General features: G+C 59.7%; 62 protein-coding genes and 1 pseudogene (2 of these 63 running past the window's edge). 43 read left to right on the top strand and 20 right to left on the bottom strand.

What is annotated here, in order from left to right; all coding sequences use genetic code 11:
- Positions 1–537: the 5' portion of a DUF4157 domain-containing protein gene (locus PMI07_RS34580; RefSeq protein WP_007763033.1), read on the bottom strand. The gene continues 498 nt to the left of window position 1, outside the view; 537 of the gene's 1,035 nt are visible here — the first part of the coding sequence; its start codon is at positions 535–537; the stop codon falls past the left edge of the window.
- Between the two features lie 83 nt (positions 538–620).
- On the opposite strand from PMI07_RS34580, the gene PMI07_RS29195 reads away from it, so the two are divergent.
- The 9 genes from PMI07_RS29195 to PMI07_RS29150 all read left to right on the top strand — a co-directional run bounded on the left by PMI07_RS29195 (position 621) and on the right by PMI07_RS29150 (position 10,069).
- Positions 621–944: a hypothetical protein gene (locus PMI07_RS29195; protein ID WP_007763035.1), complete on the top strand. Its 324-nt coding sequence runs from the start codon at positions 621–623 to the stop codon at positions 942–944.
- A 184-nt stretch (positions 945–1,128) separates the two neighbouring features.
- Complete coding sequence (locus PMI07_RS29185; RefSeq protein WP_007763043.1) at positions 1,129–1,731, top strand: hypothetical protein; 603 nt, start codon at positions 1,129–1,131, stop codon at positions 1,729–1,731.
- A complete protein-coding gene (locus PMI07_RS29180; RefSeq protein WP_007763046.1) occupies positions 1,728–2,321 on the top strand; it encodes a hypothetical protein in 594 nt (197 codons plus the stop codon). Before PMI07_RS29185 ends, PMI07_RS29180 begins: the two co-directional genes overlap by 4 nt.
- The gene (locus tag PMI07_RS29175) at positions 2,318–3,925 is read left to right on the top strand and encodes a hypothetical protein (RefSeq protein ID WP_007763047.1); all 1,608 of its coding nucleotides are present in this window, start codon (positions 2,318–2,320) and stop codon (positions 3,923–3,925) included. Before PMI07_RS29180 ends, PMI07_RS29175 begins: the two co-directional genes overlap by 4 nt.
- A complete protein-coding gene (locus PMI07_RS29170; RefSeq protein ID WP_007763049.1) occupies positions 3,922–4,413 on the top strand; it encodes a hypothetical protein in 492 nt (163 codons plus the stop codon). The genes PMI07_RS29175 and PMI07_RS29170 overlap by 4 nt, the downstream gene beginning before the upstream one ends.
- A complete protein-coding gene (locus PMI07_RS29165) occupies positions 4,403–5,737 on the top strand; it encodes a tail fiber domain-containing protein (RefSeq protein ID WP_007763056.1) in 1,335 nt (444 codons plus the stop codon). The genes PMI07_RS29170 and PMI07_RS29165 overlap by 11 nt, the downstream gene beginning before the upstream one ends.
- A complete protein-coding gene (locus PMI07_RS29160; protein WP_007763058.1) occupies positions 5,734–6,042 on the top strand; it encodes a hypothetical protein in 309 nt (102 codons plus the stop codon). The genes PMI07_RS29165 and PMI07_RS29160 overlap by 4 nt, the downstream gene beginning before the upstream one ends.
- Positions 6,042–8,018 (top strand): hypothetical protein, encoded by a 1,977-nt coding sequence (locus tag PMI07_RS35470; protein ID WP_007763062.1) that lies wholly within the window; start codon positions 6,042–6,044, stop codon positions 8,016–8,018. The genes PMI07_RS29160 and PMI07_RS35470 overlap by 1 nt, the downstream gene beginning before the upstream one ends.
- Positions 8,018–10,069: a hypothetical protein gene (locus tag PMI07_RS29150; protein ID WP_007763065.1), complete on the top strand. Its 2,052-nt coding sequence runs from the start codon at positions 8,018–8,020 to the stop codon at positions 10,067–10,069. Before PMI07_RS35470 ends, PMI07_RS29150 begins: the two co-directional genes overlap by 1 nt.
- Here PMI07_RS29150 and PMI07_RS29145 read toward each other — a convergent pair.
- Positions 10,039–10,284 carry a hypothetical protein gene (locus PMI07_RS29145; RefSeq protein ID WP_155956676.1) on the bottom strand — a complete coding sequence of 82 codons (246 nt, stop codon included), beginning with the start codon at positions 10,282–10,284 and terminating at the stop codon, positions 10,039–10,041. The two genes, PMI07_RS29150 and PMI07_RS29145, sit on opposite strands and share 31 nt — an antisense overlap.
- Before the next feature lie 23 nt (positions 10,285–10,307).
- Here PMI07_RS29145 and PMI07_RS35170 point away from each other — a divergent pair, with 23 nt between their 5' ends.
- Complete coding sequence (locus PMI07_RS35170) at positions 10,308–10,649, top strand: hypothetical protein (RefSeq protein ID WP_007763070.1); 342 nt, start codon at positions 10,308–10,310, stop codon at positions 10,647–10,649.
- An 84-nt stretch (positions 10,650–10,733) separates the two neighbouring features.
- On the opposite strand, the gene PMI07_RS29135 is transcribed toward PMI07_RS35170, so the two are convergent.
- A complete protein-coding gene (locus PMI07_RS29135; protein WP_007763073.1) occupies positions 10,734–11,303 on the bottom strand; it encodes a hypothetical protein in 570 nt (189 codons plus the stop codon).
- 86 nt (positions 11,304–11,389) lie between these two features.
- Between PMI07_RS29135 and PMI07_RS33845 the strand changes: the two genes are divergently transcribed.
- The 5 genes from PMI07_RS33845 (at position 11,390) to PMI07_RS29110 (ending at position 14,370) form a co-directional block, all read left to right on the top strand.
- The gene (locus tag PMI07_RS33845) at positions 11,390–12,544 is read left to right on the top strand and encodes a hypothetical protein (protein ID WP_007763074.1); all 1,155 of its coding nucleotides are present in this window, start codon (positions 11,390–11,392) and stop codon (positions 12,542–12,544) included.
- Positions 12,541–12,939 (top strand): hypothetical protein, encoded by a 399-nt coding sequence (locus PMI07_RS35865; protein ID WP_007763076.1) that lies wholly within the window; start codon positions 12,541–12,543, stop codon positions 12,937–12,939. The genes PMI07_RS33845 and PMI07_RS35865 overlap by 4 nt, the downstream gene beginning before the upstream one ends.
- Before the next feature lie 260 nt (positions 12,940–13,199).
- Positions 13,200–13,919, top strand: a complete 720-nt coding sequence (locus tag PMI07_RS29120; RefSeq protein WP_007763081.1) for an N-acetylmuramoyl-L-alanine amidase — start codon at positions 13,200–13,202, stop codon at positions 13,917–13,919.
- 17 nt (positions 13,920–13,936) lie between these two features.
- Complete coding sequence (locus PMI07_RS29115; RefSeq protein WP_007763085.1) at positions 13,937–14,167, top strand: hypothetical protein; 231 nt, start codon at positions 13,937–13,939, stop codon at positions 14,165–14,167.
- Positions 14,164–14,370 carry a hypothetical protein gene (locus PMI07_RS29110; RefSeq protein WP_007763087.1) on the top strand — a complete coding sequence of 69 codons (207 nt, stop codon included), beginning with the start codon at positions 14,164–14,166 and terminating at the stop codon, positions 14,368–14,370. The genes PMI07_RS29115 and PMI07_RS29110 overlap by 4 nt, the downstream gene beginning before the upstream one ends.
- Positions 14,371–14,526: 156 nt before the next feature.
- On the opposite strand, the gene PMI07_RS29105 is transcribed toward PMI07_RS29110, so the two are convergent.
- Complete coding sequence (locus tag PMI07_RS29105; protein ID WP_037088594.1) at positions 14,527–14,778, bottom strand: hypothetical protein; 252 nt, start codon at positions 14,776–14,778, stop codon at positions 14,527–14,529.
- 73 nt (positions 14,779–14,851) lie between these two features.
- Positions 14,852–15,502 carry a hypothetical protein gene (locus tag PMI07_RS29100; protein WP_155956675.1) on the bottom strand — a complete coding sequence of 217 codons (651 nt, stop codon included), beginning with the start codon at positions 15,500–15,502 and terminating at the stop codon, positions 14,852–14,854.
- A 137-nt stretch (positions 15,503–15,639) separates the two neighbouring features.
- Here PMI07_RS29100 and PMI07_RS29095 point away from each other — a divergent pair, with 137 nt between their 5' ends.
- The 3 genes from PMI07_RS29095 (at position 15,640) to PMI07_RS29085 (ending at position 17,987) form a co-directional block, all read left to right on the top strand.
- Positions 15,640–16,251 (top strand): hypothetical protein, encoded by a 612-nt coding sequence (locus tag PMI07_RS29095; protein WP_007763095.1) that lies wholly within the window; start codon positions 15,640–15,642, stop codon positions 16,249–16,251.
- A 436-nt stretch (positions 16,252–16,687) separates the two neighbouring features.
- Positions 16,688–17,425 (top strand): TIGR04255 family protein, encoded by a 738-nt coding sequence (locus PMI07_RS29090; protein ID WP_007763099.1) that lies wholly within the window; start codon positions 16,688–16,690, stop codon positions 17,423–17,425.
- Positions 17,418–17,987 (top strand): hypothetical protein, encoded by a 570-nt coding sequence (locus tag PMI07_RS29085; protein ID WP_007763102.1) that lies wholly within the window; start codon positions 17,418–17,420, stop codon positions 17,985–17,987. The genes PMI07_RS29090 and PMI07_RS29085 overlap by 8 nt, the downstream gene beginning before the upstream one ends.
- A gap of 451 nt (positions 17,988–18,438) precedes the next feature.
- On the opposite strand, the gene PMI07_RS29075 is transcribed toward PMI07_RS29085, so the two are convergent.
- Both PMI07_RS29075 and PMI07_RS35165 read right to left on the bottom strand, forming a co-directional pair.
- The gene (locus tag PMI07_RS29075; RefSeq protein ID WP_007763105.1) at positions 18,439–18,636 is read right to left on the bottom strand and encodes a hypothetical protein; all 198 of its coding nucleotides are present in this window, start codon (positions 18,634–18,636) and stop codon (positions 18,439–18,441) included.
- A 132-nt stretch (positions 18,637–18,768) separates the two neighbouring features.
- Positions 18,769–19,071 carry a hypothetical protein gene (locus PMI07_RS35165; protein WP_155956673.1) on the bottom strand — a complete coding sequence of 101 codons (303 nt, stop codon included), beginning with the start codon at positions 19,069–19,071 and terminating at the stop codon, positions 18,769–18,771.
- Positions 19,072–19,105: 34 nt separating this feature from the next.
- Here PMI07_RS35165 and PMI07_RS29070 point away from each other — a divergent pair, with 34 nt between their 5' ends.
- A complete protein-coding gene (locus PMI07_RS29070) occupies positions 19,106–19,525 on the top strand; it encodes a hypothetical protein (protein WP_007763110.1) in 420 nt (139 codons plus the stop codon).
- A 1,114-nt stretch (positions 19,526–20,639) separates the two neighbouring features.
- Positions 20,640–21,230, top strand: a complete 591-nt coding sequence (locus tag PMI07_RS29060; RefSeq protein WP_037088586.1) for a hypothetical protein — start codon at positions 20,640–20,642, stop codon at positions 21,228–21,230.
- A gap of 16 nt (positions 21,231–21,246) precedes the next feature.
- Here PMI07_RS29060 and PMI07_RS29055 read toward each other — a convergent pair whose 3' ends face one another.
- Both PMI07_RS29055 and PMI07_RS35860 read right to left on the bottom strand, forming a co-directional pair.
- Positions 21,247–22,524: a tyrosine-type recombinase/integrase gene (locus PMI07_RS29055; protein WP_007763119.1), complete on the bottom strand. Its 1,278-nt coding sequence runs from the start codon at positions 22,522–22,524 to the stop codon at positions 21,247–21,249.
- A 290-nt stretch (positions 22,525–22,814) separates the two neighbouring features.
- Positions 22,815–22,937 (bottom strand): annotated as a pseudogene (locus PMI07_RS35860) (carbon-nitrogen hydrolase family protein); the annotation flags it as partial.
- A gap of 190 nt (positions 22,938–23,127) precedes the next feature.
- Between PMI07_RS35860 and PMI07_RS29045 the strand changes: the two are divergent.
- Positions 23,128–23,439 (top strand): antibiotic biosynthesis monooxygenase family protein, encoded by a 312-nt coding sequence (locus PMI07_RS29045; RefSeq protein ID WP_007763121.1) that lies wholly within the window; start codon positions 23,128–23,130, stop codon positions 23,437–23,439.
- 247 nt (positions 23,440–23,686) lie between these two features.
- Positions 23,687–24,343 carry a hypothetical protein gene (locus PMI07_RS29040; protein WP_007763124.1) on the top strand — a complete coding sequence of 219 codons (657 nt, stop codon included), beginning with the start codon at positions 23,687–23,689 and terminating at the stop codon, positions 24,341–24,343.
- A 54-nt stretch (positions 24,344–24,397) separates the two neighbouring features.
- On the opposite strand, the gene PMI07_RS29035 is transcribed toward PMI07_RS29040, so the two are convergent.
- The 4 genes from PMI07_RS29035 to PMI07_RS29020 form a co-directional block, all read right to left on the bottom strand.
- Positions 24,398–25,171, bottom strand: coding sequence for an amino acid ABC transporter ATP-binding protein (locus PMI07_RS29035; protein ID WP_007763130.1), 774 nt, complete (start codon positions 25,169–25,171; stop codon positions 24,398–24,400).
- A 31-nt stretch (positions 25,172–25,202) separates the two neighbouring features.
- Positions 25,203–26,324: an amino acid ABC transporter permease gene (locus PMI07_RS29030; protein ID WP_245277255.1), complete on the bottom strand. Its 1,122-nt coding sequence runs from the start codon at positions 26,322–26,324 to the stop codon at positions 25,203–25,205.
- 40 nt (positions 26,325–26,364) lie between these two features.
- The gene (locus PMI07_RS29025) at positions 26,365–27,558 is read right to left on the bottom strand and encodes an amino acid ABC transporter permease (protein WP_037088583.1); all 1,194 of its coding nucleotides are present in this window, start codon (positions 27,556–27,558) and stop codon (positions 26,365–26,367) included.
- Positions 27,559–27,673: 115 nt separating this feature from the next.
- Positions 27,674–28,699, bottom strand: coding sequence for an amino acid ABC transporter substrate-binding protein (locus PMI07_RS29020; RefSeq protein ID WP_007763138.1), 1,026 nt, complete (start codon positions 28,697–28,699; stop codon positions 27,674–27,676).
- Positions 28,700–29,471: 772 nt separating this feature from the next.
- Between PMI07_RS29020 and PMI07_RS29015 the strand changes: the two genes are divergently transcribed.
- The gene (locus PMI07_RS29015) at positions 29,472–30,662 is read left to right on the top strand and encodes a cystathionine beta-lyase (protein ID WP_037088581.1); all 1,191 of its coding nucleotides are present in this window, start codon (positions 29,472–29,474) and stop codon (positions 30,660–30,662) included.
- On the opposite strand, the gene PMI07_RS29010 is transcribed toward PMI07_RS29015, so the two are convergent.
- Positions 30,663–31,826: an FAD-dependent monooxygenase gene (locus PMI07_RS29010; protein WP_024164262.1), complete on the bottom strand. Its 1,164-nt coding sequence runs from the start codon at positions 31,824–31,826 to the stop codon at positions 30,663–30,665.
- Between the two features lie 12 nt (positions 31,827–31,838).
- Positions 31,839–32,084 (bottom strand): zinc-finger domain-containing protein, encoded by a 246-nt coding sequence (locus tag PMI07_RS29005; protein ID WP_007758304.1) that lies wholly within the window; start codon positions 32,082–32,084, stop codon positions 31,839–31,841.
- Positions 32,085–32,256: 172 nt separating this feature from the next.
- Between PMI07_RS29005 and PMI07_RS29000 the strand changes: the two genes are divergently transcribed.
- The 3 genes from PMI07_RS29000 (at position 32,257) to PMI07_RS28990 (ending at position 34,345) form a co-directional block, all read left to right on the top strand.
- Positions 32,257–33,045: an alpha/beta hydrolase gene (locus PMI07_RS29000; protein WP_007758306.1), complete on the top strand. Its 789-nt coding sequence runs from the start codon at positions 32,257–32,259 to the stop codon at positions 33,043–33,045.
- 115 nt (positions 33,046–33,160) lie between these two features.
- Complete coding sequence (gene cysE / locus PMI07_RS28995; protein WP_007758310.1) at positions 33,161–33,982, top strand: serine O-acetyltransferase; 822 nt, start codon at positions 33,161–33,163, stop codon at positions 33,980–33,982.
- A 159-nt stretch (positions 33,983–34,141) separates the two neighbouring features.
- A complete protein-coding gene (locus PMI07_RS28990) occupies positions 34,142–34,345 on the top strand; it encodes a DUF3126 family protein (RefSeq protein WP_037088580.1) in 204 nt (67 codons plus the stop codon).
- Between the two features lie 19 nt (positions 34,346–34,364).
- Here the strand turns inward: PMI07_RS28990 and PMI07_RS35160 are convergent, their stop codons facing one another.
- Positions 34,365–34,577: a hypothetical protein gene (locus PMI07_RS35160; RefSeq protein ID WP_155956672.1), complete on the bottom strand. Its 213-nt coding sequence runs from the start codon at positions 34,575–34,577 to the stop codon at positions 34,365–34,367.
- Positions 34,578–34,621: 44 nt separating this feature from the next.
- On the opposite strand from PMI07_RS35160, the gene PMI07_RS28985 reads away from it, so the two are divergent.
- The 5 genes from PMI07_RS28985 to PMI07_RS28965 all read left to right on the top strand — a co-directional run bounded on the left by PMI07_RS28985 (position 34,622) and on the right by PMI07_RS28965 (position 39,298).
- Positions 34,622–34,972, top strand: a complete 351-nt coding sequence (locus PMI07_RS28985; RefSeq protein ID WP_007758322.1) for a phasin family protein — start codon at positions 34,622–34,624, stop codon at positions 34,970–34,972.
- Between the two features lie 250 nt (positions 34,973–35,222).
- A complete protein-coding gene (gene clpS / locus PMI07_RS28980; protein ID WP_105401240.1) occupies positions 35,223–35,582 on the top strand; it encodes an ATP-dependent Clp protease adapter ClpS in 360 nt (119 codons plus the stop codon).
- Positions 35,583–35,592: 10 nt separating this feature from the next.
- Positions 35,593–38,124, top strand: a complete 2,532-nt coding sequence (gene clpA, locus PMI07_RS28975; protein ID WP_007758329.1) for an ATP-dependent Clp protease ATP-binding subunit ClpA — start codon at positions 35,593–35,595, stop codon at positions 38,122–38,124.
- A gap of 89 nt (positions 38,125–38,213) precedes the next feature.
- Positions 38,214–38,963 carry an AzlC family ABC transporter permease gene (locus PMI07_RS28970; RefSeq protein WP_007758331.1) on the top strand — a complete coding sequence of 250 codons (750 nt, stop codon included), beginning with the start codon at positions 38,214–38,216 and terminating at the stop codon, positions 38,961–38,963.
- Positions 38,960–39,298 (top strand): AzlD domain-containing protein, encoded by a 339-nt coding sequence (locus PMI07_RS28965; protein WP_007758335.1) that lies wholly within the window; start codon positions 38,960–38,962, stop codon positions 39,296–39,298. Before PMI07_RS28970 ends, PMI07_RS28965 begins: the two co-directional genes overlap by 4 nt.
- A 5-nt stretch (positions 39,299–39,303) precedes the next feature.
- On the opposite strand, the gene PMI07_RS28960 is transcribed toward PMI07_RS28965, so the two are convergent.
- Genes PMI07_RS28960 through PMI07_RS28945 form a run of 4 tightly spaced genes read right to left on the bottom strand, consistent with a single transcriptional unit; the run spans position 39,304 to position 42,186 of the window.
- The gene (locus tag PMI07_RS28960) at positions 39,304–39,735 is read right to left on the bottom strand and encodes an HIT family protein (RefSeq protein ID WP_007758336.1); all 432 of its coding nucleotides are present in this window, start codon (positions 39,733–39,735) and stop codon (positions 39,304–39,306) included.
- 41 nt (positions 39,736–39,776) lie between these two features.
- Entirely contained in the window at positions 39,777–40,973 is a 1,197-nt protein-coding gene (locus PMI07_RS28955; protein ID WP_007758337.1) for a GNAT family N-acetyltransferase, read from the bottom strand.
- A gap of 8 nt (positions 40,974–40,981) precedes the next feature.
- Positions 40,982–41,719, bottom strand: a complete 738-nt coding sequence (locus tag PMI07_RS28950; protein ID WP_007758338.1) for a glycerophosphodiester phosphodiesterase — start codon at positions 41,717–41,719, stop codon at positions 40,982–40,984.
- On the bottom strand, positions 41,716–42,186 hold the full coding sequence (locus tag PMI07_RS28945) for a RidA family protein (protein WP_007758339.1): 471 nt from the start codon (positions 42,184–42,186) through the stop codon (positions 41,716–41,718). Before PMI07_RS28945 ends, PMI07_RS28950 begins: the two co-directional genes overlap by 4 nt.
- A gap of 110 nt (positions 42,187–42,296) precedes the next feature.
- On the opposite strand from PMI07_RS28945, the gene PMI07_RS28940 reads away from it, so the two are divergent.
- From PMI07_RS28940 to lpxA, 12 genes are all read left to right on the top strand, one after another.
- Positions 42,297–43,148: a cell envelope integrity EipB family protein gene (locus PMI07_RS28940; protein WP_007758340.1), complete on the top strand. Its 852-nt coding sequence runs from the start codon at positions 42,297–42,299 to the stop codon at positions 43,146–43,148.
- A gap of 211 nt (positions 43,149–43,359) precedes the next feature.
- Positions 43,360–44,133 (top strand): 30S ribosomal protein S2, encoded by a 774-nt coding sequence (gene rpsB, locus PMI07_RS28935; protein WP_007758342.1) that lies wholly within the window; start codon positions 43,360–43,362, stop codon positions 44,131–44,133.
- Between the two features lie 235 nt (positions 44,134–44,368).
- Positions 44,369–45,295, top strand: a complete 927-nt coding sequence (gene tsf, locus PMI07_RS28930) for a translation elongation factor Ts (protein WP_007758347.1) — start codon at positions 44,369–44,371, stop codon at positions 45,293–45,295.
- 112 nt (positions 45,296–45,407) lie between these two features.
- Positions 45,408–46,130 (top strand): UMP kinase, encoded by a 723-nt coding sequence (gene pyrH, locus PMI07_RS28925; protein ID WP_007758349.1) that lies wholly within the window; start codon positions 45,408–45,410, stop codon positions 46,128–46,130.
- A 45-nt stretch (positions 46,131–46,175) separates the two neighbouring features.
- Entirely contained in the window at positions 46,176–46,733 is a 558-nt protein-coding gene (gene frr / locus PMI07_RS28920) for a ribosome recycling factor (protein WP_007758351.1), read from the top strand.
- A gap of 53 nt (positions 46,734–46,786) precedes the next feature.
- Positions 46,787–47,530 (top strand): isoprenyl transferase, encoded by a 744-nt coding sequence (locus PMI07_RS28915; RefSeq protein ID WP_007758353.1) that lies wholly within the window; start codon positions 46,787–46,789, stop codon positions 47,528–47,530.
- Positions 47,530–48,363: a phosphatidate cytidylyltransferase gene (locus tag PMI07_RS28910; protein WP_007758354.1), complete on the top strand. Its 834-nt coding sequence runs from the start codon at positions 47,530–47,532 to the stop codon at positions 48,361–48,363. The genes PMI07_RS28915 and PMI07_RS28910 overlap by 1 nt, the downstream gene beginning before the upstream one ends.
- A 39-nt stretch (positions 48,364–48,402) precedes the next feature.
- The gene (gene rseP / locus PMI07_RS28905; RefSeq protein WP_007758357.1) at positions 48,403–49,524 is read left to right on the top strand and encodes an RIP metalloprotease RseP; all 1,122 of its coding nucleotides are present in this window, start codon (positions 48,403–48,405) and stop codon (positions 49,522–49,524) included.
- Positions 49,525–49,721: 197 nt separating this feature from the next.
- Complete coding sequence (bamA, locus tag PMI07_RS28900; protein ID WP_007758358.1) at positions 49,722–52,085, top strand: outer membrane protein assembly factor BamA; 2,364 nt, start codon at positions 49,722–49,724, stop codon at positions 52,083–52,085.
- 51 nt (positions 52,086–52,136) lie between these two features.
- Complete coding sequence (gene lpxD / locus PMI07_RS28895) at positions 52,137–53,204, top strand: UDP-3-O-(3-hydroxymyristoyl)glucosamine N-acyltransferase (RefSeq protein ID WP_007758359.1); 1,068 nt, start codon at positions 52,137–52,139, stop codon at positions 53,202–53,204.
- Positions 53,197–53,664 (top strand): 3-hydroxyacyl-ACP dehydratase FabZ, encoded by a 468-nt coding sequence (gene fabZ, locus PMI07_RS28890; RefSeq protein ID WP_007758360.1) that lies wholly within the window; start codon positions 53,197–53,199, stop codon positions 53,662–53,664. The genes lpxD and fabZ overlap by 8 nt, the downstream gene beginning before the upstream one ends.
- Positions 53,661–54,114: the 5' portion of an acyl-ACP--UDP-N-acetylglucosamine O-acyltransferase gene (gene lpxA / locus PMI07_RS28885; protein ID WP_007758361.1), read on the top strand. Its footprint extends 362 nt past the window's final position; the window shows 454 of its 816 coding nt (coding positions 1–454); it begins with the start codon at positions 53,661–53,663; its stop codon lies off the right edge, out of view. Before fabZ ends, lpxA begins: the two co-directional genes overlap by 4 nt.

Genomic DNA, 54,114 nt, shown 5'->3' with positions numbered 1-54,114 from the left:
CCAGTTTTGATACTGAATGATATGCGTGAGTTCGTGAGCCCACAGGACGGGATTGTACAGCGCGTCGTTTTGCTCCTTGAAGACGATAACATAGTCAAGAGTGATAGCCGCCGCTTCGCCGTAGCGGATCGCGTTTACTTGCAGGCTCAAGTCCCCACCGCCACGCACCCGATAACGCGCAATGTTCAAGATGTGATCGGGAATAAACCCTACGAGGTTTTGGCGAATATTCGGAGGAAGAGGTTGTACCCCTTGTCGGAGAGCGTCATCGCGTGACCGCGCTATCGCCTCTTGAAGAGCAGGAGCGGAAGCCTGCACTAGTGTTTCATTGACTGTTTTTGAGGCACCTTCTTCAAGCTGCTTGTACCCTGGAACGGTCTCTTTGATGCCCCTATGGACATCATCGAGAGCGGTCCCGACACCTGGAGCAACGCTGTTGACGATGTCGCCTATGAGGCCGCCTCCCAGTACCGCGGTGGCGCTAAAAATAGCGATGACTGCGGAAACTATAAAGCTTCGGAAAAAAGATCTGCCCATCGCCCCCTCCTTCTTTATCCAGAGCGAATGATCGCACAACTTTAACAAGAGTCCATAGACCTACATCTGAATTGGAGCCGCATATGAAAGTGAGAGATGGGAACTGGACGCTATTGAGCTGGGATCCGATGACGGGTCGTACCGTGTGGTCACACTTCAACGGTGACGAGACGGTTTTCCGCATCGAAATGCCGGTCGATAATATCGTCAAAGAGAATGAGTTCACCCGCAATGCGACCTCCGGCAACAAGTTTGGCGATTGGGTGAAAATCGCATCGATCCCCGCAAATCTAGCCCATTCCGAGAACCTTGTCCGGGCGCAGAGCGAGGGTGACGACGCCTATTTGAGCCGGTGGCTGAACAGCAGCGACAATCGCGCCTGGCGCTCCTTCGAAGGCCGGGTATGAGCCCCGATTGGTCTCGGCTCCGACAGAAACTCCATGATTTGGAGGCCGGCCGCCCCTCGTTTGAGGACGACCCGCACGGTTATCAGCGGACAAGCAACGAAATCCGCCGAGTGACTGAAGAGATGGCGCGGCTCTCCGATCGAAGCCGCATGTATCAAGACGCAACGGGATGGAAGGTCGCCTGATGGCCGCTATCACAGACTATGCCTCCCTGCTGATCGACGCAGGCGAGTATTCGGGCCGCGATGACGTCGCTCATCTCTTCCCGCGCTTTGTTGCCCTGGCTGAGGCCAAGATGAACCGTGTCTTGCGTATCGCAGATATGGAGACTGTTGGCACCGTCGTCCTGACCAATGGTGACGGGACACTGCCGGCGGATTTCCTCGAAGCGCGTGAAGTTCTGACGCCCGACGGTTACTCGATCGGCGCATGGTCCTTGTCTGCGTTGACCGACCGCTACCGGAACCGCGGCGGCTATCCGCAGGGCTATGCCGTCGTCGGGACCACAATCATGGCGCGGCCGACCGCGAACGGCAATCTCACCATGACCTATTACGCCAACATCCCGCCCCTGACGCGGACCAACCCGACGAACTGGCTGCTTGAGAAAGCCCCCGACGCCTACCTCTATGCGCTCGTCGAGGAAATCGGGATCTGGGCCAAGAACGTCGAGCTTGTCTCTGGTGCCCGTCCACTGAAGGAAAACGCGATGGCCGGATTGACGCTCGCCGACAATCGCGCGCGGTGGGGTAATGGCCAGGTCACCTTGAGCGGGGTAACGCCATGACTGTCTTGACCGCAATCAACGAGGTCAGCGACGTTGTTTCGCTCGATCGCTTCGTCAGCGTCTACGGTTCGAACAATCCGGCCGCGCAGACGATGCTTGAACTCGCCAAGCTTGCCGGCCAGGAGATTGCTGAGCGGTTCGCATGGAAGGCGCTTCAGCGCTCCGATGTCGCGTCGGTGTCGCCCTATACGTTCCCAGCGGACTATGACCGCCTGATCGAAGGTGGCGCAGTCTTCACGGCAGCCGGTGATTTCGCCCGCCCGGTAAAGAGCCCGTCGCAATGGGCCGTGGTGCTGCAGGTGCCGTCTGTCCAGCCATATTATTACCTCTCGACGGCCGGCATCTCGTTTTCACCAGCCGGTGATGCCGTCGGCGCCACTATCACCTATGTTTCCAAGAACTGGATATTGGGCAGCACCGGAACCGAGAAAGCCGACTGGACTGCTGACGATGATGTCGCTGTCTTCCCGGAACGGCTTCTGGTCCTGAACCTCATCTGGCGGTGGAAGCGGCAAAAGGGCCTGAACTACGACGACCCGCTTGCCGAATTCGAGGCGGCGCTTGCGGCTGCGACCGAGGAGGATCGATGAAGCTCCGCCCGTCGCGACTGATGCAGTCAAACAGAGGTCCGGTGAAAGCCGTTCCGCCGCAAGCGTCCGCACCTCTGACGCTGCCGGCGCCGGCAAAGGGCCTCTACACCACGACGACGCTTTCTGACGACCTGCCAGGGGCCGCAGCCGTTCTGAGGAACTGGCTGCCGACATTGACCGGCGCCCGCATTCGAGGCGGTTCGATCAAGAAGGCAGTCATTGCCAGCGGTTTGGATTTCGTCAGCGCCTTCACCTACAAGTATAGCGGCGCCGAGAAACTGTTCATGGCGACGGTGAACGCGATCTACGACATGACGTCGCCGGCCGCCCCGCCGACCAATACCGCAGCAGTGGTGAGCGGCCTCACCGGTGGCGACTGGGCGACATTCCAGCACTCGAATGCTGGTGGCTCCTATCTGATCGCCACCAATGGCGCAGACTCCCGCAGGATTTTCGACGGTACGAGCTGGACCACGCCAGCAATCACCTTTCCTGACTCGACGACGATGGCGCAGCTCTCGCAAGGCTGGCTGTTCAAGAACCGTGAGTTCTTTGTCAAAGCCGGGACTATGGACGCCTACTATTTGCCGGCAGCCGCCATCTCCGGCGCGGCAAAGGTATTCCCGCTCGGCGGCACGATGAAGAACGGCGGATCGCTGCTGATGGGCTTCAACTGGTCGATCGAGAGCGGGACAGGACCGAACGAATATTGTGTCTTCGTCTCGACTGAGGGCGAGGTTGCCGTCTTCCAAGGCAGCGATCCCGACAGTGCAACGGATTTCACCGTCCAGGGCGTCTACCAGATCGGCAAGCCGCTTGGGAAGAATGCCTTCATCAAGGCCGGCGGCGACGTACTGATCGCCACAGTATCGGGCCTCATCCCGATGTCGCAGGCCGTTCAGAGAAACGGGGATGCCTTGTCGTCGTTCTCCCGGTCGCGGCCGATCGAGGATGACTGGAGCATTGCGGCGACAGCGGCCCCGACAGGCTGGTCAATGACCTATTGGCCGGAGCAGAAGCTGGTCGTGGTTTCCTTCCCGAATACCATTGTCGTGCCTGACACCACCTTCATGTTGAACGTGGTGACCTGGGCCTGGTCGATCGTCACCAACTGGAAAGCGACATGTTACGGCAGTATCCAGGGCAGCATCTTCTTCGGCTCGCTCGCCGGTTCGGTATGGCAGGGCGACATCAACGGCACCGACGACGGCCTGCCATTCATCGCCTCCTATCTGTCGCAGTTCCGCGCCGTCAGCGCGTTCGGCCAGCGCAAGGAAGCGACCTTGGGCCAGATGTATATCAAGGCCCGCGAGAAACCGGAGCTGCTCCTCTTTGCCCGCGCCAACGGCGATACCTCAATCCCGGCCTTCAATGTCGTCTCGGTCGGTGATGCCGGATCTTCGGAATGGGACGTCGGTCTCTGGGACGTCGCCATGTGGGACAATCCAAGCACGCTCCAGCGCTACGAATACCGGCAGAACGTGCGCGCCAGCGGCGACACCCTCGCGATCGGCGCCGTCGTTGTGTCCGGCGGCCCGGTGGCGCTGAGAGTGGCGCTCGATCTCGGAAACTTGCAGATCATCGCAGGTGAGCAGAGCGTATGACGTTCAACTGCGGGCTTCTCCCGAAGGGCGAAGCAACCGACCAGTTGGCGGAGCTCGTGGCGGAGCGAATTTGGCCGGGCGGGGGACATACTTTCGGGATCTGTCGCGCGATTGCCGTGGTCGACGGCGACCAACTCGCGGCGGGGCTCATCTATCACAACTATGACCCCGACGCCGGTGTCGTGGAAATCTCTGCCGCTGCCTGGATCAAAGGCTGGCTGACGAGGCCGGTTCTCAGCGTCATGTACGGATACCCCTTCAATTCTGTCGGCTGCCAAGCGGTGGTGCAGCGCGTGTCGGACGAGGACACGGCACAGCATCGCATGCTCACGGCCTACGGCTTTGATAGATACCGCATCCCGCGTCTTCGTGGCCCGGCGGCAGCTGAAAACCTCTTCGTCCTGACGCGCGAGGCGTGGGCAGGAAACAATCTTCGACGACTGGCGCGGGAACGCGCCGCACAAAGGAAGGCAGCAGATGGGCGGTAAGAACGCACCCAAGTCTCCGGACCCCAAGGAAACCGCAGCTGCGCAGACTGCGACCAATGTCGCGACGGCGACTGCGAACTCCTACCTGGGCAACATCAATCAGGTCACGCCGGATGGAACGCTGAACTATACCTATGGCGAGTCCCGTGACATCTTTGACCCGACCACGGGGCAGACCTACAAGGTGCCGACGACGACGGTGACGCAGACCCTGTCGCCGCAGCAGCAGGCGATCAAAGATCAGACCGACAAGGCGAACCTAAATCTTGGGACCCTGGCTGCAAACCAGTCCGGCCGGCTGGATACCCTGCTCGGTACGCCGTTCTCGCTCGACGATGCCCCTGCTGCCGGTGACCCATCCTCGCTCAAGACGCCGACATATCAGCAATACGGCGCGGGCCCTCAGCTTCAGACGAGCGCCGGTCCTGCCGGTGACATCACCAAGTCTTACGACATCGATTTCGACACGAGCAAATACGAAGATGCGCTGATGCAGCGGATCAATCCGCAGCTGGCGCAGAGCCGGGAAGCGCTCGAAACGAAGCTGATCAATCAGGGCCTTCAGCCCGGCTCGGAGGCCTACAACCGTGCGATCGACGCGGCGACCCGCCAGGAGAATGACGCTCGCTACGGCGCGATCCTGAACGCGGGGCAGGAACAATCTCGGCTTGCTGGCCTCGCTGCAAACAAGGCGTCGTTCGAGAACGCGGCTCAGCAGCAGGGCTATGCGCAGAACATGGGCGACGTCGAACTGGCGAATTCTGCCGATCAGCAGATGTACCAGAACAACACCAGTGCGACGGGGGCCAACAACGCGCTTCTGGATCAGACGTTCAACGCCGAGCAGGCTCGGATCAACGCCCAGAACGCCGCCCGGGCACAGTATCTGAACGAAGCCTATGCGGAGCGGAGCCAGCCGATCAATGAAATCTCGGCCCTCTTGGCGGGGTCTCCTGTCGATAACCCGAACTTTGTGCCGACGCAGGGCCAGAGTCTGCCGAACGTCGATTATGCCGGGCTGGTGAGCCAGAAGTATCAGAACGACCTTGCCGCCTACCAGCAAAAACAGGCGGGCCTCGGGTCAGTGCTCGGGGGCATCGGCAGTCTGTTCAGCCTTTCTGACGAGGACGCCAAAAAGGACGTCAAGAAGGTCGGCGGCCTGTACGAGTATCGGTACAAGGGCGAGCCGAAGAGCGCTCCAAAGCGGATCGGCGTCATGGCGCAGGAAGTCGAGAAGGTTCGTCCGGATGCGGTCCGGAAGGGCAATGACGGATATCGCCGCGTTAATTATGGCGCGCTCTTCCAGGCAGGTGCGGCACGATGAACGAATTTCCCCAGCAGCCAGGCGCCGGCGGGTTCCAGCGCTACGGCTATATGCAGCAGGACCCGACTGATCCCACGGTTCGACGTCAGCATATGGCGGCGCAGCTCGCGCAACAGATCATGGGTCAGCCGGCGCAGAACGTGCCGCAGGGCGCCAGCCAGCTTGCTGCCGGTATCGGTATGGGGCTCGCCAATTGGCAGAAGAAGGATGCGTCGTTCCCGACCGCTCCGGGCGGCGCCGATCCGTCCCTCATGACCGGGCTTGCCAATTTCCTAAGCGGCCGCAAAAACGGAGGCCTTTTCTGATGGTCGGATATCTGTTCGGGGGCAATACGGGTCTCACCTATCAGGACCTGCAGTCCCGCCGTGAGGCCGCTGACGCGCTCGCGAAGCGTATCCTCGGCCAGCAGCCGAAGAACGTGCCGGAAGGCATCGGTGCGTTGCTGATGGGCGCTGCGTCGGGTATTGGCCGGTGGCGTGCCGACAAAGGGCTCCGGGAGGGCAGGGAGGCGGCGAGCACACAGTTTGACAGCGTCCTCGGGCGCATACTTGGCGGCAGCAATCCTTCCTCCTCGAATTCTTCAGCCGCATCTTCCATGCCCACCACGACGGATGCCGGCAATGAGATGGCGGCGACCAGCCCATCGGTGGCGGGAGGCCCCGAAGCCTACCGCAATGCCATTGCCTCGATCGAAAGCGCTGGCAGCGGCGACTATGCGGCCGTCGGCCCAACGCATCCGAAGCTTGGCCGCGCGCTTGGCCGCTACCAGATCATGGAGGCCAATATCGGCCCATGGTCGCAAGAGGCCCTTGGCCGCGCGGTCACCCCAGAAGAATTCATGGCTGATCCCAAGCTGCAGGACGCCATCTTCGACAAGAAGTTCGGCGGCTATGTCCAGCAGTATGGTCCGGAAGGAGCTGCACAGGCATGGATCGGCGGTCCTGGCGGCGTGGGCAAACTCGGACGAAAGGATTCACTCGGGACATCGGTGGGCGCATATGGATCAAAGTTCCTGAATGCTCTTGGTCCTCAGGCCGCCGCCGCTACTCCGGCATCCGCAGCAATCGATGCTCAGGTGCCTGCATCTGGCTATGTCGATCCCATGGTTAGCGCGCCCAACTTCCAGCAGCCGGCCAACCAGATGACGCCGCAGCTGCAGAACCCGGCGCAGGCCGCCAACCTGCCTATCCAGAACCCTGTGCAGCCAGGCAGCAAGCCGTTGCCGCAGCAGCAGGCCGCCGCCCTTCCGCCGCTGCCAAGTCGCGACGTGGCCGCAGCGCCTCCGGTCGCGTCCGTGCCTCCGCAGCAGATGGCACAGGCCGCCCCGCCGCAGATGCCCCGCGCGCAACCCTATCGTCCTGACCCGGAAATGCTGAAGATCCTCAGCAATCCTTTCCTCGACGAAGGCCAGAAGGGAGCTCTCCGTCTGGTCATGCAGCAGCAGATGCAACAGCATCAGGCGCAGCAGGAACAGCAGATCTGGCAGGCTCGTCAGGAGTACGAGCGTTGGCAGAAGACGAGCGACCCGGATTATCAGCTCGGTCTTGATTACAAACGGGCTCAACTGAAGGCTCTGGATGACAAAACGACCCAAACACCAGAATCAGTTCGGGCTCTGAACATCCGGGCACAGCAGGCGGGCCTCAAACCAGGCACACCGGAATACAACAACTTCATGCTAACGGGCGGTAAGGACGGCACCAACATCACGGTGAACACTGGAGAGGGCGACAAGTTCTTCGAAAACCTCGACAAGAAGAACGCGGAAACCTTCGCCGCAATGTCCGATGCCGGCATGCAGGCCCGTGGACGACTTGGGCAGATCGATCGTTTGGAAAGCATCTTCGCCAACGTTCCCCAAGGGGCAGAGGGTGCATTCAAGAAGCTCGCGGGCGATTGGGGCGTGCCGATTGGCGAGGGGACAAGCGACATTCAGGCTGCATCGGCTCTCCTTGAGAAGATGGTTCCGGAACAGCGCCTGCCAGGTTCTGGCACGATGTCCGACGGGGATATAAAGATGTTCCGTGCCTCACTTCCGCGGATCATCAACCAGCCAGGCGGCAACCAGCTTATCTTCCAAACCATGCGCGGCATTGCCCAATATGAGCAGCAGATGGGCGAAATCGCCGACGCTGTCGCGGATCGGGCTATCACGCCGGCCGAAGGGCGCCAGCGCATCCGGCAGCTGAAGAATCCGCTGGCCGAATACAAGATCCCGGAAGGCTCGACGCCGAACGGTGGGTTTAAAACGAGAACCGGCGTCCAGTGGAGCGTTGAATAATGGCGACCCTTACCGTCAACGGCGTCAAGGTCACGGTCGATGACAGCTTCAAGACCCTCTCCGCGGAGGATCAGGAGGCGACCGTCAACGAGATTGCCCAGCAGATGGCCGCCGGTGGCCGTGGGAGCCGGCCTAAGCGATCTGGCGGCATCGCGGGCGGCGTCCGGTCCGTTGCGCGTGGCGCGCTCGGTATCGGCTCCTATCTCGACGAGCTGAACGCGGCGACAAATGCGACACTGGCGCCGCTTGTTGACCCGATGCTGCCTGACCAGGGGTATGAAAAACTCCCTGGCGCGACCTGGGGCGAGCGATATGACCAGGCGCTCGGCATCCAGCGCCGAAAAGACGATGAGTTCGACAACGACCATCCGTATGTCTCGACCGGCCTCAAGATTGCCGGCGGGGTGGGATCGGGCGGGGCGCTTCTCAAGGCCGCGCCGGTGATTGGCAACTATGCGCTGGGTAATACGGGGGCTTCTACGGGCGCGCGGTTGATATCTGCAGGTGGCTCTGGTGCGGCGACCGGTCTAGTGCAGGGATTCGGTGCGGGTGAGGGCGGCGCTACTGAACGAGCCAAGCAGGCAGGAATAGAAGGCCTGACTGGGGCTGTCGTCGGGCCCGCACTCATGCCCGTCGCAGCAGGCGCCAATAAGGCCGTGTCCGCGCTCACCCGCAAAATCCTTGGCGAAAGCAATGACGCCCTTTCATCGATGACAGATCAGGCCCGCAAATATGTCGTCAATGAGCTGTCCGATCCAAGCAAGGTCGCGCGGTATCGGTCCTCACTCGACGACCTGGGGCCGGAAGCGATGCTGGCCGACGTCTCGCCGGAATGGCTTGGCGTTGCTCGTGGCGCAGCCGCCCGGCCCGGAACGGGCGGGCTGATCGTGGATCCGCTCAACGAACGCGCCGGCCTCGCGAACACGCGGCTGCGTTCCGACGTCGAAACCAGCCTAGGGCCTGATCCTGTGCCATCGCGGATTGATGCAAGCCTCCGGGACAGCCAGGGACAGGTTGCACGGCAATACGGTCCGGTCATGGCCGGAAGAGAGCCCTACGACTTTACCCCAATCACCGACGACCTTGATCATTCCGTTTCGACATTGCGCGGCGATGCGCAGCGCCGGCTTCAGCAAGTCCGCACGATGATGAACGATTTCGGCGAGAACAATGTCTCGGCCGATCCTTCCGTGGCCTTCCAAACCAGGCAGGCTATCGATGGCATGTTGACGACTGAGACAGACGATAAGGTCATCGGCGCACTGACGGAAGCCCGCCAGATGATCGACGACGGCTTGCGAGCCTCTGTGCCACGGATCAAGGAGGTCGATGCCCAATACCACGAGCTGGCTCGCCAGCGGGAAGCTCTGGGGCAAGGTCGACCGATTCTCAACAATGAAGCAAGCGCGATGCGCCCGGTCGAACTCGATCAGGCGCTTAACGCCGGAGCGTTGCCGGAAGGAATGATGGTCGGGCCTTCCGGTGTACCGACTCGCATGAGGCAGGGCGCTTTGGGGGAAGTGTATCGGGCGATCGGGACCCAGGCGAACGACACAAACGCGCTGCGCAAAGTTGTTCGGGGGGAGGGCGACTGGAACCGGGAAAAGCTCGGGATGCTGTTCGGCCAGGAGCCGGCCGATAACGTGCTGAACGCGATCGACCGCGAGACAGTGTTCGGTGACACCACCAATCGCGTTACCCGCGGCTCTGACACGGCGATGGGCACCCGGTTCAACCAGTTCCTCGACGAAGTTGCGAAGGGGCAGGAAGTCCCGTCTGACGCTACTATCGCCGGCACGACGGCCCGCCTCGCTCGATCGATCATCAAGCGCATGGTGCAGGGCAATGCGGAGACTAACGCCGGGAAGCTGGCCGAGGACATCGGCAAGCTGAGCGTTGCCACCGGGACGTCACGTGACCAGATCGTCGAGGCGATCCTCCAGCGCGGGCAAAAGAACGTAATCGATCAGCAGCGTCAGGCGACGGTAAGCGGATTGATCAGGGGCGGCGGGCTGGCTGGCTACTCGTCTCTGCCTGGTGTCCGGAACTGACGGATTGCGTCTCGGCGGCCTAGGAAAAAGCCGCCCCAAACGCCGATCGCAGCGCCGGCAAGCAGCAGAACAAATTCGATAGGAAGCTGACGCACCGACCAATTGACGCCCATCGTGAGCGGCACGGCGACAATCAAAACGACCACAGCGGTTAAGACGCCGATGATTTTCAGCGCTTTTCGTGACGGTTCCTGTGGGTCGTGGTCGATCTGCATGAGCGCAACCATAGGAGAAGACAATGAGTGAGGCAATCACCGAGCACATATCCGATTGCGCACTCCATGAGGGCAATCTTTGCGACTGTGGCGGGCTAGATCTGGCACTTTATGAACTGCATGATTTTGTCCCCACGCGCATACCCGCTACGGGGCGCTTTGGATTTTTCGTCAATCACATGGGCAGAGAATGTTTCGTCGAGCCGGAACACCTTCCACCCCTGACGCTCGCCGCTATTGCTGCCGCCTCGGATCTGCCAGACACGCATAACACCGTTGCCGTCCTTCGTTGTACCGACTGCATGGACCTCGACTACGCGAGAGAAGCCGTCGTATCTAAGCTCAAGGCATCTCCCACCCGCTAGGGCGTTACAAGCCGTATTTGATATCATCCGTATCCCTTCGTTGTAGGTGATTATCTCACAACCCAACAGAGAGTCGAGTCAGGCCTAATCTGCCTCGAAAACAATATTGTCGATGAGTCTGGCCGTGCCGTCGACAATCTCAATGAGGCCTGCCGTCGCCAATTTGTCGAGCGATGCGGTCAGATCGAACGGCGGCTTGGACTGCATGTTTAACCACTCATGTTTTGTGATCATCTCTAAGATTTGCGCCTCACTGGCATGGGCGCCGCATTCCCATATGGACCGCAACACGATTGCCTGTTCGGCCTTAAGAGGGACAACCATTTTGCAATGGGTGTCCCAAATGATCGCGAGCACCGCAAAGGGAGTTAACCACGGAAGCTGAACGGCTGACACAGACGCAAAAACAGCATTCGGTAAAGTCGTCCCCATTACGTCTCGCCAGTTTATAACCAAGTTGCGAGGCTTTATGTAAAAACCAGCTGGCTCTTCTCCAAAGAGGACAATTTGCTGAGGAAATTTTGAACTAAAATAATCATCAGCTGGGCTTTGCCCTTCGCGAACCAAAAGTTTCGTAAGTGCCACGGCATCCTCGCGAGTGGATGAAATGCCGAACCGGCTCAGTACTTCAACAGTGATGTTAGCGTCATACATAGTCCCGCGCTCCTAAGTGTTTTGTGCATGATCGCACCTTTTGGGGAGTCGAGTCTTGCGGGCTTTTTCACTTCAAGGAGAACTCAATGCCCAGAACCGCAGGCGTGTACGCTGAGCCAGCAGGCACCAAAGGCACGCCGAACACGACTATCCAGTCGGCGCCGTACAATGCCTTCATCGACGACCTCGTCGCGGACGCGAATGCCGCGCGCCCGGTTACCGCTGGCGGCACGGGTTCGACGACGGCAAGCGGCGCCAGAACCAACCTCGGACTTGTGATCGGGACAAACGTTCAGGCCTATGATGCTGACCTGACGGCACTCGCCTCAATCACCATTGCAGCCAACCAAATTCCCTACGGCACGGGTGCGGCCACATGGGGCGTGACGACTCTAAGTGCATATGGGCGGACGCTGATCGATGATGCCGATGCCGCCGCGGCGAGGACGACGCTCGGCCTAGTGATCGGGACCAACGTCCAGGCTTTCGATGCCGATCTGACGGCGTTCGCTGCGGTCACTATCGCGGCCAACCAGATTGCTTATGGCACAGGCGCGGCTACGTGGGGCGTGACCTCGCTGACCGCTTTTGCACGCACCATCCTTGACGATGCCGATGCCGCGACGGTACGGACAACGATCGGTGCTCAAGCATCCGCCGCCACATTGACCGCTATAGCTGGTCTCGCCGTAACCAACGGCAACATCATCGTCGGTGACGGAACGACGTGGGTCGCAGAAAGCGGTGCCACGGCAAGGACCTCACTCGGCCTCGGCACCATGGCCACTCAGAACGCCACGGCCGTCGCAATCACTGGCGGTTCGGTGGCCGGCATCACCGACCTTGCTGTCGCAGATGGCGGGACCGGGGCTTCGACGGCGGCCGCAGCGCGCGCCAACCTTGGTCTGGACAGGTTCGTCAGCGCGCAACAGACAATCACCCTTGGCTCTTCATCGACGATTGCTCATGGCTTGGGAGCGATGCCTTCGAACGTCGTGGTCGAGCTGGTCTGTACCACTGCGGATCAGGGATATTCTGTGAACGACGTCGTTCAGTACGGAACGCACAGCCTCAACGTGTCTGGCGTGGGCGGGTTGGGCGGTACCGGCATCGAAAAGAACGCCACGAACGTGATCCTTCGATATCCGCAGACGCAGATGACGGTGATCAACAAATCCACCAACGTTGCGCAGCCTTTAACCCCAGGAAGCTGGAGAGCAGTTGTGAGGGCTTACGAATGACCCAGCGATACTTTGTGGATGAGGCCGGACGGTACCTCGGCAGCTATGATGGCCCGGAGGAAGAAACGCCTGACGCATTTTCCGGAGCAGTGCAGGTTCCGGCCGGTCCGGAGCAAGCTGGTCAAGTCTGGGATTTTGGGGCGCTTGAATTTCTACCGTACTTTCCCATTCCTGAAAGTGTCACAGCGCGCCAGTTCAAACTCCAACTTGTCGCCACCGACCTGATTGATGCGGTTAACGCGTGGATCGCCACTCAGGACAGGGCAACCCAGGTCGCCTACGAATACAGCGGCACGTTCGTTCGTAATGAGCCGATGATGCAGGCAGGATTTGAGGCCATGGGCTTCCAGGCAGCGCAGATCGACGCCTTCTTCATCGCGGCTTCTCAGCTCTGATCCTATTGAGCATAGGCCGGCTGATCTGTGGGCTTACAGATCGATCGCCCGGGTCACTATCCAGGCAGGAACTGCGGCAATGACCACACCGACCAGCAGGGCCGAGATCATCTTGATTGCATTAGCACGTCGAGCCCGGCGCGCATCCCACTCGTAAACCATTACTCGATCCCTCACACCTCACTGGCGCGAAGTGAAACACCGTCCCGCCCGGGAGTCGAGTGCATCCTTGCAACACCTTTAAATTAGGATTTCCGAAAATGGACATGACCGTGCAGGCTCTGCAGCGGCGCCTGATCGCGCTTGGCTATCCGCTCCCTCACTTCGGCGCTGATGGGGACTTCGGTTCCGAGAGCGTCACCGCCGTCAACAAGGCGCTCGACGAGCTGGCCACGCTTCGAGGTGTCAAGCCTCCGGAGGCCGTGGCGAACGTTCCGGCTACGACTGCTTCCGATGGCCTCACCATCCCGGCCGACTGGATGCCGGATGCGAAAATCTCCCGGATCATCTTCCATTGGACGGCCGGGCAGAACAAAGCGAACGACCTCGATCGCGAGCACTACCACATCCTGATTGAGGGAGACGGAAAGCTCGTCCGCGGCAAGCCGTCGATCGCGCTGAACACAGAGCCGAAGGCCAAGGCCGGATATGCGGCCCATACCCTCAACTGCAACACCGGCTCGATCGGAGTCTCGCTCTGTGGCATGGCGGGTGCCATCGAAAACCCGTTCAGCGCCGGCAAGCAGTCGATCACGCGGGCGCAGTGGAACGCGCTGGTCTACGTGCTGGTCCAGCTCTGCAAGCGCTACGGCATCCAGGTCGATCGCAAGACCGTGCTCAGCCACGCCGAAGTGCAAATCACCCTCAAGATCACGCAGAGGGGCAAGTGGGATATCGCTCGCCTGCCTTTCGATACCTCAATCCAAGGCGCGATCCCGATCGGCGATCAGATGCGCGCTCTGGTGCAATCCAAGCTCTAACCTCGAAAGGAACTGACATGTTTGGAAATTACAGCAAGCTCGCTGCGGCCGTCATCGGTAACGCGGTCGCCATCCTGCTCGTCTGGCTCGGCACCAAGGGTATCGCGGAATGCGTTCCGGGCCCGACCGCTGACCTGGATCAGATCTGCACCGTCTTCGGCTTCACGACCGCGCAGATTACTGGGGCCGTGCTGGCGGTGGTCAATACGGGCTTCGTCTACTTCTTCCCGCCGAACAAGCCCGCATGACCTGGCTGGCGGCACTCAAACTCATCCTGCAGCTCGCCGCCTATTTCGCGCGGCGAGCTGAACGGATCGATATCGAAAAGGCGGTGCTCAATGAGCTGGAAAACCTTCACCACAAGCGCGTGGATGCTGCCGTTGCTGCTAGCGATGACGTGCGTGCTGGTCGCGTGCCAGTCGATCCAAACGACCCTTACCGGCGGGACTGACGCGGCGAAGACGGAACAGTCGATAGCTCTTGACATCTGTCGGGCATGGAAGCCGACGACTTATTCCAGCCGTGACACACTTGAAACGCAGCTCGGAAATCGAGCCACTAACGCGGCCCGGGACAGCTATTGTCGCCGTCGTCCCCTGTCGTCCGGTCATTTTTGATCTGGCCAGAATCGGTTCTTCTTGTATTGCTCGGCTGAATCCTTCGCGTGGTGAAGGATGTATTCGCATCTCTTGGAGATTTCGTCATGCGCTTTGAGGATGCTGGCATCCAGTGCCTCAAAAGGTGGATGTCGTATATCGACCCTCAGCAGCTGAGGTCGCTCTCCGTCAATCTCAAATTGAATGCGGCGAATTGCTGCACCGTCTTCGGCTAAGAACTCTACGCTGGCTAGAGTGAACATATCTGCTCTCCAGTTGAGATTGAGTCTCTAACGCAATCGTAGTGCTGACGGCCCTCACGACAACATCTTTTTATTATGTTGTGTCCTTCGAGCCGTTGGGAACGTGACCATCCCTCAGGGTAATCACATTCGTTCCAGCATTTTCCATCTTCTCAAAAGCCCAGTAGCGCACCTGGGCTTCATATTGTGAAGAGGTTGCTGCAGATGGCTTAAGAAGGGCCTCTACCTCTTCACGGCTAAGTTTTCGCCGAGACATCAGAAATGGGCCTGCCACGAATTGGTGGCTTGTGTTCATAAAGAAGTACATCCCGGACACCACTTTCACGGGAACGGCATGCGCTGGGTGAAGGATAAAAGTGGAGTGGGAACCCAAGCCTTTGCTTTCACCAGTCGCGTATATTTCTCGTCCATGATGCTCTTTGAGCCGATAGGATTCTGTTGTTCCCGCAGGCGTAGTCCAGTGAAGCGTATATGCCCAGAAATGCTTCCAATATCTTCTGATTGAAACCGTAGGCTCTACTAGCGTCCCGGTCGTTTCCACATGCCATCTATATGCATAGTAATCACCCTCATAATATCTGAGGTTCCCAAACCAACGTTGGTAAACGAGGTTCACCACTGCCCTATAGACACCTGCGCCGCCAACAAGGGCTAACGACGCGGTCACGGCAACCGAGAATTTCCAAAAGGCGTCGAAGACGAACGCCCAGCTAAATAGGTTCACAATCATCCCCAGCGCTACTCAGTTCTTGAATTTAAGCTGAAGAGAAAAAATTAAGCAAGAAGTGAACCGGATTTGGACCAAGAAACACCGACTGAAGAACTGAAAGGGCAGCAGAACTAATGGCAGGGAATGATGACATGCCCAACGGCGCGGAACACCGAGTTTACTCAGATGCCATGACTGCCCAGCTCGGTGAGCGGGTAACAAACCTCGGCCGCCGGCAGTCGGACCTTGAGGGAGAAATGCGATCGGGCTTCAAGCAGATCGAATCTTCGATGGCGGCGATGTCGTCGGAGATGCGCTCTTCCGTCGCCGCCCTGTCCACTAACATTGCCGAGCGGAATAAGCCTCAGTGGCAGGCTATCGCGGTGGCGTTGTCGTTCTGCACGATTGTCGGCGGCCTGGTCTACTGGCCGATCCAGAGCGCTACGACCGATCTCAAGGGCTCGATCACGGTCATCACCGAAAAGATGGTGACGCAAAAGGAGATGGAATGGCGCACAAACCGCGGTTCCGAGGATCGGGCGCGATCAGAAGCGTCGCTCAAGGAGGTCCGTGACGCTCAGGTGCCGCGCGAGGAACTAGACCGCGTATGGGCAAACTACGATCAGCGCTTCCAGGACCAGCAGCGCCAGATCGACGAGGTGAAGACTGCGCAGGGCAGCGTCTACGGTCAGCGGGATATCATCCTCGATCTTCGGGAGCGTCTCGACCGCGTCGAGAGACTGCGAAACGCGCCCGGAAGTTAGTCTCCTTCTCCATGAAACAGGATACGCGACGGTGGTAATGATCGCGCCGCTGCTATTGCCGGTGGCCGTCGGGTCGTTCTTCGCCGGGAGGAAAGCGGCGCCCCCGGAGCAGGCGACTTATTGGCGATCGATCCAAGGGGCACTCGCCGATCGCCCTGTCTGCCCTCCTTGTCGACAGGTATGGGGGTCGGACAACCGGATCTACCATTCGTAGTTGAGTGTGTATCGAGCAAAGATGGCGCCGTTTCGCTGCTACGAGACCGAGACCGAAGGCGAGCAAAAGGGCTTCAGGCCCGCAAAGCCACGAGGACGCAAATCTTAAATCTCCACCTATATATGTGCCGCGCATAGACCGGATCGATGTCCGGCATATTCGTCTTGACTATTTCAGATGGCTACATTTGATGGCGTCTAGAAATGCAACCGAGTGGGCATCATGAATTTGTATTCGAAACCGCCAATAATTGAATGCCTAATCGAAATGGTGCCTTCAGAACCGTTTTCTTCCCGCGATATGGGACGCCTTGCCAAGAAGCTTGAGCCAAAATACGGCAAACTTGAAGAACTAAGTGACTATGACGTGCGAATAAGGGTGCAAGGCAATAGCGCTCTTCCTGAGTTGGCTTCTCGGCGTGATTGGTTCAGATTGTTTAGCAAGGATGGGGCTGACGTTTCGGTTGTAAATCGCAAATCCTACATTACTAGTAGACTAGCTCCGTATCACGGGTGGGATGATTTGACAGAAAAGTTTGAGCGCAACCTCGACCTTCTAGAAAAAACAATTGGGCTGCGGAAGTGGGAACGGGTGGGCGTCCGCTACATCAACAGAATTGATATCCCGGACCCGAACAAACAATTAATCGACATTAAGCAGTACTTGAATATTTACCCATCACTTCCAGACGGCTTTCGCTCCGACTGGACCTCCACAGCGGTAAGGGTTGAAAGGACAGATGCGAGCTCAGGCTTCAGACAACTCATCGGTTGTATGCTCGTTGATCCTGTACTATTGAAGCATCAGTCATATTTGTTGGATATAGATATTATTGCAATGAAAGACATGCCGGTTAAGCGCACCGAACTGATGGGCGTTCTGGAATTGATTCAGGCGCTTAAAAACAAGACATTCGAGGCGCTCGTGACAGATAACGCTAGGGCCCTCTTTAATGCTTGATCATACCGCCCTTTCTTACGACTTGGCATACGGCGGGTCGGCCGCTATCACCAATTGGAGCGAGCTTTCTACGGGTCGTAAAACGGCTTCAAAGCGGCGCCAGGATATCTCCCAGTCGGTTGCGGTAACAAGCCCTGTTGAGGTTCAACTGGCTAACTCCGCGATGACCCTTAAAATCGCTACATCGAAATATGCGATGTATCTGGGATTTATCGAGCGGGATAGACTTTTTTCAGAACTCGATTTTTTGTTGGATGCCGATGGATGGTTTGAGGAAGACAGCCAGCCGAATTTGGATTCGTTTGTTAATTTTCTCAAATGGCTTGTGGAGACCCGGAGTTTAAATTGGGTTTCCTTAGGGTTAGACGCTGCTGGCAACGCTCTGGTTGCGTACAAAAAAGACGACAACGTGGTGACCGCCGCGTTTTTGCCGGACGGTAAGGTACAGTGGACGTGTCGGATAACGTCTGAGGAGGGGGTTGAAACCTCTTCCGGGAGCAGTCCTCTTTTCGCTTTTGTTGGGACATCCAAGCACTTGCTGGAAAAGGTACTAAATGGCTGAGCGCCCAATACGAGAAGCCGATCATGTTGTAAGGCACTGCCCTCGCAATCGCACAATTCGAGAGAACGGTATCGTGGTGGGTGTTCAACCGCGAACGTTCGCGCTCAGATCGGAGGTGGGAGAGGACTATCTCTCTGCATCCTATTGGGAGTACTTCGATGGGACCGAAGCACAAAAAGCAGTCGCTTCAGCAAAAGCCCTCCCCAGAGCTTTCTCCAAGGACGATTACCTTGTTAAACTCAACGTGGGAGAATTAAAGTCGCTTGGGGCCAAGCATTCGATGTCCATAAGGGTATTGCATGTATCAAATCATCCAATTAATCCCGCATATGCTAAAATCAAAGGGACGCCTCCAAATGGAGAGCACGCTATGATCGCGGACCTTGCGCAGCCATCGATTTGCAAACTGATCAAGCCCTAGCAAAATGCGCGATGAAGGCAGTCGTCGAGCTCAATGTAGCCTCTCCTCGTCCGGCTCCATTCCCTCGGAGTTCATTAGGTCGACCATCACGTCGGCACTGTCGAGGGGCAGATCGCAATAACGCTTCCCGTCGATGACCACAGTGCGGCCAGTCGTGGTGTCGAATATCTCCCACGTATGTTCGCCGTCCTTGCGGATGTCGTAGCGGTGGCCAGGTGCCCATGTCATGCGGCAAGCGTGCCACAACGTGAGGGAGAGTCAAGAATGTCCCCCTACCTGAGTTTCCTTTATGCCTGGAGGTTAGAGGCGGGGACAAGAATTGTTGTTATTCGCCGTTTGAGATTTTCAAAGTCAGGAATATCAGTCAGTTAGCGTTATGCTCTTCGCAGCCGTCATCCCCGACAACCATCCCCATTGTATTTTGATGGGGTTGAAATCCCTCACCGGAGATTGGTCGCATGACGAAGACGGACTGGATGATGTTAGCTGCTGTGGCAATCCCTGTCGTGCCGGCAATTTTGAAGGAAGTCCGGCTTTGGTGGGAGTCCAAGCAAAAGGAACGGCGGGATAGTCCGCATAGGCGAGCCCAGCAGCGTTGACGTGAACCCTTTGTGGATCTGACGGCAGTTGTATAGCCAGCACTTCCACTTCTGGCTGAATCATGCTTATCCTCCGTGCGGGTAATATGGGGGTATTTATGAGGGCTTATTTTGTGGTGCCGGCGCTTGCGCTGGCGATTTCGTCGTGCGCCAAGCGTCCTGACGCAATTGTTCCGGCTGACATTCCGATGGCCGCGTATACCAACCTTACGTGCGAGCAACTGGGCCAGGAGATGATCAAGGAGCAGACGGCACTTTCGGCAGTGTCTAAGGCGCAGAACGATGCTGCTACCGGAGATGCCTTCGGCGTATTCCTGATCGGTGTGCCAATGTCATCGACGTTCGGCGGCGACAAGGAAGGCCAGGTTTCCGTTGCAAAGGGCAAGGTGCAGGCGATTCAGTCCGCGATGATGAGCAAGGGATGCAATACCGCGCCTGCACCGACAAAACCCGCCGGAACCAAGCCCGCTCCAAAACCGGCAACGCCGCCCGCAGTTGCAAAGCCGAAGGCAAGCTGAGCGGCACCCTGGTATCGGCTATTCCGATAGCGGAGTTCGCAGTGCCTGACGTGGAAAGAGACAATCGGATCGTAGCAATGCGTGCTAAGGGGCTTCCTCTTCGCGAGATTGCGAAGGCTGAGGGCCTCAGCAAAGCTCGCGTGACATCCATCCTGCGTCGTCACATGTGGTGCATCACCGATCGGTCGGTTCCCGATGGCATGAGCGTTAGGACAGCTTCCTATATCGAACAGGCCACGGGCATCTGGCCGTCTGATGAAGACGCTGCTGAGATCAGTCTTCGCCGACGTGATGTAATGAGGATGCCAGGAACGCGTCGGTCTGACTGGTGGGATCTTGATAACTGGCTGCGGCGCATGGGCGAGATTGAAGAGCCCGACACAAGCCTTATGTGATCCCTGCGCGGGGCGGCGATAGAAGAGTATCCAGCAGCGCGTCGCGGGGGCCGGTATAGATCCCTTCCTCCATGAGAGGAAGCTAATTAAATGCGGCGCGATACCGAAGCGGCGGAAGGGCGTCACAAGAGCTTTGTTCACCCTGAGTACAGGTTCATTGGGAACAATGGCATCTTCAAATCGTGAGATTGGAGGGTGCATATTGTTGGATGCCCGCTGCAAAGAGGTTTTCACCGCATACGTCGGCCGCGAATACGGCCAGTCGCCGTTGGATATTCAGGAAGTGCTTTCCCTGGCGTTTGAGCAAGGTACTCAGGCGGCAAAGCACCGAGGAGATGCGAGCTCCTGTCCCTACAGCGCAGTTTCTGACCCAGAGCCTTTCTTGGCGTGGGTTGAAGGTTTTCAGTGCTGCTCCGTTCGCTGATGCAAAGTGAGAAGAGTTTCCCTGAGCTAAGCCGCTTAGGCGGGCTTCTTTTTTGAACTGTCGCTCAACGGTAGAAGTCCGCAGTTGAGCCCGACACAGGCCTCGTGTGATCACTGCGTCGGGCCTGCGGGCTGCTCCAACTGGAGATCACCGAAGCCGCGCCGCGCCTGACATTCGGTGCCGCAAGAAGAGCTTGACCATGCACACGCAAAGCGCCTGTGGATATCTGGGATTGCCACACGGTCGCCACATCCTTGTCAGGTTTCCTCGCTCCTTTCCGGTGAGGAGGTGCGCCATGTCATTAGCCTACTACGCCAGAAATGTTGCATCAGGGGAGCGCTCCCGTAGGAGGATGATGCGCGCAGGCGTTACCATGAAGGGTCAGAAGCTTTGGGACGATACTGAGCGTCAAGTTTTAATGGATTGCCGCGGCGATTATGTCGCGATGCGCAAGCGACTCCGACACCGAACTAAGCATGCGATTTTCGGTGAATGCGCGAAGCTCGGGATCCGGAAGTCTATCCACGTGTGGTCCGCAGCAGAGGTGTCCAAGCTTCGGAAAATGTATCCAAAGGCTTCCATTGAGGAAATCAGTTCTGCGTTCCCGCACTCAGCGTGGGTAAACATTCGGCAGGTTGCCCGTTACCACGGTTTTCGTCGAGCTAGCACCCTTTCATACAAGCTGACTGGTATTCCGGCCCTGGACGACGTTCGCCGCCGCTGCCGCGAAATCGGTTGGTCCATGGCAGACCTCGACAAGGCAGCAAGGACTGGCAGATATTTTCGGCGAGCCGGGTGGATCGGAAAGAGGATTAACCATCGCGCGCTTGGCCGAGCCATCGAAGCTCTCGACGGAGTGATCCAAGCGCAATGGAATGAAGAGTGATAAGGTCTCCGGTCGCTCACTGAACAGCAAGCTTACTCACGGCATCAGCCCATGCTGTCAACGCTGCGCGCTTCTCGTCGGCATAGTCATACCGGTTATATACGGCGGCAACGCCCTTGATCGATCCCGACCTGTGATTGAGCACGGCCTCGACAACATGAACCGGGACACTCAGGCGGGCCATTCCGCTCGCTGCGGTGCGTCTCAAGTCGTGGAAGGTCCAAGGCTCGATCGTCACCGCCTTCGGATCGTCGCCGCGCTTTGTGGCCTCCTCCCTCGCTATCTCCAGCATGGCGGCATCCAAGAGCGTCTTGGCCTTGGAGAAGCCTGACACGGGCGTCGTACCGCTTGTGGTGAACAGGTAGACCGGCTTTGCCTTGTCGTCCGTTGATGGCTTGATGCGGGGCAGGGCTTCGATGATGGAAAGCAGCAAGGTGGGCAGGGGGACGAAATGTTCCTTGCGGTTCTTCGAGCGCTCAGGCGGGATCACCCATAACTGGTTATTGCCGCCTAGCTCCATCTCGGTCCACTCCGCACCGGCTACCTCGCTCCGGCGCTGCCCCGTTAGGAGCAGCATCTTTGTCATAGGGCCAAACGGATATCCTTGCTTATCCGCGGCCAACAGCAGCAGCCTAATTTCCTCGTCGTTCAAGATCCGGTCCCTTGTGGTCTCCTGACCTGGGGGCCTTATTTTTTTGTCCATGGGCGACATTTCGATAATGTCGCGCTCCACTGCCCATCCGAAGAACTTCCGAAGCAGGGCGAGCAGCCGGTTTGCCAGCACGGGCGCCCGATCGGCAGTCTTGTCTATGAACTGGATAATCTCCAGGCGGGTAATAGTCTGCATGTTCCGGCCGCGCCATTTCGGCTTAACCTCTTTTTCGAAAAGGCGCTTGCGCTCCCGGATTGTGTTCGGGCTGTTGTTTTTTTCGACATGACGCTGAACGAACTCGTCAATGGCGTCTTCCACGAGGTCAAGCTTGCGCTCCTTCCTTGCGGCCTTTTCGGCCGCCGGGTCTCGCACCTCCGAGACGGCCCTTAGCGCCTTCCCCCCTTCTTCCCTAGCCTGCGCCAGCGAATAGGCCGGATATGATCCGATCGTGTGCTTCTTCGGCCTGCCGTCGAAGCGGTATCGGATCGCCCAACTCATCACGGCCGGGAGCTCCTTGCCGTGCCGCTCGCGCTTCGGCTGAATGATCAGGTAGAGCCCGGGCAAACCGCCGTCAGGGATCTCCCGTCTCGTCGCGGTTGGCTTCATCGCGTCGATCGCTTTTACCGTCAGTGCTCTTGCCATTGGGATTCTCGGGGTAACGCTGGGGTAACAGAATTGGCCGACAGGCCGTGCAATATCGCGACATTGCACGACCGGTCACCACCAGCGCAAGCCCTTATGAATCAGAGGCTTCAGCAAAGTTGTTGAAAAGCTATGACGGGTTGTGAAGGGTCCGATTCACTGCCTTCTAAGCAGCAGGTCGCAGGTTCGAGTCCTGCAGGGGTCGCCACGCTTGTTATTGTCCGACCCGCTGTGCTCGTCTCATCAGACAGTATCTCTTTCCGCATTTCTGAACTCTCCTGCCGCTTCACGGGGAGGTCGAAAACCAATAATCCCGGCCCGTTCAGAGGCAGTTGCACCATCATCTGGCCATCCGGATTGAGAACGGCGGTCGGTCCCCAGGAAACGCGGCCATCGCGCTCACCGGTAACGTCGGGGAGCATTTGTTTTCGCGGCGCTCATCCTCTGCCGCTCCGACTCAAACGGCGTGCCGCTGCGGAAGGCAATCCTAACGTGGATGTCGCGCAGTTCGAGGAAAATTCGATTTCCCGTTGAGTGCCTCTCGAAAGCTGTCATCCTCCCAAGCCATTACCGTCACCGACGTGGCCTACCTTGGAGGAGAAGATGAAGTGCATCATCGGATTTTTCATAACCAAGCCTGGCAAGCGTGAGGAATATCTCGAGGCGGCGCGGGATCATCTGGAGAAAAGCCGGCTCGATCCCGATTGCCTGTATATCGAACTGGTGCCGATGCCCGATCATCCCGACAAGATCTTGCTCGCGGAAGCCTTCACCAGCGAGGAAGCGCATCGCCGACACGAGGATACCGACCACATGCGAGCACTTTGGGCAGTGGGGCCGATACTTCTCTCCAACGTCGTCATCGATAACGTCATATCCGCGTCGGTGCAGCACATAGACGAGCGTTTTGAATAACATCTGAAAGCAGTTGCCGCTGCCCGAAACCCCATTCTCGCCCCATTTGGGATTCGGAATGGCCGCATTGTTTCGTATCATGGGATGTGTCAGTTCCGTTTGCGTTCAACCGAGCGGAAGGCAGACCGGCGAGTGAGGGTTTAAGCCCTCGGCAAACGCCTTCAACATATTGAAACGGTTTTCATTCGGGCAGTCGAATTGCCCGGACCCCTTGCATTGTCTTTGAGCCTTCGAGTGGGGATTTGATATGAACAGGATATTGTCCGCGGGTGCGGTTCTGGCGCTTGGGTGCTTTCTGACGGCAGGTCCGGGGCTTGCGGAGGACAGGCCGCTGATCTGGAAGCCGACCCGCAATTCCGATACCAGTTACTCCGTCAAGCTCGGCCTGAAGCTGCCGACCCGCCTTGAGACCGAGGCCGGCGTCTCCATGGGTGTCGACACGACGACGAGCGGCACGCCCGTCGATACGCCTATCAAGTTCTGGAGCAATTTCACGGCCGAAAAGATCCAGACGCCTGCCTATCAGCTGAACCGCGACATCGGTGTCGATGTCGATGGCAATACGGGCAGCGCCGAAATCACCATGAACTACTACGAAAAGGAGATCGCGACGCCGACGATCGACATCGAGAGGCGTAGCAGCTACGGCGTGCGTTATGACGGGACGTCTGGAGAATGGTGTGGTGTCGATGCGAGCCAGTCGGTTCGCGTGTTGCATGGCCCGAGCAGGACGGCGCTGGTCGGGCGGGCAAGCGGCAGCGACGGTTTCCGCACGCTCGGCGCAGGCGTCGCCGTCGAAAAGCAGCTCGGCCGGTCCATGACCGTCAGCGGCGCGCTCGACCGGACGTCGGATGGCCCCGCGCCGGTCGCGAGCGTCAACGCCCGTTATTCCTTCCGCTGGTGAAACGAAAAAGGGGTGCCGAAAGCGCCCCGTGACGTCGTGCCCGAAAAGCCTGGATCAGTGCAGGATCTGGCTGAGGAAGAGCCTGGTGCGCTCGTGCTGCGGGTTGTCGAAGAATTCCGCGGGTGAATTCTGCTCGACGATCTGGCCCTGGTCCATGAAAATCACCCGGTGGGCGACCTGGCGGGCGAAACCCATTTCGTGGGTGACGCAGAGCATGGTCATGCCTTCTTCCGCAAGGCTCACCATCGTATCCAGCACTTCCTTGACCATTTCCGGGTCGAGCGCCGAGGTCGGCTCGTCGAACAGCATGATCTTCGGCTTCATGCACAGCGAGCGGGCGATCGCCACGCGCTGCTGCTGGCCGCCGGAAAGCTGGCCCGGATACTTGTTGGCCTGTTCCGGGATCTTGACGCGGGCGAGATAGTGCATGGCGATCTCTTCCGCCTGCTTCTTCGGCATCTTGCGGACCCAGATCGGCGCGAGCGTGCAGTTCTCCAGGATGGTCAGGTGCGGGAAGAGGTTGAAGTGCTGGAACACCATGCCGACTTCGCGGCGCACTTCGTCGATCTTCTTCAGGTCGTTGGTGAGCTCGATGCCGTCGACGATGATGTTGCCGGCCTGATGTTCCTCGAGACGGTTGATGCAGCGGATCATCGTCGATTTGCCGGAACCGGACGGACCGGCGATGACGATGCGTTCGCCCTTCATCACCTTCAGGTTGATGTCGCGCAGCACATGGAAGTCGCCGTACCATTTGTTCATGCCGATGATTTCGACGGCAACGTCGGTGGCGGAGACGGTCATTTTCTTGGGTTGGGCGTCAGCCATATTTATCCCCTTTGTTATCGTTTGTAGCCGGTTACCGCTTGAGGCCGGTGTCGAGGTGCCGCTCCATGAAAGCGGAGTAGCGCGACATGCCGAAGCAGAATAGCCAGAAGATGAAGCCTGCGAAGACGAGGCCGGTGATCGGTGTGACGGGGCTGATCCAGGTCGTGTCGGTGAAGTTCAGCTGCACGATCCCGAGAAGGTCGAACATGCCGATGATCGACACCAGCGACGTGTCCTTGAACAGGCCGATGAAGGTGTTGACGATGCCTGGGATGACCAGTTTCAGCGCCTGCGGCATGATGATCAGCCGGATCTTCTGCCAGTAGCTGAGGCCGAGCGAATCGGCACCTTCGAACTGTCCTTTCGGGATGGCCTGCAAGCCGCCGCGAACGACCTCGGCCATGTAGGCGGAGGCAAAGATTGCTACGCCGACCAGTGCGCGCAGGAAGTTGTCGATCGTCCAGCCGGTCGGCAGGAAGAGCGGCAGCATGACGTTCGCCATGAACAGCACGGTGATCAGCGGCACGCCGCGGATGACCTCGATGAAGGTGACGCAGAGAATGCGGATTACCGGCATCGTCGACCGCCGTCCAAGCGCCAGCAGGATACCGACGGGGAGGGAGACGGCAATGCCGACGAAGGACAGGATCAGCGTCACCATCAGGCCGCCCCAGAGCGGGGTCTCGACCTTCTGAAGCCCGAACACGTTGCCATGCAGCAGGAAGAACGCGACGATCGGCAGGCCGACGAAGAGCAGCAGCGCATTCAGGCCCTTGCGCGGCATTTTGGGCATCAGGATCGGTACGAGCAGCGCGATGAACAGGATCGCCACCAGGATCGGCCGCCAGCGCTCGTCTATCGGATAACGTCCGAACATGAATTGCTGGAAACGGTCGCCGACAAAGGCCCAGCAGGCGCCGCTCCAGCCATTCGGCTGGATGCCACCCTGTACGGCGGTGGTGCAGAACGATCGGTCGGTCCCAAACCAGGCGGCCTGGATGAACAGCCAGTTGATCATGCCTGGCAGCGTCCAGACCAGGAGGGCGACGGCGAGGATGGTCAGCAGGGCATCTTTCGGCGTGGCCAGAAGATTGGTCCGCACCCAGCCCGAAGCACTCCTGGTGCTGAGGGGAGCGGGTGCGGGGCCGATCATCTCCTGGCGGATATAGGCAACGTTTTTCGTGTCCATGATCTTACCTCTCCACCAGGGCCATTTTGGCGTTGAACCAGTTCATGAACAGCGATGTCGTGATGCTGATGCTGAGATAGACGGCGAGCCAGATCGATACCACTTCGATCGCCTGTCCGGTCTGGTTCATCGTGGTGCCGCCGGTGGCGACCAGTTCCGGAAAGCCGACGGCGATGCCGAGCGACGAGTTTTTCGTGAGGTTGAGATACTGGCTGGTCAGTGGCGGGATGATGACGCGCATCGCCTGCGGCACCACGACGAGTCGGGTTGTGGTGCTGGGCTGTAATCCGAGTGCAGCCGCTGCCTCGCTTTGCCCCTTGGCCACGGCCCGAATGCCGGCGCGGATCGTCTCGGCGATGAACGAGGCGGTATAGAACGACAGGGCCAGATAGAGGGCCACGAATTCCGGTGCGATCACCGATCCGCCCGACAGGTTGAAGCGGCCCGCGATCGGAAAGTCGAACGTCAGCGGAGCGCCGGCGGCAAGGAAGGCGAGGATCGGCAAGCCGACGATCAGGCCGACCACCGTCCAGATCGTGTGGAACTGCTTGCCGGTGCGCATCTGCCGCTGTTTTGCCCAGCGTGCCACGACGAAAGCCGCGACGACGGCAATCAGCAGCGCAACGGGGATAACCCATGCGGCGTCACCCCAGACGGGCCTCGGGAAGGCGAGCCCGCGGTTGTTGAGCACCATGCCGAGCGGCAATTTCACAGAGTCCCGAACCTGCGGCAGGGACGAAAGGACGCCCTTGTACCAGAAAAAGATGATCAGCAGCACCGGGATGTTGCGGAACACTTCCACATAGACGGTGCAAAGCTTTGCGATCAGCCAGTTCTTCGAAAGACGGCCGATGCCGATGATGAAGCCGATGGTCGTGGCGGTGATGATGCCGAAAAACGCCACCAGGATCGTGTTGAGGAAACCGACGAGGATGGCGCGCCCGTAGGTCGAATCGCTCGTATAGTCGATGAGCGAAGCGCCGATGTCGAAACCGGCGCGGCCTTTGAGGAACTGGTATCCGGAAGCGGTACCGGAACGCGCAAGGTTTGCGACCGTATTGTCAAAGATCGACCAGCCGACGCCGACAACGATGACGAGCGTGAGCAACTGAAAAAAAATGCCCCGGATCTTGGGGTCGTAAACGTAAGCTCTGAGTGTTCGCCCTTCGGAAGGCGCAATTGCAGCGTGATCTGTCATGCTGGCCTTTTCCCCTGTGACCTCATTTTTGAGGTCTTTTTCTTTTTTATGCGTTTTTTGTTTTAGGCGGGGATAAGGCGGCATTGGCCGCCTTATCCCGTCTTGGTCTGGCCGATTAACGAACCGGCGGAGCGTACTGCAGGCCGCCCTTGGTCCAGAGCGCATTCAGGCCGCGCTGGATCTTGAGGGGGGTGTTCTGGCCGATGTTGCGCTCGAACACTTCGCCGTAGTTACCGACGGCCTTGATGATGTTGTAGGCCCAGTCGTTGGTCAGTCCGAGGTCGGTACCGATCTTGGTATCCTTCTCGACGCCGAGGAAGCGGCGGACGTCCGGGTTGGTGGACGACTTGCGGATGTCGTCGACATTGGCCTTGGTGATGCCGAATTCTTCAGCCTGCACCAGTGCGTAATGCGTCCACGAAACGATATCGAACCACTGGTCGTCGCCCTGGCGAACGGCCGGGCCGAGCGGTTCCTTGGAAATGATTTCCGGCAGAATGATGTGCTCGTCCGGGTTCGAAAGCGACAGGCGCAGCGAATAGAGGCCGGACTGGTCGGTGGTGTAAACGTCGCAACGGCCTTCCTGATAGGCCTGGTTCACCTCCGGCAGCTTTTCGTAGACGACCGGCTTGTATTCGAGCTTGTTGGCCTTGAAATAGTCGGCGAGGTTGAGCTCGGTGGTGGTACCGGACTGAACGCAGACGGCAGCGCCGGAGAGTTCCAGGGCCGACTTCACGTTGAGGCTCTTCGGCACCATGAAGCCCTGGCCGTCGTAATAGTTGACGGTGCGGAAGTTGAAGCCAAGCGCGGTGTCGCGGTTGATCGTCCAGGTCGTGTTGCGGAACAGGACGTCGCCTTCGCCCGACTGCAGCGCCGTAAAGCGGGTCTGCGAGGTGGTCGGCGTGTATTTCGTCTTCGTTGCGTCATTGAAAATGGCAGCAGCAACGGCTTTGCAGTAGTCAACGTCGAAACCGGACCAGTTGCCCGATGCATCCGGTGCGGCAAAGCCGGCGAGACCGGTGTTGACGACGCACTGAACGAAACCCTTGGACTTGACGGTATCCAGCGTGGCGGCGGATGCCGCTGATGCGAAGCCAAGGACCGCTGCGCCAATTGCGGCTGACAGAAGCGTCTTTTTCATTTTCCCAACCTTTATCTGTGGTTTTCTGTGATTTGGTGACACCGCACCGCTCCCCTGTTTTCTTTGAATACGGCCGGCTCCCGCGAACCTCCTGGTACGGGTGTCTGCTATCTCATTCGCAAAACAACTCAGGGTCAAGGGTCGGCTTTTCGAATTGCGTCCGAAATGAGGTAAATTCGTTAACTCGGCTGATTAAGTAGGCAAATACCTAAAATTTGAGCGGCTCCCGGTCGTTTGAATTGGCGTCTTTTCCACGAGTGTCTTGTCTTGGTGTATGTGGGAGCCACACACCTCCGCATTGGCGGCATAGGCGATGGCGGCGGTGGTGGAAACGGTCGTTGCGATAACAAGCGTTCTGACTTCATCATGGTACTTCCTTTTCCTCTCGAAGGATCTGTTCGCCGTGGAGCGGATGTGAACCGCCCAGGGCTTTTGCGTCCCGCATCAGCGATGGCGAGGCAAGAGACGGAGCGGGGCGAGAAAAAGTTTCAGAACGATCAAAAAAAGCAGAGAGAATCTCAAGTGGCTGATTTCGTTCGCATATATGGGTACTAGAGATTTTTCGCCGAGCGACGGCGACAAAGAGGTCTCGCCGGAGTGCCGCCGAAAGGTTCGGCGATCACCGCAAGGGTCCCCTTCTTCAACCAATGGCGAAGATCGGCGGGAGTTTTGACCACATCTTTTCCGGTTTGCGGCAAGGCGCCCCGTTGACCGGGACTTGTTCCAACGGCAAAACTTGGCGCTTCAATTGCCAATGAAAGCTCTCCCCGACATGAAAAAGACGAACGAGTCCCTGTTCACCGGCGCTGGACCCAACACGCGCCTTGCCCATATGGGCAACGATCCGTCCAGCTACCACGGCTTTGTCAACCCGCCGGTGGTGCACGCTTCGACCGTCTTGTTTCCCGATGCCGCGACGATGGAGAAGCGAGCTCAGAAATACACTTACGGAACGCGCGCCACGCCGACCACGGATGCGCTCTGCGCGGCATTCGACGAGCTGGAAGGCTCGGCTGGCACCATCCTCGTTCCGTCGGGGCTAGCAGCGATTTCGGTGCCGTTTCTCGCCTATCTCTCGGCTGGCGACCACGCTCTGATCGTCGATTCCGTCTACACGCCGTGCCGCAACTTCTGCAACACGATGCTGAAGCGCCTCGGCGTCTCGATCGAGTATTATGATCCAGAAATCGGTGCCGGTATCGAAGCCCTGATCAAGCCGAACACCAGGCTGATCCATACCGAAGCTCCGGGCTCAAACACCATGGAGATGCAGGATATCAGGGCGATCGCCGAGGTGGCCCACCGGCACGACTGCGTCGTCACCATGGACAATACCTGGGCGACGCCGCTTTATTTCCGGCCGCTCGATTTCGGTGTCGACGTCTCGATCCACGCGACGACGAAATATCCGTCCGGCCATTCGGACATCATCATGGGCTCCGTCTCGGCCAATGCCAAGCACTGGCACAAACTCGAAGAAGCCCGCATTGCGCTCGGCATCTGCGGCGCACCGGATGATTCCTACCAGATCCTGCGCGGCCTGCGCACCATGGGCGTGCGCCTCGAACACCATCAGAAGAGCGCGCTCGATATCGCCACATGGCTGGAGAGCCGCGACGACGTCGTCCGCGTCCTGCATCCGGCACTGCCGAGCTTTCCGGGCCATGCGATCTGGAAGCGCGACTTCAAGGGCGCCAGCGGCGTTTTCTCCTTCGTATTGGAGGCGGAGGGCGACAGGGCGAGGGCCAAGGCGCACGCTTTCCTCGATGCACTGTCCTTCTTCGGCCTCGGTTATTCCTGGGGCGGTTACGAAAGCCTCGCCGTGCCGGTCAACCTGTCCGACCGCACCATCCGCAAGGCGCCGCCGGAAGGTCCTGTCATCCGCCTCCAAATCGGGCTCGAAGACGTCGCCGACCTCAAGAAGGATCTGGAAGCCGGCTTTGCGGCTGCCGCCGAGGTCTGATCAGCTGGCCCTGAAGCCGTAGAGCCAGTCGAGATCCGCCGCGAGCGATTGCGGCGGACGCAGCGACAGGACGATATCCCGGCCGAGCCTGACCGGGCCGCGGGCATGATAGGCGAAGCGGTTGAACAGGCCGCGGGCGCGCACCTTGGCGACCCGCGCCGCACGTTCGCTTTCGAAATCCGTCAGCGCCTGCGCAAGGGGCAGGGGACCGGCTACCCGGTTTGCCAGCACGAACGCGTCCTCGATCGCCATCGATGCCCCCTGGGCGGCAAACGGCATCATCGCATGCGCCGCATCGCCGATCAGCACCATGTCGCGGCCGTTGTGCCAGCGCCCGGCACTCACCTGGTAAAGGGGCCAGAAGGTCGGCCGTTCGGCTCTTTCGATCAGTTGAGCGATGCGCCGGTCCCAGCGATGGAACTGGCCGAGCAGCATGCGCCGCTGCACATCGCTGGCTTGCGCATCCCACGTCTTGCCAGGACTGATGCCCGACGCGATCGCAACGATATTGAATCCGTCGATCTCCTTGAGCGGATAGGCGACGACATGGGTCGACGGCCCGAGAAAGGCAGTGACTTGGCCCGCCTCCAACCAGTCGGGCCTGGTGCCGCCGGGGATCATGAAGCGCCAGGCGACATTGCGCGAAAAATCCGGCTCCGGGCTGTCCGGGATGCCGGCGCGCAGATTGGACCAGACCCCGTCGGCGCCGATGATCAGGGGATAAGTTTTACCGGTGACCCTGGTCAGCGTCCCGTGCGGATCCTGCCGGACGGGCGTGTCGAGATGGATGCCGCAGAGCGGGTTCCGTTCGACGGCCGCAAGCAGCGCGTTTTGAAGCGTAGCGCGGTGGAGGACGCCGTAGGGTGCCCCCCAGCGCTCGCGGGCGAAACGCCCCGCTGGAACATGTGCAAGCGGCCTGAGCGACGTCCCGGAAACGAGCGCGATCCGTTCGGGCTCGGTCCAGACGGCTTCGAGCGCGGGCAGAACACCGAGTTCGGAAAGTACGCGCGACGCGTTCGGCGATACCTGCAGGCCGGCGCCGACCTCGATCAGAGCGGCCGCTTCCTCGAAAATGTCGCAGGCTATGCCGTGGCGGGCAAACGCGAGCGCGGCCGTCAGCCCGGCCATGCCGGCACCGATGATCGCTACTCTTTCGATGGACATGTCAGATGCCGATCAGGCGGCCTTGACGTGGAAGACGCAGCCCGGCGGGTCGGTCTGTTCGGCCTTCAGCGACGGATTGTAGCGGTAGAGGGTCGAGCAGTAGGAGCAGACCTTCTCGTTGTCATCGCCCATGTCGATGAAGATATGCGGATGGTCGAAGGGAACCGAAGCGCCGGTGCACATGAATTCCTTGACGCCGATCTGGATCAAGCGATGTCCGCCGTCGTTCTGGAAATGGGGAATGCTGTGCCCGGCCATGCTGGTCTCCGATACTGAAATGCGGCGCGTCTGATTTGCGCCGGACATTACCCGCCCGCTTGGCGATTGTGTAGTGGGAAAACCGCCGCAGTCATGCGGATTTCCTATTGTTCACGGGTTCAAACGTCGCGGCAGATCCCTTATGTTCCCGCCGTCAATAAGGACTGCCCCGATGAATCTCAATGCGCCCGCCTTCTCCAAATTTTCCCATGATGGTCTCGATCTTGCCTATTTCGACGAAGGCGATCCGTCCGGCGATCCGGTGCTGCTCATCCACGGTTTTGCGTCGAGCGCGCTGGTCAACTGGGTGCATCCGGGCTGGCTGAAGACGCTGGGCGACGCCGGTTACCGGGTGATCGCCATGGACAATCGCGGCCATGGGGCAAGCGACAAGCCGCTGGATCCGGAAGCCTATCGGCCATGGGTGATGGCCGAGGATTCGATGGCGCTCCTCGACCACCTGAGGATCCCGGAAGCGCATGTCTTCGGATATTCGATGGGCGCCCGCATCTCGGTCTTTTCCGCGCTCGCTCATCCGCACCGGGTCCGCTCGCTGGTGCTCGGCGGCCTCGGCATCGGCATGACCGACGGGGTAGGGGATTGGGACCCGATCGCCGACGCCTTGCTCGCCCCTTCGCTCGACGACGTCAGCCATGCCCGCGGCCGTATGTTCCGCGCGTTTGCCGACCAGACGAAGAGTGACAGGCACGCTTTGGCGGCGTGTATCCGCGGTTCGCGGGACCTTGTCAGTCGTGCCGACATGGGGCGTATCGATGCGCCGACGCTGATCGGCGTCGGAACCAAGGACGACATCGCCGGCTCCCCGCAGGAACTCGCCGCCTTGATGCCGCATGCGATTGCCCTCGATATCCCCGGCCGCGACCACATGCTCGCCGTCGGCGACCGGGTGTTCAAGAAGGCGGTTCTGGAGTTCTACGCCGAACTCTCCGCAAGACCGTAGGTTCTTTCATTCTTACGATCAACGGAATGCGATTTTCCGGGCATTGGTCTTGGCGTAAACTTATTCTATATACTGCCGTAGGAAGCTCTGCCTTACGGCAAACGAGGAGACGGCGATGGCCGCAAGAACTGAAATCCGCCAGGAGCCGCTCGCGACTGTGGATCCCATCTGGGATACGTTGCGACAGGAAGCGCGCGCGGCCACCGAGCAGGATCCGCTGCTCGCCGCATTTCTCTATTCTGCCGTCCTGAACCATCGCTCGCTCGAGGAATGCGTCGTACACCGCATCTGCGAACGCCTCGCCCATGCAGACGTGCCGGACGTCCTTCTGCGCCAGACCTTCATGGAAATGCTGGCCGACTGGCCGGAATGGGGCGCCATCATGCGCGTTGACATTCAGGCCGTCTACGACCGCGATCCAGCCTGCCTGCGTTTCCTGGAGCCGGTCCTCTATTTCAAGGGCTTTCACGCGATCCAGACGCACCGGCTGGCGCATTGGCTGTTCAACCGCGGCCGCCGCGATTTCGCGCTCTATCTGCAGAGCCGCTCCTCCAGCGTCTTTCAGACGGACATCAATCCGGCGGCCCGCATCGGCAAGGGCATCTTCCTCGATCACGCCACCGGCCTCGTGGTCGGCGAAACGGCTGTCATCGGCGACAATGTCTCGATCCTGCATGGCGTGACGCTCGGCGGCACCGGCAAGGAAGGCGCCGACCGCCATCCGAAGATCGCCAACGGCGTCCTCATCGGTGCCGGAGCGAAGATTCTCGGTAATATCGAGGTCGGATCGTGCTCGCGCGTTGCCGCGGGCTCGGTGGTCCTGAAGGCCGTTCCGCCGAAGTCGACCGTCGCCGGCGTGCCGGCGAAAGTCGTCGGGAGCGCAGGGTGTTCGGAGCCGTCGCGATTGATGGATCAGCTTCTCAGCGCCGACGATTGAGTCGTCGCCATCGCCTGCCATTCGCTCGACATCCGGGTGCACGGACTGTCGGACCCGATGAACATCGGGGAACTGCGGCGAAGGCTATTCTGGCGACTTTACTTTCGCCTTTGTCCCATGCCAAAAGCGCCGCACTTAGAACCGCTGACGGAGAAAAACGTGAAACCGGACGAAATCAAGAAGCTCGACGCCTATTTCAAGCGCGTGATCAATCCGCAGGCGATCGTCAAGGCGCGTCCGCGCAAGGACGACTCGGCCGAAGTTTACCTCGGAGACGAATTTCTCGGCGTCGTCTATATCGATGACGAGGATGGCGACCGCTCTTACAATTTTTCCATGGCGATCCTGGAGGTCGATCTCTGATCGAACCGGCCGCGACACCTCAAGGCGGGCTCACAAGCCCGCCTTTTGATTCGTGCAGGGGCACTGCCAGGTGTAAAGAAAGTGGCTGCGGCGTTTTTGCGCGGTTGGTTGCGATCCGCTGATATATCTTCGCAAAATCAGAAGCCTGAATCCATCTATGCATTTGCATGAATCCTGTTGCAACCAAAGGTGATTTTGCGTCGCACAAATCAGCCTTGACTTTTATCGGCATGCCGCTTTCTATCAGCGTATCCGAATAGAACAAAGGGACAGGCGATGTTCAATTTCGATGAGGCCAACAAGAAGAGCAAGGAAGCGATGGAAGGAATGCTGAAGAGCTATTCCGAGGTCGCCAAGGGTTTCCAGGCGATCGCGACCGAAGCGACCGACTATTCCAAGAAGTCCTTTCAGGACATGGCGGGTTTCGTGGAAGCGCTTGCCTCCACCCGCAGTGTCGAGGCGGTTTTCGAACTCCAGACCAAGTACGTCAAATCGGCTTATGAAGGCTTCATTGCCGAGTCGACCAAGATCACCGACATGTATGCCGATCTCGCCAAGACGGCCTACAAGCCATACGAAGCGCCGGTCGCCAAGTCGACCGCCGTGGTGACCGCAAACGCCGCGTAACGCGCATAGCGGCCCCTCCAAGCGACGCCTTCACCATAGAAGGCCGGCGGCGTTCCACGCTGCCGGCCTTTTTGATTCATGCCAATGCGGAAATTCCCGATTTTCGGCATGTTCCATGATCTCTTTAGCGGAATAGTGATTGCGTGGGCGCAAAGGGGGCTTAAAATCCGCATTCAATGAACTAAGTTAGGAAGACTGAAGTCCGGCCGTTCGGCCATTCGGACGAACCCGCCGGATGACTGGGGAATGAATGAAGATGATCGCACTGCCGATCTTGATGCAAGCTGAAAAGGGTGGCGACGGAGACAACGCAAATCGCGGTACCTCGGTCATCACCCGCACGAAGCCAAAAACCAAGAAGCCAAATCTCTACCGCGTACTGCTGCTGAATGACGATTATACGCCCATGGAGTTCGTCATCCACATTCTGGAGCGTTTCTTTCAGAAGGACAGGGAAGCGGCAACGCGTATCATGCTCCATGTCCACAATCACGGCGTGGGAGAATGCGGAATATTTACATACGAAGTAGCGGAAACCAAAGTGTCCCAGGTCATGGACTTCGCCCGGCAACACCAGCATCCGCTGCAATGTGTCATGGAAAAGAAGTGAGGAACCCGACGTGCCAACATTTTCGCCTAGTCTAGAAAAGGCGCTGCATCAGGCACTGACCTTTGCCAACGAGCGGCATCACGAATATGCCACGCTCGAGCACCTGCTTTTGGCGTTGATCGACGATGCCGACGCAGCCGCGGTCATGGGAGCTTGTAACGTCAATTTGGAAACACTGCGCAAGACCGTCACCGACTATGTCGATAACGAACTTGCCAACCTGATCACTGGTTATGACGAGGACTCCAAGCCGACCTCCGGCTTCCAGCGCGTCATCCAGCGCGCCGTCATCCACGTCCAGTCCTCCGGCCGCGAGGAAGTGACCGGCGCCAACGTTCTCGTCGCGATCTTCGCGGAACGGGAAAGCCATGCGGCCTTCTTCCTGCAGGAGCAGGAAATGACCCGCTATGACGCGGTCAACTACATTTCTCACGGCATCGGCAAGCGCGCGGGCTCCTCCCAGACCCGCACCCCGCGCGGCGCCGACGACAACGAGCAGGAAGCCAAGCCCTCTTCCCGCGACCAGGAAGAAGGCTCCGCCAAGAAGCCGCAGGACGCCCTCAAGGCCTATTGCGTCAACCTGAACGAAAAGGCCCGCGACGGCCGGATCGACCCGCTGATCGGCCGCCATGCCGAAGTCAACCGCACGATCCAGGTCCTGTGCCGCCGCTCCAAGAACAACCCGCTCTATGTGGGGGATCCGGGTGTCGGCAAGACGGCGATCGCCGAAGGGCTGGCCAAGCGGATCATCGAAGGCAAGGTGCCGGAAGCGCTCGCCGACGCCACCATCTTCTCGCTCGACATGGGCACGCTGCTCGCCGGCACCCGTTATCGCGGCGACTTCGAGGAGCGCCTTAAGCAGGTGGTCAAGGAACTCGAAGAGTATCCGGGTGCGGTCCTGTTCATCGACGAGATTCACACGGTCATCGGCGCCGGCGCCACCTCCGGCGGTGCGATGGATGCCTCGAACCTGTTGAAGCCGGCTCTGTCTTCGGGCGCGATCCGCTGCATCGGTTCGACCACCTACAAGGAATATCGCCAGTTCTTCGAAAAGGACCGGGCTCTGGTTCGCCGCTTCCAGAAGATCGACGTCAACGAACCGTCGATCGAGGATGCGATCGAGATCATGAAGGGCCTGAAGCCTTATTTCGAGGACTATCACAAGCTGCGTTACACCAACGAGGCGATCAAGTCGGCCGTCGAACTGTCGGCCCGCTACATCTCCGACCGCAAGCTTCCGGACAAGGCGATCGACGTGATCGACGAGACCGGTGCGGCCCAGATGCTGCTGCCGGCCTCCAAGCGCCGCAAGCTGATCACCGAGAAGGAGATCGAAGCGACGATCGCCACCATGGCGCGGATTCCGGCAAAGACCGTCTCCAAGGATGACGAGATGGTTCTCGCCAACCTGGAAAAGGAACTGCGTTCGGTCGTCTACGGCCAGGATGTTGCGATCGAAGCGCTGTCGACGGCGATCAAGCTTGCTCGTGCCGGCCTTCGCGAACCGAACAAGCCGATCGGCTCCTACGTGTTCTCCGGCCCGACCGGCGTCGGCAAGACGGAAGTGGCCAAGCAGCTTGCCGCCTCGCTCGGCGTCGAGATACTGCGCTTCGACATGTCGGAATACATGGAGCGCCACACGGTCTCGCGGCTGCTGGGTGCACCTCCCGGCTATGTCGGCTTCGACCAGGGTGGTCTTCTGACCGACGGCGTCGATCAGCATCCCCACTGCGTGGTCCTGCTCGACGAAATCGAGAAGGCGCATCCGGATATCTACAATATCCTGCTGCAGGTCATGGACCACGGTTCGCTGACCGACCACAACGGCAAGAAGATCGACTTCCGTAACGTCATCCTGATCATGACGACCAATGCGGGCGCTTCCGAAATGGCCAAGGCCGCTATCGGCTTCGGTTCGTCCAAGCGCACCGGCGAAGACGAAGAGGCCATCAACCGTCTTTTCACGCCGGAATTCCGCAACCGCCTCGATGCGATCATCCCGTTCGCACCGCTGCCGACGGACGTCATCCATCAGGTCGTCCAGAAGTTCGTCATGCAGCTCGAGACGCAGCTCTCGGAACGCAACGTCACCTTCGACCTCCACCAGGATGCAATCGCCTGGCTGGCGGAAAAGGGTTACGACGAGAAGATGGGTGCCCGCCCGCTCTCGCGCGTTATCCAGGAATACATCAAGAAGCCGCTCGCCAACGAGATCCTGTTCGGCAAGCTGCGCAAGGGTGGCGTGGTTCGTGTCACCGTCGGCAAGGGCGAGGACGGCAAGGACAAGCTCATCCTCGACTCGATCCCCGAAACGACGCCCGTGAAGCCGAAGCCGGAGGCCGAGGTCGAAGAGGCGGCCGAGGAAGCCGGAGCCAAGGTCATCAAGTCCAAGGCGCCGAAGAAGTCGGCGCCGAAGGACAAGGACGGCGGTCACACGCGAGCTCGCGCCATGGTCGATGCGGACGTGGTCGCGTCGGACGACGCGCCCAAGACGCCGCCGCGCAAGGGCACCACGGTGCCGCGCGTGCCGAAGAGCAAATAAGACTTTCGGATGGAACTCTTGCGATGCCGGGCTTGTCCCGGCATCGTCGTTTTTGACGACTCGCCTTCTTTTGCTCATCCGGAATATCGATGTCCCCAGTCAGTGACGACCGCAGCGCCCTATCCTGGTTCTTCACCGGCATGCGTGGCCTCCTGTCGCTGCCGGCGCTCATCCTGCTCACCTCGATCGTCGGTTTCAGCGCGTTTGCGCTGGAATCAGGCCTGACGCGCGCAGAGGCCGTGTTCATGTCCTTTGCGATCTGGGCGCTGCCGGCGCAGGTCATTCTGGTCGGCACGATGGCGAGCGGCGCCAACATCGCGGCCTGTTTCCTGGCGGTGACGCTCTCCTCGATCCGGATGACGCCGATGGTCGCCTCGGTCATCCCGGAGATGCGCACAAGGCGCACACCGATCTGGCTGCTGCTGATCCTGTCGCATTTCATCGCCATCACGTCCTGGGTCTTCGCGATCACCACGCTTCGCAACGTGCCGCGCGAGCACCGGGCGATCTATTTCGCCGGTTTCGGCGTGACGCTGACCCTGACCGGCACGCTGGTGGTCGCGGTCTTCTACGATATCGTCTCGGCCTTTCCGCCGGCCGTCGCGGGCGTGCTCTTCTTTCTGACGCCGGTTTATTTCAACGCCTCGATCTGGGCGAGCGCGCGCCAGCCGGTGGTCAAGATCGCCTTCGTCATGGGCGTGATCCTGGGACCGACACTGGCGTTGATCACGCCGAAATTCGACGTGCTGTGCGCCGGCCTCGGCGGCGGCACAGTGGCCTATCTGATCGACAGGGCGCGTCGGAAGAGGAAGCGCATGGGACAGGGGGCCAAGCGATGATCGCCGAATACTGGACCTTTATCGTCATCGCGGTCGCCGGCTTTCTGGCGACGGACATCTGGCGCTGGCTGGGCGTCTTCACCGGCAATCGCCTCGACGAGGATTCCGAGGCGCTTTACTGGGTGAGGGCGGTTGCGACCGCGCTGGTCATGGCGGTCACCGCAAAACTGATCGTCTTCCCCAACGGCACGCTCGCCGGCTCGCCGCTCTGGCTGAGGCTGGGAGCGGCCGGCATCGGTTTTGCCGTCTTCCTGGCGACCGGCCGCAAGGTCTGGATCGGGGTTGCGGTGCCAATGGCGCTCCTTGTCACCGGCCTCTGGTGGGTCGGCTTTTAGAAAGCTCAGTTGCCCAATTCGCCGATGATCTTTTCGGCGTTTGCCGCAAGCACCTCGTTGTTTTCCATCTGGCCCGAATGAGGCTTAAGAGCCTGTCCCTCGTAGCGCGGGATGACGTGGAAATGCAGATGGTAGACGGTCTGGCCGGAGGCCGGCTCGTTGAACTGGATCACGGTAATGCCATCCGCCTCGAAGGCGTCCTTGGCGGCCCTGGCAAGCTTCTGCACTACCGGGATGACCTTCGAAAGCACAGCCGGATCGGCATCGAGAATGTTGCGCGACGGTACTTTCGGGATTACCAGCAGGTGACCGGGCGATTGCGGCATGACATCCATGAAGGCAAGCGTATCGGCATCCTCGTAGACCCGATGGCACGGAATCTCGCCACGCAGGATTTTTCCGAAGATGTTGTTGCTGTCGTAAGCCTGGTCGCTCATCGTGATGTCCTCTCCTTGTCGTCCGGTCGTCTTCTAAAGACCTAGTCCTGTTCCTGCTGGCGCTCGCCCTTGCGGAAAGGGCTGTGCTCGGCAAGATATTCCGTCATCTGCTCCACGTCTTCGCGTTCGTGTTCCAGATAGTCGGCGATCGCGCGTCGAAGGCCCGCATGGGCGATATAGTGCATCGAATGGGTGGTGACAGGCAGGTAGCCGCGCGCCAGCTTGTGTTCCCCTTGCGCGCCCGCTTCGACACGCTTCAAGCCCTTGGCAAGTGCGAAATCGATCGCCTGGTGATAGCAGACCTCGAAATGCAGGAAGGGGTGGTCCTCGATACAGCCCCAGTGCCGGCCGTAGAGCGCATCCCCGCCGATGAAGTTGATCGCGCCCGCGACATATTTGCCCTCGCGCTTCGCCATCACCAGCAGGATATCGTCGGCCATCCGCTCGCCGATCAGCGAATAGAATTTTCGGGTGAGGTAAGGCCGGCCCCATTTTCGGCCGCCGGTGTCCATGTAGAATTCGAAGAACTGGTCCCAGATATCTTCGGTCAGGTCCTTGCCAGTCAGCCAGTCGATGCTGATGCCGTTTTCGAGCGCCGCGCGGCGTTCCTTCTTCAGCGCCTTGCGCTTGCGCGAGGCGAGCGTTTCGAGAAAGGCATCGTGGTTCTCGTAACCCTCGTTGATGAAATGGAATTGCTTGTCGGTCCGGTGCAGGTAGTCGGCCTCTTCGAAGGCGGCGGTCTGGTCTTCCGTAATGAAGGTCACATGCGCCGACGAGATGCCGAGCTGACGTGTCACCTCCTGGAGACCCGCGGCCAGCGTCAGCTCCGTCGTATCCTTGTCGTAGCCGTCGGACACGAGAAGCCTCGGACCGCTTGCCGGCGTAAACGGCACGGTGCATTGCAGTTTCGGGTAATAACGCCCGCCGGCCCGCTCGAAAGCGTCGGCCCAGCCGTGGTCGAAGACGTATTCCCCCTGGCTATGGCTCTTCAGATAACCGGGGACCGCGCCGATCAGCGTGCCCTTGTCGTCTTCGAGAAGAAGATGATGGCCGAGCCAGCCGGTCTTGGCGGTGGCGGAGCCCGATTCTTCCAGTGCCGAAAGAAAGGCGTGCGACAGAAACGGATTGTAGGGCGTTTCCGAGGAGGAGGATTTGGAGGTGCCCGAAAGGCGCGTCCAGCTTGTCTCGCTGATCGCGCAGAAGGACTTTTCGATGCGGATGGTAAGATTACCGGTCATACGCTGCTTTACAGGGAGGGGGAGGTTGCCTCCCGCGGATCAAAACCTTCGAATGTCATCTGGTCGGCATATTTATAGGTATGTTCGCGGCCGTTTGCATCCCTCACGGTCCAGGTAATGACCGGAATTCCGGCCGCTCTCTGAGCTGTGATGAACGTGTTCGGCAGGTGGGGATAGTGATAGGAAATGAAGTCGAGGCCAAGTTGCATGGCCTCGTCATGCTCGAAGAATTCCTCGGGCTTGTCGCCCATGGCCGTCAGGCCGAGCGGGTAGGGCGAACCGGCTGTCTTCAGGTCACGCAGGATGTGATAGTCGAAGCTCATCAGCGCCACCTTGCCCTGATAGCCTTCGAGAACCTCCAGCACCGCCTCGGCGAACCCGTCATCGTCGCCATCGCCCTCGCGCCCCTTGATCTCGATGACGAGGGGCACCTTGCCGGCGACGAGCGCAAGCATCTGCTTCAAGGTCGGTATCTTGTCTTTCGTCTGACCAACCGACAGCATGCCGAGTTCCGCGGAGGTCTTCTCGCGGATGTCGCCCTTGATGCCGCAGAGCCGTTCGAGATCATGGTCGTGGAAGATCACCGGCACGCTGTCGGCGGCAAGCTGCACGTCGCATTCGATCGCAAAACCGGCTTCGACCGCGCGGGAAAACGCCGACAGCGTGTTTTCCCAGACTTGCTGGTTCATGTCGTGATAGCCGCGATGGGCGACGGGAAGGTCCTTGATCCAGGTGGCGTCGGTCATGCTTCGATCTCGATGATGGCTTCGATTTCCACGGAAGCGTTGAGTGGTAGCGCCGCCATGCCGACGGCGGCGCGCGCATGCTTGCCGGCCTCGCCGAGAACGTTGGCGATCAGGTTCGATGCGCCGTTGGTGACGATATGCTGTTCGGCAAAGCCGGGTGCCGAGGCGACGAAGCTCGAAAGCTTGACCACCCGCTTGATCCGGCCGAGATCGCCACCCAACGCAGCTTTTGCCTGGGCGAGGATATTGATGGCGCAGAGCTCGGCCGCGCGGCTCGCCGCCTGCACGTCGACATCCGCGCCGACAAGGCCCGTGACCGCCACTTTGCCGTTCTCGTTCGGCAACTGGCCGGAGATGAACAGCAGGTTGCCGGTGATCACATAGGGCAGGTAATTGGCGGCGGGTGCGGCCGCGACGGGGAGGACGATCCCCAGTTCCTTCAGGCGGCCTTCGATGGCTTCGGTCATTTTCGACTCCCGTTTTGTTGTAAATTCTTCAAAAATCCTGCATCAAGGCCTTAGCTTGGTCAGATGGCGTTCTTATAACATCCCCAACTGAGTCCAACAGGAGAATGTGAATGTTGCGAATGAGCCTCGGGGTGATCCTTGCCGGCGGTCTGAGCCTTGCGGCTACCACCTCCGCGGACGCGAATACCGACGGTGCCGCCCGGCTGCTCGTCCCGCATCGCGCCATTTACGACCTGAAGCTCAAGAAAGCCTCGGAACGTTCCGGCATCGAAGGCATGTTCGGCCGCATGGTCTATGAGTTCAGCGGCTCGGTCTGCACCGGCTTTTCCACCAATTTCCGGCTGGTCACCAAGATCGATACGGGCGAGGAGACGCGCCTCAGCGACCAGCAGACCACGACCTTCGAGGACATGGCCGCAAACCAGTTTCATTTCGAGACCAAGTCCTTCACCGACGAGCAGCTCGACAAGCAGCTGAGCGGCGATGCCTCGGTCGCCGACAAGGGCGTCAAGGTGGAAATCACCCAGCCCGACGGCCGCGAAATCGACCTGCCGGCGAGCGATTTCCCGACCAACCACATGCTTGACGTCATAGAGAATGCCAAGCAGGGCAAGAACTTCTTCGAGGCGCGCGTTTTCGACGGTTCGGAGAACGGCGACCAGGCGCTCCTGACCACGACGGTGATCGGAAAGTCGCAGACGGCGCAGAAGGATGACGTCGACGCCGACAAGGCGGGCGAGTTTGCAAAAACACCCTATTGGCCGGTGACGATCGCCTATTTCAACGAGAATGCGGCGGGCGACCCGACCCCGGTCTACAACATGTCGTTCAAGCTCTACGAAAACGGCATCACCCGCGATCTCACCATGGACTACGGTGACTTCGTGCTGTCCGGGAGCCTGGTCAAGCTGGAGTTGTTGAAGCCGCAGCAGGACGTGTGCCCGCCAGCCCCGGCGAAGTGATCCGAGGTTCTCGGCGGGGCAACCCGTCCGCAAGTCCACACATTTTTCGTGATACACTTGCTTTTGCGGCAAATCGAATGTATGGGCAGCCGCATTCCACACGTAAGGCATGGGATGGTCCGGGAGAAATCCGGTCTGTTCCGCCCGGTGGCATTCTCGAAGAGGGTGCTGTTCGCCTTGCGGAGGTTCAACCGGAAAAGGATAACTAGGCATGGCATTGCCCGATTTCTCTATGCGCCAGCTTCTCGAAGCAGGTGTTCACTTCGGCCACCAGACTCACCGCTGGAACCCGAAGATGAAGCCGTACATCTTCGGCGACCGTAACAACATCCACATCATCGACCTGGCCCAGACCGTTCCGATGCTGTCGCGCGCCCTTCAGGTCGTGTCCGACACCGTCGCCCGCGGCGGCCGCGTTCTGTTCGTCGGCACCAAGCGCCAGGCGTCCGAACTGATCGCCGACTCGGCCAAGCGTTCGGCCCAGTACTACGTCAACTCCCGCTGGCTCGGCGGCATGATGACCAACTGGAAGACCATTTCGAACTCGATCCAGCGTCTGCGCAAGCTCGACGAGATCCTGAACTCGGAACAGTCCGGCTATTCCAAGAAGGAACGCCTGAACCTCGAGCGCGAACGCGAAAAGCTGGACAAGGCTCTCGGCGGTATCCGCGACATGGGCGGCACTCCGGACCTGATGTTCATCATCGACACCAACAAGGAAAAGATCGCCATCGACGAAGCCAAGCGCCTGGGCATTCCGGTCGTCGCCATCATCGATTCGAACTGCGATCCGGACCTCATCGACTACCCGATCCCGGGTAACGACGACGCCTCGCGTGCCATCGCTCTCTATACCGACCTGATCGCTCGCGCTGCCATCGACGGCATCGCGCGCCAGCAGGGCGCTTCGGGCCGTGACATCGGCGCCTCCGCCGAAGCTCCGATCGAGCCGGCGCTCGAAGGCGAAGCAGAAGCAGAAGCTTAAAGGCCGGATGGAGCGGCTTGGCCGCTCCTCCTTTCTGAAATTCGATCGAGGCCAGAGATACCGATCCCTGGCCTTGGTCGTTTCAAGGCGATCTGCCACCGCTCCGTCGTCGAGGCGATCGCTTGCGTGATGTCTTCATCACGCTGTCATACTTCCGGGTACATTCGTCCCAAAACTTTTGAGTCCGCCGACGTTTTTCCGGCGACACGCACTTGAACCGACAAGAGGCAAAACAATGGCTGAAATCACCGCTGCACTGGTAAAGGAACTGCGCGAAAAGTCCGGCGCAGGCATGATGGACTGCAAGAAGGCGCTGACCGAAACGAACGGCGACATCGAAGCGGCGATCGACTGGCTGCGCGCCAAGGGCATCTCCAAGGCCGACAAGAAGTCTGGCCGCACCGCAGCCGAAGGCCTGATCGGCATTGCCAGCGCCGGCCACAGGGCCGTCGTCGTCGAGCTCAACTCGGAAACCGACTTCGTTGCCCGCAACGATGCGTTCCAGGACCTCGTCCGCGGCATCGCCAGCGTTGCGCTCACGACCGACGGTTCCGTCGAAGCGATCTCGGCTGCCACCTATCCGGCTTCCGGCAAGCCGGTTGCCGACACCATCAAGGACGCGATCGCCACGATCGGCGAGAACATGACCCTGCGTCGCTCCGCCCTGCTTCAGGTCGAGCACGGCGTCGTCGCGACCTATGTCCATAACGCTGCCGGCGACGGCATCGGCAAGCTCGGCGTTCTGGTCGCCCTGAAGTCGGTCGGCGACAAGGAAGTCCTGTCCTCGATCGGACGCCAGGTCGCCATGCACATCGCTGCCACCAACCCGCTCGCCATCCGCGCCGAAGAAGTCGACGCGACTGTGGCCGAGCGCGAACGCAACGTCTTCATCGAGCAGTCGCGCGCTTCCGGCAAGCCGGACGCGATCATCGAAAAGATGGTCGATGGCCGCATGCGCAAGTTCTTCGAAGAAGTTGCCCTTCTGTCGCAGGCCTTCGTCGTCAACCCGGACGTGACCGTCGGTCAGGCCGTCAAGGATGCTGAAAAGCTGGCAGGCGCTGCGATCGAAGTCACCGGCATGGCCCGTCTGCTGCTCGGCGAAGGCGTCGAAAAGGAAGAAACGGATTTTGCCGCTGAAGTCGCAGCGGTCGCCAAAGGCTGATATTCGTTAGCTAAAGCTGTCGAAAGCGTAAGGGCACCGGTGACAAGCCGGTGCCCTTCGTGTATCCGCAACCCGTTTGACCCTGCCCGTATTTTGATTTCAAGGAGCCTCCATGTCGCCTCAGCCCCTCTACAAGCGTGTCTTGCTCAAGGCCTCCGGTGAAGCTCTGATGGGCGGCCAGGGTTTCGGCATTGATGTTGCGGTTGCCGATCGAGTCGCCTCCGATATCGCCGAGGCGCGCGCCATGGGCGTCGATGTCGGTGTCGTCGTTGGCGGCGGCAATATCTTTCGCGGCGTTGCGGTCGCGTCCAAGGGTGGCGACCGGGTGACCGGCGACCACATGGGCATGCTCGGCACGGTGATCAACGCACTGGCGCTCGCCACCTCGCTGCGCAAACTGAATGTCGACACCGTGGTCCTGTCAGCGATCTCGATGCCGGAGATCTGCGAGAGCTTCTCCCAGCGCCAGGCGGTGCACCACATGGCGCAGGGCAGGGTGGTGATCTTCGCCGGCGGCACCGGCAATCCTTTCTTCACGACCGATTCGGCGGCTGCGCTGCGCGCGGCGGAAATCGGTGCGGAAGCGATCTTCAAGGGCACCCAGGTGGACGGCATTTATTCCGCAGACCCCAAGAAGGACCCGACGGCAACCCGGTTCGAGACGCTGACGCATGGCGAAGTGCTCGAAAAGGGTCTGGCGGTGATGGATGTGGCGGCAGTGGCACTTGCCCGCGAAAACTCCATCCCGATCATCGTTTTTTCGATCCATGAGAAGGGCGGCTTCGCCCAAATCTTGACCGGCGGCGGCCGCAAGACCATCGTAGCGGACAATTAAGGCGCGGCATCGCGGGCCGCCCAGACAACATACGGGAGTAGACGGATGAGTGGAATCGACCTCAACGACATCAAGCGCCGCATGGAAGGCGCGATCAACGCGTTCAAAAGCGATATCGCGTCGCTGCGCACCGGCCGCGCCTCGGCCAACATTCTCGATCCGGTGATGGTCGAAGCCTATGGTTCGCGCGTGCCGCTCAACCAGGTGGCCAACATCACCGTGCCGGAAGCGCGCATGCTCGGCGTGTCCATCTGGGACAAGTCGATGGTCGGCGCCGTCGATCGGGCAATCCGCGAATCAAACCTCGGCCTCAACCCGATCGTCGATGGCCAGAACCTGCGCATTCCGCTCCCCGAGCTCAACGAGGAGCGCCGCAAGTCGCTGGTCAAGGTTGCGCATGATTATGCGGAAAAGGCCAAGGTCGCTGTTCGTCACGTCCGCCGCGATGGCATGGACGGCCTGAAAAAGGCCGAAAAGGACGGCGACATCGGTCAGGACGAGAGCCGTTCGCAGTCGGAAAAAGTACAGAAGATGACGGACGATACGATTTCCGAGGTCGACCGCTTGCTTGGCGACAAGGAAAAGGAAATCATGCAGGTCTAATTTAGGCCTGGTTTGCCGCCATATTCCCGGCGGCCAAAGGAGCCGCATAAAATATGGTGAACCCCGAGCTTGCAATCATCCCTCAACACGTTGCCATTATCATGGATGGCAACGGACGCTGGGCCAACAAGCGCGGGCTTCCTCGGACGGTCGGACATAGCAAGGGCGTCGAAGCGGTTCGCGAAACGGTGCGGGCTGCCGGCGATGCGGGCGTCAAATATCTGACGCTCTTTGCGTTTTCTTCGGAGAACTGGAGCCGGCCTGAAACCGAAGTGAGGGACCTGCTCGGTCTTCTCCGGCGCTTCATCCGCCAGGATCTGGCCGAATTGCACCGCGAGAACGTCCGCATCCGGGTGATCGGCGAGCGCGAGAAGCTGCGCAGCGACATCCTTCCGCTTCTTCTCGAAGCAGAAGAAACGACAAGGTTCAATACGGCACTCACCCTGATCATCGCCTTCAACTACGGAGCCCGAGACGAGATCGCCCGTGCCGTCGCCAACCTCGCCAAAGACGTCGAGGCGGGCATCCTCAAGGCATCCGAGATCGACCCGGACAAGATCAGCGCAAAGCTGGATACCGCCGGCATTCCCGATCCGGACCTGATCATCCGGACCAGCGGCGAAGAGCGGCTTTCGAACTTCCTGCTCTGGCAGGCGGCCTATTCCGAATTTATCTTCCTGCCGGACTATTGGCCGGATTTCGATCGGAAACTCTTCTTCGACGCCTTGAAGATCTATGCCTCCCGCGACCGGCGCTTCGGCGGGCTGTCGAACAAAACGATAGCGGTGGGCGGTTGATGAGCGCTGAACTGAGGCGCCGCATCGCATCTGCATTGGTTCTTGCGGTCGTGGTCCTGACGGCCACCTGGTATGGCGGCTTGCCGTTCCGCGCCGTGACAGCCGCGATGGCGGTTCTGATCTATTACGAATGGTCGACGATTACTCGGCTCGCCGAGCGCGATTTCCGGGCCAATGCCTTTGGCTGGGCCACCATTCTTCTGATCGCCATCGACCTTGTGGCGGACGGAGGTGAGCTCTCGGTGCCCATCCTCGGCGGCGCGATGATCACGGCCATTCTTCTCGTGCTGTTGCGCAAGGGCAGCTGGTGGCTGCCGGGCGGCATCTTTTACGCAGGCTTGAGCGGTATCTCGCTGGCAGCGATCCGTGCCGAGGACCAGGCAGGGTTCGTCGCGACCCTCTTCATTTTCGCGGTCGTCTGGGCGACCGATATCCTCGCCTATTTCGTCGGCCGCGCCCTGAAGGGCCCAAAACTTGCGCCGCGGATTTCACCCGGCAAGACATGGTCGGGCGCAATCGGCGGCACTGTGTCAGGTGTGATCGCAAGCTCGGCTTTGACGCTCGGCGTCTTTTCGCGGCTGTCTGCCTGGACGGTGGCGGTCGCGTTCCTGCTCTCGGTGGCGAGCCAGGTGGGGGATCTGTTCGAATCCTTCATCAAGCGCCGGTTTGGCGTGAAGGATTCCAGCCATCTCATTCCGGGGCATGGTGGCGTCATGGATCGCGTCGACGGCCTCGTTTTCGCCTGTTTCGCGGCGTTCCTGCTAACGCTTGTTTATACGGCCACGACGGGCCATCTTGATATATCGGTTGCGGGCTTCCTCTTCGGGTTTTGAGGTCTGGGCGGCCGGTACAATGTTGAAACGGAAACTTTGATGGCCATCCTCAGCTTCTTAACCGGCTACATCATCCCCTTCGTGCTGGTCCTGTCCCTGCTCGTCTTCGTGCATGAGATGGGCCACTATCTCGTCGGGCGCTGGTGTGGCATCCGGGTAACCGCCTTCTCGGTCGGCTTCGGCCCGGAACTTGTCGGCTTCACCGATAGTCACGGTACCCGCTGGAAGATCTCGGCGATCCCGCTTGGCGGCTACGTCAAATTCTTCGGCGACGAAGATGCGGCCAGCATGCCGGATGCGAGCGGTCTTGCGGGCATGAGCGAGGAAGACAAGGCCCAGACGCTTGCCGGGGCCAAGCTTTGGAAAAGGGCCGCGACCGTCGCGGCCGGCCCGATCGCCAATTTCATTCTGGCAATCGCGATCTTTGCCGTCCTCTTCAGCGTCTATGGCAAGGTCGTCGCCGACCCTGTGGTCGCAGAAGTCCAGCCGGACAGCGCCGCGCTTGCCGCCGGTGTGCAGCCCGGCGATCGGCTGGTGGCGCTCGACGGCTCGCGCATCCGGACTTTCGACGACGTGCGGCGTTATGTCAGCATCCGGCCCGAGACGCCGATCATCGTGACGGTCGAGCGTAACGGACAGGATCTCGATCTGCCGATGGTGCCGAAGCGCTCCGAGGTCACCGACCAGTTCGGCAACAAGGTGGAACTCGGCCTGATCGGCATCGTCACCAACGAACAGCGCGGCAATTTCCGCGTCGAGACGTTCACGCCGCTGCAGGCCATTGCCGAAGGCGTCACCGAGACCGGCCATATTGTCACCGGCACCTTCCGTTATATCGGCAATCTGGTGACCGGCCGGATGAAGGCCGACCAGCTCGGCGGACCGGTCAGGGTCGCTCAGGCGTCCGGCCAGATGGCGACGCTCGGCTTTGCGGCCGTGGTCCAGCTGGCAGCTGTTCTTTCCGTCTCGATCGGGCTTTTGAACCTCATGCCTGTGCCAGTTCTGGACGGCGGCCATCTCGTCTTCTACGCCATCGAGGCGGTTCGTGGCCGGCCGCTGGGCACGGGCGCGCAGGAGATCGCCTTCCGCATCGGGCTTGCGATGGTTTTGAGCCTCATGGTATTCGCGACCTTCAACGACATCAGCAATCTGATCGGCTGATGTCCTTCAAATCGTAAAAGAAACTGTTTATTCACCATGTTTTCAACAGTTGCGTGGCCATTGGGTCACGCAAGGGAAGTAAGTAAACAGAAATTAACGCGATACCTTGCTTGTAGGTCAAAAGAAGGTAAAACGACACACGTGGCCGGAGTCGGGCACCACCCGCCGAGGGACAACGGGAAAAGGTAAGAATTGAAATGAAGGCTGGTTCAAAGTTTTTGAACGCAGTGTCGGCGTTTGCGCTGTCTGCTAGTGTTGTTGCATCGGGCGCAGGTGTACTGGTACTTGCTTCCGCACCTTCTGCCGAGGCGGCGGTTATCCGGAGCGTTCAGGTCCGCGGCGCACAGCGCGCTGGCGAAGAGGCCGTCCGCTCCAATCTGACCATCCGCCCGGGTGTCAGTTTCTCCAACAACGACATCGATGAATCGGTCCGCAAACTCTATTCGACCGGCTATTTCTCGGATGTCAAAATCAGCGTTTCCGGCAGCACGCTCGTCGTGTCGGTGAGCGAGAACCAGCTCATCAACCAGGTCGTGTTCAACGGTAACCGCAAGATCACCGATGACAAGCTTCAGGCTGTGGTTCAGTCCCAGCCGCTTGGTCCGTACAATCAGGCATTGGTTGACGCGGATATTCAGCGTCTGCGCGAAGCCTATCGGGCGATCGGCCGCAGCGACGTTCAGATCACCACCCAGACCGCCGCAGTCGGCGAGGGGCGCGTGAACCTTGCCTTCGTTGTGAACGAAGGCGACCGCACCAAGATCGCCGACATCAATTTCGTCGGCAACCAGGCTTATGGCGATAGTCGTCTGAAGTCGGTGATCGTCACCAAGGAATCCGGCCCGCTGTCCTTCCTGACCCGCAAGGACGTCTACAGCGAGGACAAGCTGCGCGCCGACGAGGAAGCGCTCCGCCAGTTCTATTATAACCACGGTTATCCTGACTTCCGCGTCATCTCGTCGGAAGCGGTGCTCGATGAATCGGGCAACAAATACAATATCAGCTTCACGGTCGAGGAAGGCCAGCGTTACCAGTATGGCAACGTTTCGGTCGAATCCACGGTCCAGGGGATCAGTGGCCAGGACCTCGAAGGCCTGGTTCAGACCCGCGCCGGCAACGTCTACGACGCCCGCGAAATCCAGAAGACGATGGAAGCGATCTCCAAGCGCGTCGCTGCGGCCGGTTACCCGTTCGCCCGCGTCACGCCGCGCGGCGACCGCAATATGGAAAGTCACACGATCGGTGTTTCCTATCTCGTCGACCAGGGCGAACGCGCCTATGTCGAGCGTATCGAGATCCGTGGCAACACCCGCACGCGTGACTACGTCATCCGCCGCGAATTCGATTTCAGCGAAGGCGACGCCTTCAACCAAGAAATGATCTCGCGCGCCAAGCGTCGCCTTGAAGCGCTCGGCTACTTCACCTCGGTCAACATCTCGACCTCGCAGGGCACCTCGCCTGACCGCGTCGTCATCGTTGTCGACGTCGAAGACCAGCCGACCGGTTCGTTCGGTATCGGCGCCGGTTACTCGGCGGGCGGCGACGGCTTCATTCTCGAAGCCTCGATCGAGGAAAAGAACTTCCTTGGCCGTGGCCAGTTCATCCGTGTCGCAGTCGGCGGTGGTCTCGACGAAGCGCGCAGCTACAACCTTTCGTTCACCGAGCCCTACTTCCTCGGTTACCGTCTGGCGGCTGGTTTCGACCTCTTCAAGAGCTCGACCTCTTCGAACAGCTATTACGATTATGAAGAACAGGGTGTCACCCTGCGCGTGACGGCGCCGATCACCGAAGATCTGGCAACCACGTTCCGCTACACCTACAAGGAAATCCAGTACGAAAACGACGGGGCATTTGGTAGTGACGGTCTTCCCGGCACCGCTGACGATAACCTTTCGTCGCCCTATATTTCGATGATCGACAACGGCAAGTTCGTCCAGTCGTCGGTTTCGCAGACGCTGACCTACAACACGCTCGACAGCCAGACGCTGCCGCGCGAAGGTCTGTATGCGACGATTACGCATGAATATGCCGGTCTCGGCGGCGACTCCGACTTCTACAAGATTTCCGGTCGCGCCCGCTATTTCCAGCTGCTGTCGACCGAAGCTGACCTGATCGGCTCCATCGCAGTCGGCGCCGGCCATGTGGTTTCGACCGGCGACAACCTGCATGTCTTCGATCAGTTCACGATCGGCGGTCGTCAGATCCGCGGCTTCGAGAACGACGGTATCGGTCCGCGCACCGTCGATCACGGCGACGCGCTCGGCGGCACGACCTACTTCACGGCTTCCGCCGAAATGTCGATGCCGATGCCGGCCGTTCCGGAAGACTTCGGTCTGCGTGCCGCCGTCTTCGCCGATGCCGGTACTCTTTACGGGAACGATGTTCCGCTCGGTACCAGCACCGCGCAGGGCACCAGCATGAACTGGCGTGCTTCGGTCGGTGCGGGTATCATGTGGGCGTCGCCGTTCGGTAACATCCGCTTCGACTACGCGCATCCCGTCATGAAGGAAGACTTCGACGAAACCCAGGAATTCCGGTTCAGCATGGCGAACCAGTTCTGATCATTTCCGCTCGCGTTGGCGGGCGGAAATCTGTTCCGGAGCTTTGGCTTTATGGACCACAATGAATTTTTTCCGCCCCATGATGGCGTGAGCCTGCGCGAGTTGGCCGCCCTTCTTGGGGCAGAACTGCTTGATGGCAGCGCCGGCGACCAGTTGATCCGTTCCGTGTCGCCTGTCGCGCGGGCGGTCGATGGGCAGATCTGCTACATCCTGTCCCGGAAAAGCCGCCACGAGCTGGAAACCTGCAAGGCTTCCGCGATTATTTGCGATGCGGCACTCCGCTCGATCGTTCCGGCTCATATTCCGATCCTGCTGACCAAGACGCCGCACACCGCGTTTGCGCAGGCGGGTGCGATCCTGCATCCGATCGCGATGCGACCCTCGCCGATCACCTCGTCTGCGCCGGGCATTTCGCCGGCCGCCTTCGTCGATCCGACCGCCAAGCTCGAACCCGGCGTCGAAATTGAGCCCATGGCCGTGATCGGTGCCCGGGCGGAAATCGGTACCGGCACGCGCATCGGCGCCGGAAGCGTCATCGGCGCTGACGTCAAGATCGGCCGGGATTGCACGATCGCCGCGGGAGCGAGCGTGGTTGCAGCTCTCATCGGCAATGGCGTGATCATTCACAATGGTGTTCGCATCGGCCAGGATGGCTTCGGCTTTGCGCCAGGCCCGAGAGGCATGCTGAAGATTGTCCAGATCGGTCGGGTCATCATCCAGGACAATGTCGAGATCGGCGCCAACACGACGGTCGATCGCGGCGCCATGGACGATACGGTCATCGGCGAAGGCACCAAGATCGACAATCAGGTTCAGATCGCCCATAACGTGCGCATCGGTCGTCATTGCGGCATTGCGAGCGGTGCCGGTATTGCCGGTTCGACGCGGATCGGTGACGGTGTCTTGATCGGCGGTGCATCCGGTATTAATGGACACATCTCGATTGGGGACGGCGTCCAGATCGCCGCAATGAGCGGCGTGGTGGCGGATATCCCGGCCGGCGCCCGTTATGGCGGTATTCCGGCCCGCCCGATGCCGGATTTCCTTCGCGACATCGCGGAAATCATGATGCGTTCGGATGAGCGGGCGAAACGCAGAGGAGAGAAGAAGAATGACTGATGAGACCAAGCCGGTGCTCGGCGCGGCCGATATTCAGGAAATCATGAAGCTGCTGCCGCACCGCTATCCTTTTCTCCTGGTCGACAAGATCGTCGAGATCGATGGCGACAATTCCGCGATCGGCATCAAGAACGTCACCGCCAACGAGCCGCATTTCACCGGGCATTTCCCGGAGCGGCCGATCATGCCGGGCGTGCTTCTGGTCGAAGGCATGGCGCAGACCGCCGGCGCCATCTGCGCCAGGAAGGAAGGCGAGGGCGGCAATCTCGTCTACTTCATGACCATCGACAATGCCCGCTTCCGCAAGCCGGTCGTGCCGGGCGATCGGGTCGAATTCCACGTCACCAAGCAGAAACAGCGCGGCAATATCTGGAAATTCCATTGTGACGCGAAGGTGGACGGCGTACTTGTTGCCGAAGCCGATATCGGCGCGATGATCCGGCGCAAGGACGAAGAATGAGCAGCATTGCAGCCAGCGCGCGCATCCACCCGTTAGCTTTGGTCGAGGACGGCGCCGTCATCGGCGAAAATGTCGTTGTCGGTGCGTTTTCGCATGTCGGCCCGCGCGTCGTGCTGAAGGATGGCGTCGAGCTGATGTCGCATGCAGTTGTGTCCGGACGGACGGAGATCGGCCGCAACTGCCGGATTTTCCCGATGGCGGTGATCGGAGGGGTTTCGCAGAGCCTTCATGAGGCAGGCGAAGATTCGACGCTGACGGTCGGCGACAATTGCACCATGCGCGAAGGCGTGACGATGAACTGCGGCACGGTGGGCGGGGGCGGCAAGACGGTCGTCGGCAACAACTGCCTGTTCCTCGCCAATTCGCACGTCGCGCATGACTGTCAGCTCGGTAGCGACATCATCATGTCGAACAATGTCATGCTCGCCGGCCATGTCCACGTGGCGGACC

The organism is Rhizobium sp. CF080 (assembly GCF_000282095.2).
In the GTDB taxonomy this organism is placed as follows: domain Bacteria; phylum Pseudomonadota; class Alphaproteobacteria; order Rhizobiales; family Rhizobiaceae; genus Neorhizobium.
The sequence above is the reverse complement of the archived record's forward strand: the minus strand, read 5'-3'. Positions and strand labels throughout refer to the sequence as shown.

Bases quoted from the DNA above. Each gene is read 5' to 3' on its own strand.
- PMI07_RS29195 (WP_007763035.1), top strand. From the start codon at position 621: ATGAAAGTGAGAGATGGGAACTGGACGCTATTGAGCTGGGATCCGATG.
- PMI07_RS29185 (WP_007763043.1), top strand. From the start codon at position 1,129: ATGGCCGCTATCACAGACTATGCCTCCCTGCTGATCGACGCAGGCGAG.
- PMI07_RS29180 (WP_007763046.1), top strand. From the start codon at position 1,728: ATGACTGTCTTGACCGCAATCAACGAGGTCAGCGACGTTGTTTCGCTC.
- PMI07_RS29175 (WP_007763047.1), top strand. From the start codon at position 2,318: ATGAAGCTCCGCCCGTCGCGACTGATGCAGTCAAACAGAGGTCCGGTG.
- PMI07_RS29170 (WP_007763049.1), top strand. From the start codon at position 3,922: ATGACGTTCAACTGCGGGCTTCTCCCGAAGGGCGAAGCAACCGACCAG.
- PMI07_RS29165 (WP_007763056.1), top strand. From the start codon at position 4,403: ATGGGCGGTAAGAACGCACCCAAGTCTCCGGACCCCAAGGAAACCGCA.
- PMI07_RS29160 (WP_007763058.1), top strand. From the start codon at position 5,734: ATGAACGAATTTCCCCAGCAGCCAGGCGCCGGCGGGTTCCAGCGCTAC.
- PMI07_RS35470 (WP_007763062.1), top strand. From the start codon at position 6,042: ATGGTCGGATATCTGTTCGGGGGCAATACGGGTCTCACCTATCAGGAC.
- PMI07_RS29150 (WP_007763065.1), top strand. From the start codon at position 8,018: ATGGCGACCCTTACCGTCAACGGCGTCAAGGTCACGGTCGATGACAGC.
- PMI07_RS29145 (WP_155956676.1), bottom strand. From the start codon at position 10,284: ATGCAGATCGACCACGACCCACAGGAACCGTCACGAAAAGCGCTGAAA.
- PMI07_RS35170 (WP_007763070.1), top strand. From the start codon at position 10,308: ATGAGTGAGGCAATCACCGAGCACATATCCGATTGCGCACTCCATGAG.
- PMI07_RS29135 (WP_007763073.1), bottom strand. From the start codon at position 11,303: ATGTATGACGCTAACATCACTGTTGAAGTACTGAGCCGGTTCGGCATT.
- PMI07_RS33845 (WP_007763074.1), top strand. From the start codon at position 11,390: ATGCCCAGAACCGCAGGCGTGTACGCTGAGCCAGCAGGCACCAAAGGC.
- PMI07_RS35865 (WP_007763076.1), top strand. From the start codon at position 12,541: ATGACCCAGCGATACTTTGTGGATGAGGCCGGACGGTACCTCGGCAGC.
- PMI07_RS29120 (WP_007763081.1), top strand. From the start codon at position 13,200: ATGGACATGACCGTGCAGGCTCTGCAGCGGCGCCTGATCGCGCTTGGC.
- PMI07_RS29115 (WP_007763085.1), top strand. From the start codon at position 13,937: ATGTTTGGAAATTACAGCAAGCTCGCTGCGGCCGTCATCGGTAACGCG.
- PMI07_RS29110 (WP_007763087.1), top strand. From the start codon at position 14,164: ATGACCTGGCTGGCGGCACTCAAACTCATCCTGCAGCTCGCCGCCTAT.
- PMI07_RS29105 (WP_037088594.1), bottom strand. From the start codon at position 14,778: ATGTTCACTCTAGCCAGCGTAGAGTTCTTAGCCGAAGACGGTGCAGCA.
- PMI07_RS29095 (WP_007763095.1), top strand. From the start codon at position 15,640: ATGCCCAACGGCGCGGAACACCGAGTTTACTCAGATGCCATGACTGCC.
- PMI07_RS29090 (WP_007763099.1), top strand. From the start codon at position 16,688: ATGAATTTGTATTCGAAACCGCCAATAATTGAATGCCTAATCGAAATG.
- PMI07_RS29085 (WP_007763102.1), top strand. From the start codon at position 17,418: ATGCTTGATCATACCGCCCTTTCTTACGACTTGGCATACGGCGGGTCG.
- PMI07_RS29075 (WP_007763105.1), bottom strand. From the start codon at position 18,636: ATGACATGGGCACCTGGCCACCGCTACGACATCCGCAAGGACGGCGAA.
- PMI07_RS35165 (WP_155956673.1), bottom strand. From the start codon at position 19,071: ATGATTCAGCCAGAAGTGGAAGTGCTGGCTATACAACTGCCGTCAGAT.
- PMI07_RS29070 (WP_007763110.1), top strand. From the start codon at position 19,106: ATGAGGGCTTATTTTGTGGTGCCGGCGCTTGCGCTGGCGATTTCGTCG.
- PMI07_RS29060 (WP_037088586.1), top strand. From the start codon at position 20,640: ATGTCATTAGCCTACTACGCCAGAAATGTTGCATCAGGGGAGCGCTCC.
- PMI07_RS29055 (WP_007763119.1), bottom strand. From the start codon at position 22,524: ATGGCAAGAGCACTGACGGTAAAAGCGATCGACGCGATGAAGCCAACC.
- PMI07_RS29045 (WP_007763121.1), top strand. From the start codon at position 23,128: ATGAAGTGCATCATCGGATTTTTCATAACCAAGCCTGGCAAGCGTGAG.
- PMI07_RS29040 (WP_007763124.1), top strand. From the start codon at position 23,687: ATGAACAGGATATTGTCCGCGGGTGCGGTTCTGGCGCTTGGGTGCTTT.
- PMI07_RS29035 (WP_007763130.1), bottom strand. From the start codon at position 25,171: ATGGCTGACGCCCAACCCAAGAAAATGACCGTCTCCGCCACCGACGTT.
- PMI07_RS29030 (WP_245277255.1), bottom strand. From the start codon at position 26,324: ATGATCGGCCCCGCACCCGCTCCCCTCAGCACCAGGAGTGCTTCGGGC.
- PMI07_RS29025 (WP_037088583.1), bottom strand. From the start codon at position 27,558: ATGACAGATCACGCTGCAATTGCGCCTTCCGAAGGGCGAACACTCAGA.
- PMI07_RS29020 (WP_007763138.1), bottom strand. From the start codon at position 28,699: ATGAAAAAGACGCTTCTGTCAGCCGCAATTGGCGCAGCGGTCCTTGGC.
- PMI07_RS29015 (WP_037088581.1), top strand. From the start codon at position 29,472: ATGAAAAAGACGAACGAGTCCCTGTTCACCGGCGCTGGACCCAACACG.
- PMI07_RS29010 (WP_024164262.1), bottom strand. From the start codon at position 31,826: ATGTCCATCGAAAGAGTAGCGATCATCGGTGCCGGCATGGCCGGGCTG.
- PMI07_RS29005 (WP_007758304.1), bottom strand. From the start codon at position 32,084: ATGGCCGGGCACAGCATTCCCCATTTCCAGAACGACGGCGGACATCGC.
- PMI07_RS29000 (WP_007758306.1), top strand. From the start codon at position 32,257: ATGAATCTCAATGCGCCCGCCTTCTCCAAATTTTCCCATGATGGTCTC.
- cysE (WP_007758310.1), top strand. From the start codon at position 33,161: ATGGCCGCAAGAACTGAAATCCGCCAGGAGCCGCTCGCGACTGTGGAT.
- PMI07_RS35160 (WP_155956672.1), bottom strand. From the start codon at position 34,577: ATGCCGATAAAAGTCAAGGCTGATTTGTGCGACGCAAAATCACCTTTG.
- PMI07_RS28985 (WP_007758322.1), top strand. From the start codon at position 34,622: ATGTTCAATTTCGATGAGGCCAACAAGAAGAGCAAGGAAGCGATGGAA.
- clpS (WP_105401240.1), top strand. From the start codon at position 35,223: ATGAAGATGATCGCACTGCCGATCTTGATGCAAGCTGAAAAGGGTGGC.
- PMI07_RS28970 (WP_007758331.1), top strand. From the start codon at position 38,214: ATGTCCCCAGTCAGTGACGACCGCAGCGCCCTATCCTGGTTCTTCACC.
- PMI07_RS28965 (WP_007758335.1), top strand. From the start codon at position 38,960: ATGATCGCCGAATACTGGACCTTTATCGTCATCGCGGTCGCCGGCTTT.
- PMI07_RS28960 (WP_007758336.1), bottom strand. From the start codon at position 39,735: ATGAGCGACCAGGCTTACGACAGCAACAACATCTTCGGAAAAATCCTG.
- PMI07_RS28955 (WP_007758337.1), bottom strand. From the start codon at position 40,973: ATGACCGGTAATCTTACCATCCGCATCGAAAAGTCCTTCTGCGCGATC.
- PMI07_RS28950 (WP_007758338.1), bottom strand. From the start codon at position 41,719: ATGACCGACGCCACCTGGATCAAGGACCTTCCCGTCGCCCATCGCGGC.
- PMI07_RS28945 (WP_007758339.1), bottom strand. From the start codon at position 42,186: ATGACCGAAGCCATCGAAGGCCGCCTGAAGGAACTGGGGATCGTCCTC.
- PMI07_RS28940 (WP_007758340.1), top strand. From the start codon at position 42,297: ATGTTGCGAATGAGCCTCGGGGTGATCCTTGCCGGCGGTCTGAGCCTT.
- rpsB (WP_007758342.1), top strand. From the start codon at position 43,360: ATGGCATTGCCCGATTTCTCTATGCGCCAGCTTCTCGAAGCAGGTGTT.
- tsf (WP_007758347.1), top strand. From the start codon at position 44,369: ATGGCTGAAATCACCGCTGCACTGGTAAAGGAACTGCGCGAAAAGTCC.
- pyrH (WP_007758349.1), top strand. From the start codon at position 45,408: ATGTCGCCTCAGCCCCTCTACAAGCGTGTCTTGCTCAAGGCCTCCGGT.
- frr (WP_007758351.1), top strand. From the start codon at position 46,176: ATGAGTGGAATCGACCTCAACGACATCAAGCGCCGCATGGAAGGCGCG.
- PMI07_RS28915 (WP_007758353.1), top strand. From the start codon at position 46,787: ATGGTGAACCCCGAGCTTGCAATCATCCCTCAACACGTTGCCATTATC.
- PMI07_RS28910 (WP_007758354.1), top strand. From the start codon at position 47,530: ATGAGCGCTGAACTGAGGCGCCGCATCGCATCTGCATTGGTTCTTGCG.
- rseP (WP_007758357.1), top strand. From the start codon at position 48,403: ATGGCCATCCTCAGCTTCTTAACCGGCTACATCATCCCCTTCGTGCTG.
- bamA (WP_007758358.1), top strand. From the start codon at position 49,722: ATGAAGGCTGGTTCAAAGTTTTTGAACGCAGTGTCGGCGTTTGCGCTG.
- lpxD (WP_007758359.1), top strand. From the start codon at position 52,137: ATGGACCACAATGAATTTTTTCCGCCCCATGATGGCGTGAGCCTGCGC.
- fabZ (WP_007758360.1), top strand. From the start codon at position 53,197: ATGACTGATGAGACCAAGCCGGTGCTCGGCGCGGCCGATATTCAGGAA.